Consider the following 53,894-nt stretch of genomic DNA (forward strand, 5'->3'; position numbering starts at 1 on the left):
GCGCCGAAGGCCGATCGCTGCTGCGTGTGGTGCAGCGCCCTGAAGAGCGTCTGGCGCATGATGCCCGCCGAGATCGATGCGCAGCCCAGCCGCGTGAGGCTGACCATCTCGATGATCGTGCGGATGCCCTTGCCCTCGTCGCCCACGCGCCAGGCGAGCGTGCCGTTGTATTCGATCTCGCTCGAAGGGTTGGAGCGGTTCCCGAGCTTGTCCTTGAGCCGCATGATCGAGAAGCGGTTGCGCGTGCCGTCGGGCAGCCAGAAAGGCACCAGGAAGCACGAGATGCTGCCCGGCGCGCCTTCGGTGTGTGCCACCGTCAGGAAGCAGTCGACCATCGGTGCCGAGAAGAACCACTTGTGGCCGGTGAGTTCGTACACCCCGGGCTCCTGGGTGGCACGCGCCACCGTGGTGTTCGCGCGCAGGTCGGAGCCGCCTTGCTTCTCCGTCATGGCCATGCCGATGAGGGCGCTGCTCTTTTCGGCCGAAGGGCGGTAGCGCGGGTCATAGCCGGTCGACGTGAGCAACGGCTCCCACTGCGCGCTCAGCGCGGGGTTGTTGCGCAGCACCGGCACGCCCGCATAGGTCATGTGCAGCGGGCATAGCGTGCCGCTTTCGACCTGCGCCATCAGCATGCTCGACGCGGCGCGCGCCACATGGCTGCCGGCCTGCGGCTGGCGCCACGGCAGCGAATGGACCTCGTGCCGGCGCGCCAGGCGCATGAGCTCGTGCCACGAATGGTGCAGGTGAACCTCGTTGATGCGGTGGCCGTAGTTGTCGTGCGTGTGCAGTTCGGGCACGTGGCGGTTGGCCAGGTAGCCGTGGCGGATCACCTCGGGGTCGGCCAGTTCGGCGGCCAGCGCATCGAGCCGCGGCGCGGCCCACGCAGCGCCTTCGCGCTCGAGGCTTTCGCGCAGCGCATGGTCGCGCGCCAGCAGGTTGTAGCCGCCATAGGGCGCGGGCTGGTTGAACACCTCGTGGGTGCCGTGGGCGGCCGCAGGGCGGGGAGCGAGGGCAGTGGCTTCGGTCATGGGATGGGTTCGTCCGGGTTGTTTGTATCGACCGGATTAAATCAGATGCTTTATTGTCGGTAAAGCACTTGACTTAACAAATGCAAGGTTCCAGAATCCGCCACATGGCCGACACCACCCCCACTCCCCCGCCCGCCGGCAAGGACCGGCGTAAGCTGGCCGCCGCGCCGCGCAGCAGCGCCGACAGCGCCGACGTGCTGCTTCTGACCGCGCAGCGCCTGTTCGCCGAAAAGGGCATCGATGCCGTGTCGATGCGCGAGATCGCCCGCGAGGCGGGCCAGCGCAACAACTCGGCGCTGCACTACCACTTCGGTTCGAAGGAAGCGCTGATCCAGGCCATCCTGCAAAGTGGCATGGGCGAGGTCAACGCGCTGCGCAACGACTACATCGACCAGCTCTACAGCAGCGAGCGCCACGGCGAGCTGCGCGGGCTGGTCGAGGCGATCGTGTGGCCGCTCGCCTCCAGGCTGATGACAAGCCGCGGCAACACCTACAACCGCTTCCTGGCTGCGGCGCAGGTGCATCCCGACATCGACCTCGCCGCGTCCACGCGCGAAGAGGAAGACCGCGGTTTCCGCCGCATCCACGAGCTGCTGCAGCGTGTGCTGCCAGACATGCCCGAGCTGCTGCTGCGCCAGCGCTACCTGGCGGGCGTCAGCTTCGTCATGTTCAGCCTGGCCGACTTCGAGCGCATCAGCACGCGGCGAAGCAAGCGCCAACTGGGCTTCGACCTGCAGCGCGCGATCGAGAACCTGATCGACATGGTGAGCGGCGCCATCGCCGCGCCGGTCTCGTTGCAAGTGCATGCGCGACTCGCGGCACATGACGCGCCGGAAGCCCCCGAGCCGCCGCCGAAGCCCGCGCCGCGCCGGCGCGCGGCGAGCTGATCCGGCGCGCCATCCTTGAACAAACAACGAAGGAGACAAGACATGAAGAAGCTGTTTGCGACCCTGCTGACCACGCTCGCGCTCATTCCCGGTGCGCAGGCACAGGGCGACTATCCGAACCGGCCGATCCGGATCGTGGTGCCCTACACGCCCGGCGGCCCCACCGACGCGGTGGCACGGCTCGTGGGCAAGGGCATCTCGGCCGAGCTCGGGCAGCCCGTCATTGTCGAGAACAAGCCCGGCGCCTCGAGCACCATCGGCACCGCTTTCGTGGCGAGCCAGCCCGCTGACGGCTACAGCCTCGTGCTGGTCGCGGCGCAGTTCGTCACCAACAGCGCCACCGGCATCAAGGCGCCGTACGAGCCGCTGCGCGACCTCGCGCCCGTGGTCAACGCGGCGTGGATGCCGATCCTGGTTGCGGCCAACCCCAAGGTGCCGGCCAAGGACCTGCCGTCGCTCATCGCGTGGATCCGCAACCAGAGCAACCCGGTGCTCTATTCGAGCCCGGGGGCAGGCTCGCTCACGCAGCTGTGGGGCGAACTGCTCGCGCAGCGCTACAAGCTGCGGCTCGAGCATGTGCCCTACAAGGGCTCGGCCGGCGCGGCGCAGGCGGTGATGGCGGGCGACGTGCCGCTGATGTTCGACGTCGCAGGCATCACCAGCACCATGATCCGCGAAGGCAAGCTCAGCGGCATCGTCACGCCGGGGCTCGAGCGTCCGCCGGGCCTGCCTGGTGTGCCCACCGCGCGCGAGGCCGGCGTCAAGGACCTCGACGCGGCCAGCTTCCTCGGGCTGATGGCCCCGGCCAAGACGCCGCCCGCCGTGCTGGAGAAGCTCAATGCAGCGGCCAACCGCACGCTCCGGAGCAAGGAATTCGCAGATGCCGTGCACGGCCTCGGCATGAGCCCGGCCGGCGGCAGCGCCGACGAATTCGGCAAGATGCTCGCGGCCGAGATGCAGCGCTGGACCGCCGTCGCCAAGAGCGCCGGCATCAAGGCGGAGCAATGAACGATCCGCAGCAAGCCGCGCACGACGACCTGCCGCTCGCGGGCGTCAAGGTGGTGGAGTTCGGCCAGTTCATCGCCGGCCCGGGTGCCACGCAGATCCTGGCCGACCTGGGCGCGAGCGTCACCAAGATCGAAAGCCCCAACGGCGACAACGGCCGCCGTTTCGGCGTGAGCGCCTCGACCAAGGGCCGCAGCGGCCTCTTCATGGCCTACAACCGCGGCAAGCGTTCGATCGTGGTCGACATGCGCCAGCCCGAAGGCCTGGCGGTCGCACGCGATCTTGCGCTGCAGGCCGACGTGGTGGTGCAGAACGCGCGTGCCGGGGTGATGCAGTCGCTCGGGCTGGACGCCGCCACGCTGCGCGCGGCCAAGCCCGGCCTGATCTACGTGTCGGTCTCGGGTTTCGGCGCGGAGGGCCCGTCGCGCGAGCGGCCGGGCCTCGACATCGCCGCGCAGGCCGAGAGCGGCATGATGTCGATCACCGGCGAGCGCGGCGGCACCCCGCTGAAAGCCGGCTTTCCGGTGGCCGACGTCTCGACGGCGAACAGCACGGCCAATGCGATCCTCGCGGCGCTGTTCCGGCATGCGCGCACGGGCCGCGGCGACACCATCGAGACCTCGCTGCTCGCGGTGGCCATCTCGATGCAGGCCCAGATCTGGGCCGAATACCAGTGCACGGGCAAGCTGCCCGAGCGCGCGGGCAATGCGCAGCCGCTCGTTGCGCCGGCCGCCGACCTCATCACCGTGCGCGACGGCCACATCGTTATTTCCGCCTACCTCGACGACCACTGGCAGCGGCTGTGCAAGGCCATCGGCCAGCCCGCGCTCGCCGGTGCCGAGGCCTTTGCCACCAACAACGACCGCGTGCGCAACCGCGCGGCGCTGATGGAGGTGCTGAGCGCTGCGCTCGGCGTCTTCACCGGCGAAGAAGCGCGTGCGCTGCTCGAGCGGCATGGCGTCGTCGTGGGCGTGGTGCGCAACTACCCGCAGGTGCTCGCGAGCGCCGACGTGCAGGCCAGCGGCGTCTTCGAGACCATCGACGACGGGCAGGGTGGCGAAGTGCAGTTGCCCGGCCTGCCGTTCCGCTTCGAAGGTGCACCGCGGGGCAGGCAGGTGCCCGCGGTGCCGCGCCTGGGCCAGCACACCGACGAACTGCTCGCGCAGGCGGGCTATGCCGAAGCCGACATCGCGCGCCTGAAGGCCGCCGGCGCGGTCGGCCACTGAGCTGCCCGCGCCACTCCATTTCCCCAGCAAAGGACTCTTCTCATGTCTGCCGTGCTTCTCGACGTCCATGACGGATGGGCGGAACTGATCTTCCACCGCCCCGAGCGCAAGAACGCCATCGACGGCACGCTCGCCGCTGCCCTGCACGCCGCGCTCGAGCGCCTCGCCGAGGACGACACCGTGCGTGCCGTGGTGCTGCGAGGCGCCGATGGCGTGTTCTGTTCGGGCCTGGACGTCAAGGCCTTCGGCGTCGATCCGGCGCCCGACTGGAAGGCCGGCTTCCCTGCGCTCTGGGAGGCGGTGCACAACCAGCTGCTCGCGAGCCGCAAGGTGCTGATCGTCGCGCTCGAGCGCTACGCGATCAATGCCGGCGCCGCGCTCGCGCTGGCCGGCGACCTGATGGTGAGCGGCGAAGGCGCCTTCCTCCAGGTGGGCGAGATCGGCATCGGCATGGCCGCGCCGCGCAACGCGGCCTGGCTGGCGCTGCGCCACAGTGAAGCGGTCGCGGCCCGCGTGTGCCTCATGGGCGACCGCGTCGGCGCGGCCGACCTGCTGCGCCTGGGCATCGCGACTGAAGTGGTCGACGATGCCGCTGTGGTGGCGCGCGCCCGTGCCATGGCCGCGGCCATCGCCGCCTTTCCTACGCATTCGGTTTGCGCCGTCAAGTCGGGCATGCGCGCGGCCACCATGCAGATGCCGACCGGTCAGTGGATGGACGCCTGCGCGCGGGCCGACGCATTGAGCCAGGGCGGCGCGATCCACCAGGTGAAGGCGAACCGCCCATGAAGACCCGCATCACCGAACTGCTGCAGATCCGCTACCCGATCATCCAGGGCGGCATGATGTGGGTCGGCCGCGCCGAACTCGCGGCTGCCGTCTCCAACGCGGGCGGCCTCGGCACCCTGACGGCGCTCACGCAACCCAGCCCCGAGGCCCTGCTGGAGGAAGTGCGCCGCTGCCGCACGATGACCGACGCGCCGTTCGCGGTCAACCTCACGATCCTGCCCTCGGCGTCGCCGCCGCCGTACGAAGACTATGCACGGGCCATCGTCGACAGCGGCGTGCGCATCGTCGAAACCGCCGGGCTGCAGCCGGAGCCGATCACCGAGCTCTTCAAGTCCAAGGGCCTCGTCATCGTGCACAAGTGCACCTCGGTGCGGCATGCGCTGTCGGCCGAGCGCCGCGGCGCGGACGCGATCAGCATCGACGGCTTCGAATGCGCGGGCCATCCGGGCGAGGACGACATTCCCGGTTTGATTCTGATCCCTGCTGCCTGCGCCAAGCTGTCGATCCCGGTGGTGGCCTCGGGAGGGATCGCCAATGGGCGCACCATGGCCGCCGCGCTCGCGCTGGGCGCCGACGGCGTGAACATGGGCACGCGCTTCATGTTGACGCGCGAGGCGCCGGTGCACGACAGCGTCAAGGCTGCGCTGCTCGCGGCCAGCGAGCGCGACACCACGCTGATCTTCCGCGGGCTGCGCAACACCGCGCGCGTCTGGCGCAACCCGGTCTCGGCCGCGGTGAACGAACTCGAGCATCGCCCAGAAGGCGCGACCTTCAACGAGCTGCGGCCATGGGTCGCCGGTGCGCGCGGCCGGCAGGCGTTGGAGCAGGGCACCGTCGACGACGGCCTGATCTGGGCTGGCCAGTGCCTTGGCCTGATCGACGACGTGCCGAGCTGCGAACAGCTGATCCAGCGCATGGTGGCCGGCTGCCGGTTCGCGCTCGGGCGCGCTGTCGCGCTCTATGGCGACTCCGCCACTTTCACCGACCGCCGCGCCGCGGGCGCCGCGGACCTGCTCGAGACCGACTGAAGGAGCGCTGCATGGACATGGATTTCACGCCCGAGGAAGAGGCGTTCCGCGAACAGGTGCGGGCCTTCTTCCGCGACGAGCTGCCCGCGGACATCGCCGCTAAGGTCGCGCTCGACGAGCGCCTCGGCAAGGCCGACATGGCGCGCTGGCACGCGATCCTTCAGGCGCGCGGTTGGCTCGCCGCGGGCTGGCCGAAGGAACATGGCGGACCGGGCTGGAGCGCGATGCAACGCTACCTGTTCGAGTTCGAGGGCGCCATCGCGCAGGCGCCACGCATCATCCAGTTCGGCCTCAACATGCTCGGGCCGGTGCTCATCCGCTTCGGCACCGACGCGCAGAAGCGCCGCTGGCTGCCGCGCATCCTCGACGGCCGCGACTGGTGGTGCCAGGGCTATTCGGAACCCGGCGCGGGCTCGGACCTGGCCTCGCTCAAGACCACGGCGGTGCGCACCGCCGACGGCTGGGTCGTCAACGGCCAGAAGACCTGGACCACGCTGGGTCAGCATGCCAACATGATCTTCTGCCTGGTGCGCACCGACCCGTCGGCGCGCAAGCAGCAGGGCATCAGCTTTCTGCTCATCGACATGAACTCTCCCGGCGTCGAGGTGCGTCCGATCATCACGCTCGACGGCGAGCATGAAGTCAACGAAGTTTTTTTCACCGAAGTGCTTGTGCCTTTCGACAACCTCGTCGGCGAGGAGAACGCGGGCTGGGACTGCGCCAAGTACCTGCTCACGCACGAGCGCAGCGGCATGGCGGGCGTCGGCTATTCCTATGCCGCGCTGCACCGCTTGAAGCGCGCGGCGGCCACGCTCGCGCGCAACGGCCGGCCGCTGCTCGCGGACCGCGACTTCATTGCCCGCCTGGCGCGCGTGGAGATCGCGCTACAGAACATGGAGACGACGAACCTGCGGCTGCTCTGGGCGTCAGCCAAAGGGGCGGCCCCGGGCGTCGAGAGCTCGATGCTCAAGATCCAGGGCACCGAGATCCGTCAGCAGATCAATGCACTGATGTTGCGCGCCATGGGCCCGCATGCGCCGGTTTTCGCCAACGACATGACCGATGCCGCCGGGTTGGACCTTGCCGGCATCGGGCCCGGTAGCGCGCCGCGCGCGGCCATCACCTGGTTCAACAACCGCAAGCTCTCGATCTTCGGCGGCTCCAACGAAGTCCAGAAGAACATCATCGCCAAGACCGTGCTGGGACTGTGAGGCCACTGCCATGAACTTCGAACACACGCACGAGCGGCGCCTGCTCGCCGAAAGCATGTCGCGCTATGTCGCCGAGCGCTACGGCGAGCCTGCGCGCCGGCTGGTGCCGCGGGCGACCGGCTTCGATCTGGTCCACTGGCGGGCGCTGGCCGAGATCGGCGCCGTGGGCGCACTGTTCGGCCCCGATGACGGCGGCCTCGGCGGCAGCGCATTCGACCTGATGGCGGTGTTCGAGGCGATCGGTCGCGGCCTGGTCTGCGAGCCTTTCCTGGCCACCCTCATGGCTGGCCGGGCGCTGTCCCATGCCGCTGACGGGGCGCATGCGGCGCTGCTTGCGGGCATTGCAGAAGGCACGGTGCTGGCCAGCCTCGCGCACTGCGAGCCCGGCGGCCAGTGGGATCCGCTGCAGGTCGAATGCAGCGCCCGCCGCGAGGCCGATGGCTGGGTGCTCGACGGCCTCAAGGCCGGCGTGCCGTGGGGCGGCGAGGCGCAGGTGCTGCTGGTGTCGGCGCGCACCGCCGGTGCGCCTGGCGACAGGACCGGCCTCTCGCTGTTCGCGGTGCCGGTGCTCACCGCGGGGCTGACGCTGCGCGGGCATCCCGACTTCGACGGCGGCCGTTCGGCCGATGCCGTGCTCCGCAGCGTGGTGCTGCCGGGCGACGCGCTCGTTGGGCGCGAGGGCGAGGCCGCCGCGGCGCTCGAGGCCGGGATCGGCTGCGGCATTCTGGCCGTGTGTGCCGAGGCGGTCGGCGCGATGGATGTCATGCTGGCCAGCACGCTCGACTACCTCCGGACGCGCAAGCAGTTCGGCATGCCGATCGGCGGCTTCCAGGCGGTGCAGCACCGCATGGTCGATCTCATGCTGCATCTGGAGCAGGCGCGCTCCGCCACGATCAACGCGGCCGTGCACCTCGATGCGGCCGGGCGCGTGTGCGAGCGCCATCTCGCCGCGGCCAAGTTCACCGCAGGCACCGCGGCGCTGGCGTTCGCCGAGGAGTGCATCCAGCTGCACGGCGGCATCGGCATGACCTGGGAGCTGCCGCTGGCGCACCATGCGAAGCGGCTCGGCCTGCTGAACCTGCAGCTCGGCGATGAAGACTTCCACCTGGCGCGCTACGCCGCGGCCATGGATCCGGCGCCGCCCGCGCTGTAGCCGCTGTCCTGCATCAAGCGTGGGATCGCGCTGGCATGGCGCAGGGTCGCGGGCACGAAAACTGCCGTCACCTTCAACCCCCTGCCTGGAGACGCCCCGATGCTGGACGACATGAAGATCCACATTCCGCAAGACGATGAGCGCATCGACATCACCGACCTGAAGGAGGTCGACTACTGGACCAAGACGTTCGGGGTCGACGAGGCGCGCCTGCGCATGGCGGTGGCCTCTGCGGGCACGATGAAGGACGATCTGCGGATCTACCTCGGCCTGCCCTGACGGGCGCGCCGGGCCAGGGTCCGGCCGCATAATCCGCCGATGGCCGAATCGAAGATCGCGATCTATGGTGCCATCGCGGCCAATGTCGCGATCGCCGCCACCAAGTTCGTGGTCGCCGGCGTCACCGGCAGTTCGGCGATGCTGTCGGAAGGCATCCATTCGGCGGTCGACACCTTCAACGGCGTGCTGCTGCTGGTCGGCATCCGGCTGAGCAAGCGGCCCGCCACGCCCGAGCATCCCTTTGGCCACGGCAAGGAGCTCTACTTCTGGAGCTTGATCGTCGCGGTGCTCATCTTCGGGCTCGGCGGCGGCGTGTCGCTGTACGAAGGCATCCAGCACATCCGCCACCCGGAGCCGATGCGGGACCCGACTTGGAACTACGTCGTGCTCGGCCTGGCGGCGCTGTTCGAGAGCGTGAGCTTCTTCATCGCGCTGCGCGAGTTCCGGCGCCAGGCGCGCGGGGCGCCTTTCTGGCAGGCGCTCGGCCAGAGCAAGGACCCGACCACTTACACCGTGCTGGCCGAAGACTCGGCCGCCCTCGCGGGCCTGGGCGTGGCAGCGCTCGGCATTTACCTGAGCCATCGCCTCGACATGCCGGCGCTCGACGGCGCCGCATCGGTGGTGATCGGGCTGCTGCTGGCCGGCGTGGCGGTGCTGCTGATCAGCCAGGCGCACGGGCTGCTGATCGGCGAAGGCATCCGCCCCGAGACTGCGCGCACGATCCGCAGCTTCGCGATGCAGCAGCCCAGCGTGCACGACGTCGGCCATGTGCTGTCGATGTACATCGGCGCGAACGAGGTGCTGGTCGTCGTCGACCTGAATTTCAAGGAGGGCACCGCCACCGGCGATGCGGCCGATGCGATCGCCGCCATCGAGCAGCAGGTGCGTGCGCGCTACCCGATGATCCGGCGCCTTTTCATCGAGGCGAGCGAAGAAGTAGAAGCGCCCGTCGGCGTTGGCTGACGGGCGCTGCGGTATTTGCCTGAGCCAGCGCCCGGTGGCGCGCGTCCACTGTGGCGACTCACCCAGGAGATCGCCAAAATGAACACCCCGTCGCCCCCGCAGCAGCACAAGCGCACCCCCGACGAACCGGAGATCACGCAGGAGGAGTCCGTGCCCACGGACGGGCGCGACATCGAAGGCGAGGAGCAGATGAAGGAAGTCGGCAACGAGAAGCTCCGGGAGCCCGGCGATGCCGAACGCAAGACGCCGGAAAAGTCGTAGCCCGGCAGCCCGCGCGGCGCCGTGGCGTTGTCTTCTGCGGAAGAAGGGTGATGCCCTACAACCACAGCATCGCTGCCATTGATACAAATCCTCCTCGGGCCAGCACGGCCTGAACGATCGCTAAAAACAGAACAGAAAAGGACTGTCTGTCCATACGATGGAGGAAAGAAAATGAAACACGACGGTGCGGCTGATACGGCTCCGCAGGAAGAAGCCCTGATGAAGGTCGGCGTTCCCGGCCTCGACGATGTGCTCGGGGGCGGGCTCACGCCGAGCCGCCTCTACCTGGTCGAGGGAACGCCGGGTGCCGGCAAGACCACCATCGCGATGCAGTTCCTGCTCGAAGGCGCGCGGCGCGGAGAATCGGTGCTCTACGTCACCCTGTCGGAGACCGCCCAGGAACTCAGGGGCGTGGCCCGGTCGCACGGATGGGACCTGGGCGGCATCGAGGTGCGAGAGATGCTGCCGTCGGAAACCGCGTTGGCGCCCGACGAGCAGTACACGATGTTCCACCCCTCCGAGGTCGAGCTCAGCGAGACGACGCTGAGGATCCTGACCGACGTGGACGTCATCAAACCCACCCGCGTGGTCTTCGATTCGCTGTCGGAACTGCGCCTGCTGGCCGGCAATTCGTTGCGCTACCGGCGCCAGATCCTCGCGCTCAAGCAGTTCTTCGCAGGCCGCCAGTGCACCGTGCTGCTGCTGGACGACATGACGGCGACGAAGCACGACCTTCAAGTGCAGAGCATCGCGCATGCGGTGCTGCGGCTCGAGCAGTCCCATTCCGACTACGGCGTTGCGCGGCGCCGGCTGTTGGTCAGCAAGTACCGCGGCCAGCAGTTCCGCGGCGGCTACCACGACTACCGCATCGAACGCGGCGGGCTGCGCGTGTTCCCGCGGCTGGTGGCGGCCGAGCATGCTGTGGCAACGAGCCAGGTGCGCATCCCGAGCGGCATCGGGGCACTCGATACGCTGCTTGGCGGCGGCATCGAGCGCGGCACGAGCACGCTGTTCGTCGGGGCGCCCGGCACTGGCAAGTCGACCGTGGCGGTGCAGTTCGCCATTGCCGCGGCGCAGCGCGACGAACACGCGGCGCTCTTCATCTTCGACGAGAGCACCCACACGCTGCGCACACGCTGCCACAGCATGGGAATGGACCTTGGCCGGTACATCGATTCGGGTCATATCCGCGTGCGGCAGGTCGATCCGGCCGAGCTCTCGCCAGGCGAATTCGTGCACCTGATCCGGCTCGCCGTGACCGAGGCGCATGCTGCCGTGGTGGTGATCGACAGCCTCAACGGCTACCTCAACGCCATGCCCGACGAGCGCTTCCTGATCGTGCAGCTGCATGAGTTGCTGTCCTACCTCGGGCAGGCAGGCGTCGCGACACTGCTCGTGGGCGCCCAGCACGGGCTCATCGGCATGCAGATGCAGACGCCGGTGGACGCCAGCTACCTTGCGGATGCGGTGGTGATGCTGCGCTATTTCGAGCACGACGGAGAAGTGCGCCAGGCCATCTCGGTGCTGAAGAAGCGCGGCGGCGCGCACGAGCGCACCATCCGCGACTTCGCAATGACCGACAGCGGGCTCCAGGTCGGCGAGGCGTTGCGCAACTTCAGGGGCATCCTCACGGGCATTCCCATTCCGATCGACAGCATCCAGCGCACGCCGTGAGTTCAGCACCCGCATTCGTCGAGCAGCGCATTCTGCTGCGCACGACCACGTCGAGGGATGCCTTCATGGCAACTGCCGTGCTGGGGCGTGCGAAAGTCGCGGCGCACAGCTGCGCCAGCCTGCGCGAGCTGGTGCACGGTATGCAGGAGGGCGCCGGCGCGATCATGCTGGCGGAAGAAACGCTGTCCGATCCCGCCAGCGCGGCCCTGATCGACGCGCTCGCGACGCAGCCACCATGGTCCGACCTGCCGGTGCTCATCCTGGCGCGCCAGGGCGCAGACTCCGCAGTCGTCGCCGACGCGATGAACCGGCTCGCGAATGTCACGGTCATCGAACGGCCGGTGCGCGTGGCTTCGCTCGTGAGCACGGTCCGAACGGTGCTGCGCGCGCGCAGCCGTCAATACCAGATGCGCGACCTGCTCGACAGCCTGCGCGAGGCCGACCAGCGCAAGACGGAGTTCCTTGCCACTTTGGCGCACGAGCTGCGCAATCCGCTCGCGCCGATGAGCACTGCGCTCACCCTGCTGACGCGCAAGCCCCACGAGCCTTCGGAGGCACTGCGTTACTACGAGCTCATGGGGCGTCAGGTCGACCACATGGTGCGGCTCGTGAACGACCTGATGGAGGTGTCGCGCATCACGCGCGGCAAGATCGAGCTGCGCATGGAGGCGGTGGCGCTCGAAGCCGTGATCAAGGACGCGATCGAACTGAGCCGCCCGCTACTCGAGGGGGCGAAGCATGGGCTGGAGCTCGAACTCGGCGACGAGCCGCTCATGGTGCGCGGCGATGGTGTTCGCCTCACGCAGGTGTTCTCGAACCTGCTCAACAACGCCGCCAAGTACACGCGGCCCGGCGGCAAGGTCGGGATCGTGCTGCGTCGGGAAGGCCGCAGCGCCGTGGTCGAGGTGCGCGACAACGGCTCCGGCATCGCGCCCGAGATGCTGCAATCGATCTTCGAAATGTTCGTGCAGGTCAGCGGCACCTCGAAGGCGGCGCAGGGCGGGCTCGGCATCGGGCTCACGCTGGTGAAGAGCCTGGTCGAGCTCCACGGGGGCAGTGTCGAAGCCATCAGCGAGGGCCTCGGGCACGGCGCCATGTTCCGCGTGCAGCTTCCGCTCATGCGTGGCGAGGCCGGACTGCGTTCGTCCCCGACACCCGCCATCGGTGGATGGCCCGCGTCGCTGCCCGAGACGGTGCTGATCGTCGACGACAACCGCGACGCGGCCGATGCGCTCGGCGACCTGCTGCGGTCGCTGGGCGCCTCGCCCCGCGTGGCCTACAGCGGCGACGCTGCGCTGCGCTTGGTGGCCGACGGCGAGCGGCCGGGCCTGGCGATCCTCGATATCGGCATGCCCGGCATGGACGGCTGCGAACTCGCGGGCCGGCTGCGTGCCGACCCTGCGCTCGGGGGGCTGGTGCTGGTCGCGCTGACCGGCTGGGGCCAGCAGGGCGACAAGGAGCGCATTGCCGCCGCAGGCTTCGACCACCACCTTCTGAAGCCGCTCGACCTGGCGGCGCTGTTCGCCCTGTTCCAGGAACCGCCATGACGAACGATGCCACCACGCTCCCACCGGCGGTGCCCGCCACAGGAAGACAGGCGCTGTGGCGCCGCTGCCGCCGCTTCGCGCTGCCGCTGCTCGGCATCGTGGTGCTGGGCCTGCTGCTGTCGCATGCGCACAAGGTCGACTGGGCCGGTGCATGGCAGGCGCTGCGGCGCTATCCCGCCACGGTGCTGCTCGCCGCGCTCGGCCTCGCCACGATGAGCCATGCGCTCTACGGCTGCTTCGACCTGATCGGCAGGCGGCACACGCGCCACGGCTTGCCCCGCTGGCGGACCTGGGCCATCGCAGTGGCGAGCTATGCCTTCAATCTCAACCTCGGCTCGCTGGTCGGCGGCATCGCGCTGCGCGCGCGGCTCTATGCGCGCGCCGGCCTCGACGAGGCTACCGTCGCCCAGATCGTCGGCATCAGCCTGGCCACCAACTGGCTCGGCTACGGGCTGCTGGCCGGCAGCCTGTTCGCGTCGGGCGCCATTGCACCGCCACGCGAGGCGCACATGGGGGCCGACGCGTTCCGCGCGCTCGGCGTGCTGATGATCGTGCTCGCGATGGCCTACGTGGTGGCCTGCTATTTCCTGCACGGTCGCCACTGGCATGTGAAAGGGCGGCGCCTCGAGCTGCCGTCGGCCCGGCTCGCGCTGGTCCAGCTTGCGCTCTCGAGTGCCAACTGGGCACTCATGGGTTCGGCCATGTACCTGCTGCTAGGGCAGGAAGTGCCCTATGCCACCACGCTGGGCGTGCTGCTGGCCGCCTCGATCGTCGGCGTGGTGACGCCGATCCCGGCCGGGCTCGGCGTGCTCGAGGCCGTGTACCTCGCGCTGCTGTCGGGCAGTGTGCGGCAGGGCACGCTCATGGGCGCGGTGCTGGCCTACCGCGCGGTCTACTACCTGCTGCCACTGGGCGGCGGCCTCGTGCTGTACCTGCTGCTCGAGCGGCATGCTGCCAACCATCCTCCCGGCGAATAGAAGGACGACTGGCCATGGCGCGCGCAAGCCCCCTGAAACGCTACAAGGAGAAGCGCAACTTCGGCGTCACGCCCGAGCCGGAAGAGGGCGGCGATTCGGTCGTCGGCACGCTGCAGTTCGTGGTGCAGAAGCACTGGGCGCGGCGCCTGCACTACGACTTCCGCATCGAGCTCGATGGCACCATGAAGAGCTGGGCTGTGCCGAAGGGGCCCAGCTACGACACGCACGACAAGCGCATGGCCGTGCATGTGGAAGACCACCCGATCTCGTACAACCAGTTCGAAGGCGAGATCCCGGCCAAGCAGTACGGCGCCGGCAAGGTGATCATCTGGGACAAAGGCACCTGGGTGCCAATCGGCGACCCGCGCAAGGGCTACCGGGCAGGCAACATCAAGCTCGAGCTGCACGGCTACAAGCTGCGCGGCAAATGGGCGCTGGTGCGCATGCATGGCAAGAAGGACGACAAGCAGGACGCCTGGCTGTTGATCAAGGAGCACGACGGCTTCGCGCGGCCCGCGAGCGAGTTCAGCGTGGTCGACCAGTTTCCCGACAGCGTTGCGGCGCTGCCGATGCCCACTGCGGCGCCCACGGCACCGTCGCCCGCTGCCCCGCCGGCCACCGCGGCAGCGCAACCCGGCGCAAAGGCGCGGCGCGGCAAGGCGGCCGCCGCGGGCAACATGCCGGCCGATGCGGTCAAGGCCGCGCTGCCCGCGAGGCTCTCGCCGCTGCTCGCGACGCTGGTCGACGGTCCGCCGCCCGACCCCAGCAACTGGATCTATGAAATCAAGTTCGACGGCTACAGGCTGCTGGCGCGCGTCGATGTCCAGGGCGTGCAGCTCTTCACGCGCAACGGGCACGATTGGAGCGCGCGCATGCCGCACCTCGTGCGCGCCATCGAGCGCATGAAGCTCGCGCCGTGCTGGTTCGACGGCGAGATCGTCATGCTCGACGACGCGGGCAGCACCGACTTCCAGGCGCTGCAGAACGCCTTCGACAGCGCGAAGACGAACGACATCGTCTACTTCCTGTTCGACCTGCCGCACTACGACGGCTTCGATCTCACGGGCGTGCCGCTGGTCGAGCGCCGCGCACTGCTGCAGTCGCTGCTGGCCAAGGCGCCGCCCGAAATCCGCTTCAGCGAGGTCTTCGACGCGCCGCCCGAGGACATCGTCGCCTCGGCCTGCAAGATCGGGCTCGAAGGCGTGATCGGCAAGCGCAAGGACAGCAGCTATGCGTCGCGCCGCTCGCCCGACTGGATCAAGCTCAAGTGCTCGCGCCGGCAGGAGTTCGTCATCGGGGGCTACACCGATCCCAAGGGATCGCGCGTCGGCATCGGCGCGCTGCTGATCGGCGTGCACGACGAGAAGGGCGACCTCGTCTATTCGGGCGGCGTGGGCGCGGGCTTCAACGACCGCAGCCTCAGGGAAATGCTGCAGCGGCTCGAGCCGCTCGGCATCGACAAGCGGCCGTTCAAGAACCCGACCGAGAACGACCGCCGCGCGCATTGGGTTCAACCCGTGCTGCTGGCCGAGGTGAGCTTCTCCGACTGGACCAAGGACGGCCATGTGCGCCATCCGGTGTTCCACGGCGTTCGCTCGGACAAGCCCGCGAAGGCGATCGTGCGAGAGAAGCCGGTGCACCAGCCGCGCGGCGCCAAGCCGGCGGCCGAACGCGATTCAGCGCCTATGCCCGCCGCCACGCTGCCCGCGAACTTCAAGGTCTCGCATGCCGACCGTGTGGTCGATCCGTCCACCGGCATCACCAAGGTGGAGGTGGTGCGTTTCTACGGCCTTGTCGCGCCGCTGATGATGGAACACCTCAAGGGACGGCCCGTGTCCTTCGTGCGCGCGCCGCAGGGCATCGCGGGACAGCACTTCTTCCAGAAGCATGTGGAGGCCGGCCAGATGGACGGGGTGCGGCAGCTCGATCGCGCGCTCTGGCCTTCGCACCCCGAACTGATCGAAGTGGCGGGCCCGCTCGGGCTGCTGAGCGCGGCCCAAATGAACGTCGTCGAGTTCCATACCTGGAACGGCGTGAAGACGCTGATCGCCAAGCCCGACCGCATGACCTTCGACCTCGACCCCGGCGAAGGCGTGGGCTGGCCGCTGGTGCTGCAGTCGGCCGAGCTGATGCGCGTGGTGTTGCACGAACTGGCACTGCCCTGCTTCTGCAAGACCAGCGGCGGAAAGGGGCTGCACGTGGTGGTGCCGCTCAAGCGCCAGTACGACTGGGACACGGTGAAGGATTTCTCGCAGGCCATCGTGCGTCACATGGCACGCACCGTGCCGCAGATGTTCGTCGCCAAGAGCGGGCCGGCCAACCGCATCGGCCGCATCTTCATCGACTACCTGCGCAACGGCTTTGGTGCCACCACGGTCTGCGCGTGGTCGGCGCGCGCGCGGCCGGGCATGGGCGTGTCGGTACCGGTGGCATGGGACGAGGTGCCGTTGCTCACGAGCGGCGCGCAGTGGAACCTGCGGAACATCCATGCCCGGCTCGACCGAGGCAACGCGCCGTGGGAGGGCTATGCGAAGGCCGCAGTCAGCCCGGGCGCGGCCATGAAGAAGCTTGGCTTCATCAAAGTTCGATGAAGGCCGACGTCGCCTTGTTCAGTGCCAGCCGGCCCTTGGCCGTGATCGACTCCACCTGGGCGAGCTGGCGTATCGCGCGGCCGTCGGGCGCATGGCTTGCCGGCGGGATGAAGGCCGTCACCAATTCGGCTGCGCGCAGCACGCGCAGGCGGTCGATGTCTGCAGGCGTGTGGACGACGTAGGGCAGCTTCTGTTCGGCAATGACTCGAAGAAACTCCATGGACATGAGCCGTCTCCTTGTCTAGATGGGCACGGAGATTATTCTGCGCAAAATTTCACACTTGTGCCTAATCCCTGCGCAACGCACGACTTTGATACGCCTTTGTGATGCGTAGGAAAGTGCTCATTTTTCTTGCGCCTTGAAACCGATGCGGTGATTTTGTTGCATGCTGCTCGGCTATCGCGCAAACCTTTCGGCGGCGGGCGCCCGGTCGTCCGGAAAAATCTGCCAGAGCGCCGCATCGAGGCCTTCGAATGCGGCCCGATAGCGCTCGGCACTGGCGTCCTCGCGCGTGACGTTGCGGATCGCGATGTGCTCGATGCGGCCCGGATGCGCACGCGCCACCTGGCCGTAGATCTCGGGATCGCGCTCACCCGAGTCGCCCACGAGCATGAAGCGGCGCTGCGGAAAGTCGGCCAGCAAACGCTCGATCACCGCGAGCTTGTGCGCTCGCGAATCCTGGTCGCCCGGAATCAACGTGCGCCAGCTGGTGCTTTCGCGCAGGTGCATGCTGCCGGCCGGAAAGTTGGCGTCGCGCAGGAAATCGGCGAGCGCCGGGTAGAGCTGTATCGGGCTTGCCGAGAGGTAGTGAAAGCGCGTGCCGGGCGCCTGCGCGAGCGCGCGGTAGCCCGCCGCCATGCCGGGCGCGGGCTCGAAGCGGCGGGCAAAGGTGTTCAGCAGCATCTCGCGCCGGTCGCGCACCTGCGTGCGCTTGATGGTGTCGTCGATGTCTGAGATCACCGAGAGGCCCTCGGCCGGAACGACCAGTGCCTGGCCCCTGAAGCGATGCAGCAGTTCGCCGGGGCCGGTGACGGCGTGGAATTTCTGCCATTCGCCGGCCAGCGATGCCGCGGGAACGTCGACCACCACGCGCAGGTTCATGCGCCCGTCGGCGCCCGAGGGCGGTGTGCTCACGCGCGTGGCGACGCCGTCGAAATCGAGTTCGAACACCTTGCCCTGCTCCGACTCGGCGTGGAACAGCGCGGTGCGCTGGTTGAAGCGCAGCCGCGCCGCGGGCGAGAGCTTCTCCAGGTCGAGGCCGAGGTAGCGCGCGAACACGGCATTGAGGCCCCAGCGGCGCTCGGGTTCGTAGACCCACGCATGCACGTCGACCTCGAGCCGGCCGTCCGGCGTGGGACGTGCGGTACCGGGCAGGAAGAGCGCTTCCTCGTCGGGCTCGAGCGGCTCCGCGGCCAGGAGCCCCTGCAGCGGTGCCAGGCCGACGGCCAGTGCGGCGCCCGCAAGCAGCGCGCGGCGCCCCGGCGCTGCACTCATGCCTGTGGCGCGTCGATGCGTTCGTAGGTCACGAACGCGAAGGGCAGGCCCTCCTTGACCGAGACATGCGCTTCGCGCCGGGTCTCGCGCCACTTCGCGGGCGAGAGCGCGGGCGCATGCGCATCGCCTTCGTAGTCGCGCGCGAGTTCGGTCACGACCACGCGCGAGGCCAGCGGCTCGGCCAGTGCATAGATCTGCGCGCCGCCGATGATCCAGACGTCGGGTACCTGCGTCTCGTCGCAGAGCGCGAGCGCTTCGGCGAGGCTTCCCACGCGGTGCGCGCCTTCGGCCTTCCAGTCGTCCTGGCGCGTGATCACGATGTTGTGCCGGCCCGGCAGCGGGCGAAAGCGCGGCGGCAGCGAATCCCAGGTCTTGCGCCCCATCACCACGGGCGCGCCGGCCGTCTGCGTTTTGAAGTGCACCATGTCCTCGGGCAGGTGCCAGGGCATGGTGCCCTTGATACCGATCACGCCGTTGGCGGCGCGGGCGAAGATCAGATTGATGCGCGGTGTCGTCATGGCGCGAATCCTCCGCTCACACGGCCACGGGCGCCTTGATGGGCTCGTGGTGTCGGTAGTCGAGCACCTCGAAGTCCTCGTAGCGGTAGTCGAAGATCGAATCGGGGCGGCGCTTGATGTGGAGCGTGGGGTAGGGGTGCGGCGTGCGGCTCAGCTGCAGCGCCACCTGCTCGGCGTGGTTGCTGTAGATGTGGCAGTCGCCGCCGGTCCAGATGAAGTCGCCCACGTCGAGGTCGCACTGCTGGGCCATCATGTGCGTGAGCAGCGCATAGCTCGCGATGTTGAACGGCACGCCGAGAAAGATGTCGGCGCTGCGCTGGTAGAGCTGGCAGCTCAGCTTGCCGCGCTCGCCGCTCGCCTGCGGCGGCGCCACGTAGAACTGGAAGAAGGCATGGCAGGGCATGAGCGCCATCTTCGAGAGCTCGGCCACGTTCCAGGCGCTCACGATGATGCGGCGCGAGTCGGGGTTGGCCTTCAGCGTCTTGACCACCTCCGAGATCTGGTCGATGTGGCCGCCGTCGGGCGTGGGCCAGCTGCGCCACTGCACGCCGTACACCGGGCCCAGGTCGCCGTCTTCGCGCGCCCATTCGTCCCAGATGGAGACGCCGCGCTCCTTGAGCCAGTTGTTGTTGCTCGAGCCGGTCAGGAACCACAGCAGTTCCTGGATGATGGACTTCAGGTGCACCTTCTTCGTGGTCACGAGCGGGAAGCCTTCGTTCAGGTCGAAGCGCATCTGGTAGCCGAACACACTCTTGGTGCCGGTGCCGGTGCGGTCGCCCTTTTGCACGCCGTGCGTGTCGACGTGGCGCATGAAGTCTTCGTACTGGGAGCGGACGGGGCGGGAAGATGTGGGCGTCATGGGCGGTGAAGTCGGTCAGGCGGCAGGCCGGGCGGGGTTTCGAATTTTAAGTGGGAGCGCGTAGCATCGCAGGATGACCCAAGAACACCACCACGAAGGGTATGACCACGAACACAGCGCGCTCGGTGAGATGGACCTGCGCGTGCGGGCGCTCGAGAGCGTGCTGGCCGAAAAGGGCTACATCGATCCGGCCGCGCTCGACGTGCTGATCGACACCTACCAGACCCGCATCGGCCCGCGCAACGGCGCGCGCGTGGTGGCGCGGGCCTGGGTCGATCCGGCGTTTCGCGAATGGCTGCTGCGCGATGCCACCGCAGCGATCGCCTCGCTCGGCTACACCGGCCGGCAGGGCGAGCACATGGTCGCCGTCGCGAACACCGCCGAGCTGCACCACATGGTGGTCTGCACCTTGTGCAGCTGCTATCCGTGGCCGGTGCTCGGGCTGCCGCCCACCTGGTACAAGAGCGCGCCCTACCGCTCGCGCGCCGTGAAGGACCCGCGCGGCGTGCTCGCCGACTTTGGCGTGGTGCTGCCCGAGACCACGCGCATCCGGGTCTGGGACTCGACCGCCGAGGTGCGCTACCTCGTCATTCCCGAGCGGCCCGCGGGCACCGATCACATGAGCGAGGCCGAGCTGGCCGCGCTGGTCTCGCGCGATTCGATGATCGGCACGCGGCTGGCCGGCGTGCCCGAAGAGGAGGCCGGGCCATGAGCCACGCCACCCAGGCCGACCTCGGTGGCCAGCCCGGCTTCGGCGCGGTGGTGCCCGAGCCCGAGGGCGAGCTGTTCCACGCCGGCTGGGAGCCGCGCGCGCTGGCTCTGGTGCTGCCATGGGTGCGACCGGTTCGTGGAACATCGATGCGAGCCGGGCGGCGCGCGAGACGCTGCCGAACTACCTGCAGCTGAGCTACTACCAGATCTGGCTCGCGGCGCTCGAGAAGTTGATGGCCGAGCGCGGCCAGCTCTTCGAGGACGAGATCGCACAGGGCCGCATGCTGCATGCGCCGGTGCCGCCGCGGCGCGTGCTGCAGGCCGGCGATGTCGCGGCCGTGCTCGCCAAGGGCGCACCCACCGCGCGCCCGGTGGGCGCGCCCGCGCGCTTCGCGGTGGGGCAGGCGGTGCGCACGCGCAGCGACCGGGTCGACCACCACACGCGCCTGCCTGGCTACGCGCACGGGCGGCGCGGCATCGTCGAGCGGGTGCATGGCGCGCACGTGTTCGCCGACAGCCATGCGCACGATGGCGGCGAGGCGCCGCAGTGGCTCTACACCGTGGTGTTCGACGAGGCCGAGCTGTGGGGAGCGCAGGCGCAGCGCCTCGCGGTGTCGGTCGACGCCTGGGAGAGCTACCTGGAGCCGGCCGAATGATCGGCGCCCGCGCAGACCTTCCGTCCGAGGCACTGGCGCCCGGCATGCCGCGCGATGCGGACGGGCCGGTGTTCAGTGCGCCGTGGGAGGCGCAAGCCTTCGCGATGACGCTGGCGCTGCACGAGAAGGGCCTTTTCAGCTGGACCGAATGGGCCGCGGCGCTGGCGTGGCAGATCGAGGCGGCGCAGGCCGCGGGCGATCCCGACACGGGCGAGACCTACTACCGCCACTGGCTCGCCGCGCTCGAGGAACTCGTCGCCCGCAAGGGCGCGACCACCGACCGCGAGCTCGCGCGCTACCGCCATGCCTGGGACCATGCGGCCGATCGCACGCCGCACGGGCAAGCAATCGCGCTGCGCGACGCGGATTTCGATTCCTAGCCGAAGGCCAGCCGAGCCGCCGCGCGCAGGTGCTGCAACCCGGGCAGGTGGGCCGCGGATGCACGCCGGTAGATCAGGGCCAGGGACGATGCGGGCAGCGGCTGCTGCAGGCGCAGCACTGACAGGCGTCCTGCCTCGACGTGCTCGCGCGCGAGCTCCAGCGGCGCGATCGTTAGGCCCAGCCCCGTCGCGCTGAGGCGCACGTTGCCGTCGAGGTGTGACGCCTCGACGAAAGGCTGCGGCGGCTGCACCCCCTGCAGGTGGAACATGCCGTCGAGCGCGCGGCGCAGGTGGGTGGATGCAGGCGGCAGGATCCAGGGCTGCGCCGCCAGTTCGCTCCACGCCACGCGCCGCCGCGTGCCCGGGCGCAGCGAGGGCGGCGCCAACACCACTACCTGTTCCTCGCGCAGCCGCTCGACAGCCAGCGGCTGCGTGTCGGTTGCGGCCAGGTCGCCGGCGGCATACAGCGTCACCAGTGCCTCGATATGGCCTTGCAGCAGTTGCTCGAGCAGCAGCGGCAAGTGTCCATCCTGCACCCGCACCACGAGCGGCGGCTTTGCGCCGTCGGGCCGGGGCAGGCAGGCCAGCAACTGCGGCAGCACGCGCGAGACGATGTAGGGCGAAGCGCCCAGCGTGATCCGACCCGCGGGCAGCGTCTTCGCGGCACCATCATCGGCCGCGAGTCCTTCGAGCTCCTGCAGCAGCAACCGCCCGTGCGCGATCAGGCGCTCGCCGCGCGGCGTGGCGACCATGCCGCGTGGGCGGCGCTCGAACAGCACCGCGTCGAGCGACGATTCGATCTCGCGCAACGCCTTGCTGACGGCGGCGGCCGACAGGCTCAGCCGCGCGGCAGCGGCGCGGACGCTGCCCTCATCGGCCACCGCGCACAGCATGTCGAGCTGGCTGAAGCGAAGCCGCGCATAGCGCTGCAGGGAAGTCATGAGGGCGTGGAGTGTCAACCAGAGGTGAACGCAAGTGTCCAAAAAGTCGCTTGGCAGGTCAATGCGTGATTCCTAGACTGGCCGCCATGGACGCACTGCGACGACTTTTGGTTCTCTCCGGCCTCGGGTTCGGGCTCAAGGCCGCCGCCGCGCAGGATGCCTGGCCGGTGCCGGGCCGACCCATCCGGATGGTCGTCCCGGCACCGCCCGGCGGGCCCGGCGACGTGGTGGCCCGGATGCTGGCGCGCGAACTCGGCGAGCGCATGAAAACGGCGGTCGTGGTCGACAACAAACCCGGCGGTGCCAGCATCCCGGGCGCGATGGACGTCGCACGGGCGGCGCCCGATGGCCACACGCTGTTGCTGACGCTCAACACCACCCACACGCAGGTGCCGCACCTGTATGCCCGCGTGCCCTTCGACCCGTTCGCAGACTTCACGCCGATTGCGCCGGTCTACCGTGGGCATTCGGTGCTGGTGGCGCACCCCTCGTTTCCCGCCGCCAACCTGGCGGAGGCGATCGCGCGCAGCCGCGAGCAGACCGTGGCCTTCGGCTCGCCGAGCCCGGGCACGACGGGCCATCTCTACATCGAGATATTGAATGCCGACCACGGGGCGCGCTTCGTCCACGTGCCGTACAAAGGGTCGAGCCCGGCCCAGCAGGACCTGCTCGCGGGCCACATCGGCTTGCTGTTCGACTCGCCGGCCACGGCCTTGCCGCATGTGCGAACGGGCCGCCTGAAGGCGCTCGCCAGCACCGGGCCGACGCGGCTTTCCGCCTTGCCCGACGTGCCGACTGCGCGCGAGCAGGGCCTGAGCGGACTCGACCGCGGGACCTGGCTGGGCGTTTTCGGACCGGCGCGGCTTCCCGATGCGATCGTCGCGCGCCTCAACCAGGAGATCGTGCAGGCCTTGGAAAGCTCCCAGCTGCGCGCGCAATTCGCTGCCTTGGGCGTCGAGCTTGCATCGGGAACGCCCGGCGACTTCGCGGAACTCATTCGCGCCGATCACCAGCACTGGGGCCGGGTGATCCGCCGCATCGGACTTCGACTGGATGGATGACATGGACACGACGACCCCCGACGCCGCGCTGCTGCAGCGCATCGCCGCCCTCGAAACCGACCTCGCGCAACTGCGGCGCCGCGTCACGGTGGCAGAGGACATCGAGCTGATCGGCAAGCTCACGCGTGCCTACGGCTACTACCTCGACAAGGCGCTGTGGGACGAACTTCTGCCGCTGTTCACCGACGACTGCGAGGTGGAGATTTCCGCGCTCGGCGTCTACGTGGGCCGGGCGCAGCTGGAGCGGCTTTTCAAGCAGTTCCTTGGCCGCGGTCCCGCGAAGAGCGGCCCGAATGGCCTAGTCTGGGGGCAGCTGTACAACCACATGATGGTGCAGGGCATCGTGCACGTCGACGACAACGGGCGGCATGCACAAGGGCGGTGGCGGTCGTTCATGCAACTGGCCGAGTTCGGCAAGTACGGCCGGTGGGGCGAGGGCGTCGAGACCTTCGCGTACGAGAAGAACGATGCCGGCCAATGGCGCATTTCGCGCATGCACTTCTATCGCACCTTCCACACGCCCTACGAGGAAAGCTGGGCCACGGCAACGTCGCCGCGCGGGGGGATGCTGCAGGACTGCCCGCCCGATCGTCCGCCCACGGAGTCCTACGATCCCTGGCCCGGCGTGTACATCCCGCCGTTCCACTACCCGAACCCGATCACGGGACGCGGTTGGACGCCGGTGCCGCCTGCCCGCGAAGAGGAAAGGAACGCGACGTCTTGAAGGAGCGCGCACCCGTGTCGGCGCAAGACCACATGGCTGTGCGCCGTGTGTCCTCACGCGCGGGGCGCGCAAGCCCTTAACCTGGGGCTGATGACAGGAACGACGACGACAAACCCGGCGCATGCGTTGGCTTCCCACCCATCGCCCACGCCCCACCGCTGGCATTTCATCCGCGCCGGCGGCACCGACCAGGTCATCTTCCGCACCGGCGAAGACATCGCCCGCATCGGCGAGCTGGACCAGAAGCTCTGGGTGGCGCTGGCGTGCCCGACGCGTGGCATCGACTTCGACACGCGCACGCTCGACCTGATCGACACCGACCGCGATGCACGCGTGCGCCCGCCCGAGGTGGTGGCGGCGTGCGAATGGGTCTGCGCGCGCCTGCGCAATCCCGACGTGCTGCTGCAAGGCAGCGACGTGCTGTCGCTTGGCGACCTCGACGACCGCAACCCCGCAGGTGCGCGCCTGCGCGAGGAAGCGCAGCGGCTGCTGCACCTCCAGGGCCGGCCCGACTCGGACACACTCACGCTCGACGACATCGCCAATCGCGGCGAGCTGCTCGCGGCCATGCGCTTCAACGGCGATGGCATCGTCACGCCCGAGACGGCGCAGGACGAGGCGGTGCGCGCCACCCTCGCCGAGATCATCCGCACCCATGGCAGCGTGCCCGACCGCCACAAGCAGACGCCCGGCGTGGACCGCGCGCGCGTGGAAGCGTTCTTTGCCGAAGTGCAGCTTGCGCGCGACTGGCATGCCCAGGCCGACGCCGGCAACGCCGAGCTGATGCCGCTCGGCGAAGCGACGCTCGCGGCGGCGGATGCGACCGCCAAGGTGCAGGCCAAGCTCGACGATTTCTTCGCGCGCTGCCGTGTGGCGGCGTTCGACGCGCAAGCCGAAGCGGCGCTCAATCCATCGGCCAAAGCCTACGACGCGCTCGGCGCCGGTCGCCTCGACCTGCATGCCGAGCCCATTGCCGAACTGCCGCTCGCGCCGGTAACGCGCCATTGCGTGCTGCCGCTGCAGGGCACCAGCCTCAACCCGGCCTGGGCCGATGCCATTGCATCGTTCGCCAACCGCGCAGTCACGCCGCTCCTGGGTGCGCGCAGCGAGCTGGCCGAGGCCGATTGGCATGCCATCCGCCAAAAGCTTGCGCCGCTGCAGACGCTGATGGCGAAGCGGCCCGACAACTGGGCCGCGGCGCTGCCACTCGCACGGCTCGAGGCACTGCTGCAGACCCGCGACGCCGTGCTCGCGCTGATCCGTGAAGATGAGGAGGCCGAGACGCACAACGCCTTGCTGGTCGACCTGGAGAAGCTCATCCGCCTGCAGCGCGACCTCGTGGTGCTGCTCGAGAACTTCGTCTCGTTCAAGGCCTTCTACCACCGCGAAGGCGCGATCTTCCAGGCCGGCACGCTCTACCTCGACGGACGCAGCTGCGAGCTCACCGTGCAGGTCGACGACACGGCGAAGCACGCCGTGCTCGCCGGCCTGGCGAAGACCTGCCTGGCCTACTGCAACTGCACGCGCCAGGGCGCGAAGATGAGCATCGTCGCGGCCTTCACCGCCGGTGACGTGGACTTTCTCTTCGTGGGGCGCAACGGCGTCTTCTACGACCGCCAGGGCCGCGACTGGGACGCCACAATCACCAAGCTGATCGAGAACCCGACCAGCGTGGCACAGGCGTTCTTTTCGCCCTACAAGAAGTTCGTGCGCGTGATCGAGGAGCAGGTGGCCAAGCGCGCGGCCGCGCAGGAGGCTGTGGGCCAGGGCTCGCTCACGGGCTTTGCCACCCGCCTCACCACCGCCGACCAGGCCGGCGCCGCGGCCAAGGCAGGCCAGACCGCGCCAGCGCGCCCCGGCGGGCGCGTCGATGTCGGCACTGTTGCGGCCATCGGGGTGGCACTGGGCAGCATCAGCGCGGTGCTGGTGGGCATCTTCGGCAAGTTCATCGACCTGGGCCAGTGGATACCGATCGGGCTGCTGGGCATCGTGCTCGCGATCTCGGGGCCGAGCATGCTCATCGCGTGGCTCAAGCTGCGCCAGCGCAGCCTGGGCCCGATCCTCGACGCGAGCGGCTGGGCCATCAACGGGCGAATGAAAGTCAATGTGCGGCTCGGCGGCATGCTGTCGCAGACGGCGCGGGTGCCGCCGAACGGCCGCCGCGTCGCGCGCGATCCGTACCGCGAGCGGCATGGCGTCACGGGGCTGGTCGCCGCGGCCGTGCTGGTGCTTTCGCTGGCGGTGCTCGCCTGGCGCATGGACTGGCTCGACGACCGGCTGCCGGCGGGGTTGCGGCATTCGCCGCAGGCGCCGGCCGTGGCGTCGCAGGGCGGTTGAAGGGCGAGGGGGCTCGCTTCAGCCCGGCGCCGCGCCGGTGCTCGCACGGGTGACCAGTGTTACCGGCAGGGGGGCTGCAGCGGGGGCGGGAATGCCTTGCAGCTGCGCGAGCAGGTAGCGGCCCGATCGTTCGCCGATCTCGCGGATCGGCAGCCGCACGGTGGTCAGCGGCGGATGCACGAAGGGCGCGAAGTCGTTGTCGTTGAAGCTCGCGATCGACAGCCGGCGCGGCACCTCGATGCCGGCCTGGTCGAGCGCGGCGAGCGCACCGGCGGCCAGGTAGTCGCTGCCGCAGACGATGGCGGTCACGGGCGGTTGGCGCCGGGCGATGGCGTTCATGGCATCGAAGCCTTCCTGGAAGCCGTGTTCCGTCTCGGCGAGTGCGTCCTCGCACAAGGTCAAGCCGCGCTTGGAGATCGCAAGGCCCAGGTCGCGCAGCCGCCGCCGCGCGCGCTCGCTGTCGGCAGTGCGCCCGCCGATGTAGCCGAGGCGGCGGTGGCCGAGCGCCGCCAGGTGGTCGACCACCAGCGACGCCGCGGCGTACTCGTCAAAGCCCACGCTGTGGCCCGTGTCGTCCGGCGGCGCCCACATGGTGACGAACGGCGTGCGGTGTGCGGCGAGCATGGCAAGCACTTGCGGCGGCTGTTCGGCGCCGAGCAGGGCCACGGCGTCGACGCCGCGCTCGAGCAGGGCGCGCAGGATGCTCGTCTCGTACGCAGGGCGGGGGTCCGGCGCGGACAACAGCAAGGTATAGCCCTCGGCCGCCAGCGTGGCCTCGAGCGCCTGCACCAGCGCCGGAAACGACGAGCTCCCGAAGCGCGGCACGATGGCGCCGACCGTCATGGTGCGGCGCATCGCGAGCGCGCGGGCGGCGCCATTGGCCACGTAGCCGAGCCGTTCGACCGCCTCGGTCACGCGCAGCCGCGTGGCCTCGCTGATCATGTCCGGCCGGCTCAGCGTGCGTGAGACGGTGCCGGTGGAGACGCCAGCGAGCCTGGCCACATCGGCCAGCGAGGCCGCACGTGCGCCGGCGGGTGGCGGCGTGGGGCCGCTGGGCGAAGGCGAGAGGCGGCGAGTGGGCGGGGTCATGGTTGCGGCAGGTCGAGCGAACGATCTTAACGGCGCTGCAACCGCATGCATCCGGTTGGTACTAACCCGATAGCTTGCATTTGTGAATTCGACCTATGCTTTGTGCAAGCGCTTGCATAAGCGCCGTCCACCCCACTGGAGACATGCCATGAAGCTGATTGCGCGCTATTGCCGCTCCCTGTTCGTTCCTGCCGCCGCGGCGTTGATGCTGATGGCTGCACCTGCCGCCGTGGCCCAGCCGGCAACCTGGCCGGTGGCCGGAAAGCCGATCCGTATCGTGGTGCCTTTTCCTGCGGGTTCCGGCTCGGATGCGACCGCGCGCGTCATCGCCAAGCTCATGACCGACGAACTCGGCGGCGCCAGCGTCATCGTCGACAACAAGCCGGGCGCGGGCACGTTCATCGGTGCACAGGAAGTGGCGCGCGCGCCGGCCGACGGCCACACGCTGCTCTACACCATCGTCATCACGCACACGCAGAACCCGCACCTCTACAAGAAGCTGCCCTACGACCCGGTGAAGGACTTCACGCCGCTCGCGCAGATGGTCAAGTCGGCCACGGTGCTGATCGCCCCGCCCGATGCGCCCTTCAACAACGTGCAGGAACTGGTCGCCTACGCCAGGGCCAACCCGGGCAAGCTCAACTACGCTTCGTTCTCGCAGGGCTCGACCTCGCACCTGAATGGCGAGCTGCTGCAGATGCGCAGCGGCACCAAGATGACCCACGTGCCCTACAAGGGAACGGCCGATGCCTCGCGCGCACTCGTGGCAGGCGAGGTGCAGCTGTACTTCGACGGCACGGCCACGGCGGTGCAGCTGATCAAGGCGGGCAAGGCCAAGGGGCTCGGCACGGCGACACCCATGCGCGTGCCGGTGCTGCCCGAGATGCCGACCATCGCCGAACAAGGCGTGGCGGGCCTCGACATCGTGGGCTGGCAGGGCATCTTCGGCCCGGGCGGCATGGACCCGGCCGTGGCCCGGAAGCTCGGCGACGTGCTCGCGAAGATCGCGCGCTCGCCGGAGATGCTCAAGCTGATCGAGACGCAGGGCAATGAGCCCTCCGGCGCGTCGGGCCCGGCCTTCGCGGCCATCGTGAAGAACGACAGCGAGCGCTGGGGCGAGGTCATCAAGGCCGCCGGCATCAAACTGGATTGAAGAGAAGGAAGCGAGACATGTTCGACACCCTCATTCGCGGCGGCACCGTCGTCGACGGCAGCGGCCAGCCCCGATTCACGGGCGATATCGGCATCACCGATGGCCGCATCGCCGAAGTCGGCGGCAAGCTCGGCGCGGGCCGGCGCGAGATCGATGCGCAAGGCGCCATCGTCACCCCGGGCTGGGTCGACGTGCACACGCACTACGACGGTCAGGTGACCTGGGACCCGTACCTCAGCCCCTCGACCGACCACGGCGTGACCAGCGTCGTCATGGGCAACTGCGGCGTCGGCTTCGCGCCGGTGCATGCCGACAAGCGCGACTGGCTCATCAGCGTGATGGAGGGCGTGGAGGACATTCCCGGCACCGTGCTCGCCGAAGGCATCGACTGGCAGTGGGAGAGTTTTCCGGAATACCTGGATGCGCTGGAGCGCATGCCGCGCGCGCTCGACGTGGGGGCGCAGATCCCGCATTCGGCACTGCGCACCTACGTGATGGGCGAGCGCGGCATCACGCACGACGAGGCCACGCCGGCCGACATCCAGGCCATGGTGCAGTTGGTGCGCGAAGGCATGCGCGCCGGCGCGCTCGGCTTCTCGACCAGCCGCACCATCATCCACAAGTACCAGGGCCGCAAGTACCCGCCGGGTACCTTCGCGTCGCCCGACGAGATCCTCGGCATCGGGCGGGTGCTGGGCGAGGTCGGGCACGGCGTGTTCCAGATGACGTCGAACCACTACCAGATGGAGGCCGAGCTGCCGTGGATGGCGCAGCTCGCGCGCGACAACAACCTGCCCGTGGCCTTTGCGCTGGTGCAGACCGACCAGACGCCCGACACGTGGAAGCGGCTGCTCGCGGCACTCGACGAAACGCACCAGGACAACGTGCCGCTCTACGGCGCCGTGGCGGGCCGGCCGGCCGGCATCCTGATGGCCTGGCTCGGCTCGACGCACCCGTTCATGACGCACCCGCTGTGGCAGCAGATCGCGCCGCTGCCATGGCCCGAGAAGCTGGCGCGGCTGCGCGATCCGCAGGTGCGCGCGCAGCTCACCGACATGGCGGCGCTCATGGGTTCGGCGCAGTACGACACCCGCACCGCCTACCTGACGCAGAGCTTCCACAAGATGTATGCGCTGGGGGCAGAGCCCGACTACGAGCCGCCGCAGGAAAACAGCATCGCCGCCATCGCCGAGCGCGACGGCCGCACGCCGCTCGAGGTGGCCTACGACATGCTGATGGACCTCGATGGCAAGGGCATTGTCTACTTTCCGAGCTTCAACTACGCCTACAACGACCTGCGCCAGCTGCACGAGGAGCTGCAGCATCCGCGCACGATGATGAGCCTTGCCGATGGCGGGGCGCACTGCGGCTACATCTGCGACGTGAGCATGCCGACCTACATGCTCACGCACTGGGCGCGCGACCGCCGCCGCGGTCCCACGCTGCCGCTCGAGCTGATGGTGCAGCGCCAGACCCGCGACACGGCGCGCATCTACGGCCTCGAAGACCGCGGGCTGCTGCAGCCTGGCTACCTGGCCGACGTCAACATCATCGATTTCGAGCGGCTGCGCATCCCGCCGCCCTACGTGGCTTTCGACCTGCCGGCCGGCGGCCGGCGCCTGGTGCAGACCGCCGAGGGCTACCGGGCGACGCTCAAGGCCGGCGAGACGATCATGGAAGACGGCAAGCCCACCGGGGCATTGCCCGGCAGGCTGATGCGCGGGCCGCAGCGCCGCGCCGGCTAGATTGCCGACCGGCTAGACGCGGATCACCCGCCCCGGGTTCAGGATGTTCTTCGGGTCGAGCCCGCGCTTGATCGCCCGCATCATCTCGAGCGCCACCGGCGACTTGTGCTTCTCGAGCTTTTCGACCTTGAGCGAGCCCACGCCGTGCTCGGCCGAGAACGAGCCGCCGAATTGCTCGACGGCGTCGTACACCAGCGTGTTGATGCGCGCTTCCTCGTCCTGGAGGAAGGCGCGGGTGTCGATGTTCTCGGGCGCCTGCACGTTGTAGTGCAGGTTGCCGTCGCCGAGGTGGCCGAAGTTGACGAGGCGCACGCCCGCGATCTCGCGCGCGAGCAGCGCGTCGGTCTCGGCCACGAAGGCCGGAATGCGCGACACCGGGATCGAGATGTCGTGCTTGATGTTCAGGCCTTCCTCGGCCTGCGCGAGCGGGATGCTCTCACGGATGTGCCAGAGCTGGTGCGCCTGCGTGAGGTTCTCGGCCACCACCGCATCGGTCACGCAGCCGTCCTCGAAGGCGGTTTCGAGCAGCGCCTCGAAGCGCGCGCGCGCATGGTCTTCGGATTCGTTGTCGGAGTTCTCGAGCAGAACGCAGTACGGCACCGCTTCGTCGTCGATGAAGGGCACGCGCAATTGCGGCATGTGCTTGTCGACCAGGCTCAGCGCAAAGCGGCCCATGACCTCGAAGCCCGTGAGGCCCGCGCCCAGGTGCTTGTGCGCGAGGCCCAGCAGCGTGACCGCATGGTCGAGCGAAGGCACCGCGGCCCAGGCCGTGAGCTGTGCGGCGGGGAGCGGATAGAGCTTCATGGTCGCGGCGGTGATGATGCCCAGCGTGCCTTCGCTGCCGATCACCAGGTCGCGCAGGTCGTAGCCGGTGTTGTCCTTGCGCAGGCCGCTGGTGCCGTGCCAGATCTCGCCCTGCGCGGTGACCACCTCGAGGCCGAGGCAGAGCTCGCGCGTGTTGCCGTAGCGCACCACCTGCGTGCCGCCCGCGTTGGTGGCGAGGTTGCCGCCGATGGTGCAGCTGCCCTCGGCCGCCAGGCTCAGCGGGAACAGGAAGCCTTCTTTCTCGGCGGCCTCCTGCAGCGTCTGCAGGATGCAACCGGCTTCCACGGTCATCGTGAGGTTGGCCGCATCGATCGTGCGGATGGCGTTGAGCCGCTGCAGGCTCAGAACCACCTGGGTGCCGCTCTCGTCGGGGATCGAACCCACGGCCAGCCCGGTGTTGCCGCCCTGCGGCACGATCGCGGTGCCGGCCGCGGCGCAGGCCTTGACCACCTCGGCCACCTGCGCGGCATCGGCCGGCCGCACCACGGCCAGCGACTTGCCGCGCGCGCGCTTGCGCCAGTCCTGCTCATAGGCGGCGAGGTCGCCCTCGTGGAGCACATGGGCCGCGCCGACGATGGCGCGCAGACGGTCGAGCAGTGCGGTGTCGGAAGGAGAAGAGAAAGAAGTCATGGTGCGGAAGCTTCCAGGGGGCGGGCCGCCGCGGCGGCCTTGGCATGCCGAAGGCGCAGGCGCACGTGCAGCGCGCAGGCGGTGAAGAGCATGAGGCACAGCAGCACCTCGACCAGCGCGAGCACCTGCCCGACGCCATTGGTGTCGCTCCAGGCGCGCACCACGCCCTCGGTGAAATAGAGCCAGATCATCAGGCTGACCCAGCGGTAGGTGTACATGCGGTTCTTCCACAGGCCCGCGAGCGGGATCACCAGCGGCAGCACCTTCAGCGCCAGCAGCGAACCGCCGGGCCGCAGCGGCGCGAGCCACAGCTCCCAGGCCAGGCCCAGCACGATCAGGCCGACGACGCTGCCGACGGCGAGCCAGCGCGTGGCGGCAACCGAGGGCGCGGGATGATGTTGCGGCGGAGGGGATTTCATGGACGGGAGGGCACCGCGGGATCGGCTTCGGGAAGGAGCGAAAAGGAGCGAAAAAGGCTCGGTTCTTATGATACCGGCCATGAACCGTCGCCAGCTCTGGAGGGATCTTTCGCGCTTTCCGTGGCGCAACACCGCCGCGGTGCTCGGCGAGCGCTTTCGCGAAGACCGGCTCGGCCTCACCGCGAGCAGCCTCACCTTCACCACCACCATCGCGATGGTGCCCTTCTTCACGGTGGCGCTGGCGCTGTTCACCGTGTTCCCGATGTTCGCCGAACTGCAGGGTCGGCTGCAGCGCTGGTTCGTCCAGAGCCTGATTCCCGAGGACATCGCGCGTCAGGTTCTGGGCTACCTGAACCAGTTCGCGAGCAAGGCCAGCGGGCTGGGCATCGCGGGCCTGGCGGTGCTGCTGATCACTGCGATCGCGTTGATCCTCACGATCGACCGCACGCTCAACAACATCTGGCGCGTGCGCTCGCCGCGGCCGTTCGCGCAGCGCGTGCTGATCTACTGGGCCGCCATCACGCTCGGCCCGCTGATCCTGGCCGTGAGCCTCTCGACCACGTCGTACGTGTTCGCCGTTTCGCGGGACGTGGTGGGCGGTGGCGTCGTCAAGCTGCTCTTCGACACCTTCGAGTTCGTGCTGCTGGCCGCGGGCATGGCCTCGCTCTACCACTACGTGCCCAACACGCACGTGCGCTGGTCGCACGCCTGGGCCGGCGGCATCTTCGTGGCGGCCGCGATCGAGATCGCCAAGCGCGTGCTCGGCTACTACCTGAGCCTGGTGCCGACCTATTCGGTGCTCTACGGGGCATTTGCCACGGTGCCGATCCTGCTGGTGTGGATCTACGTCGCCTGGGTGATCGTGCTGCTGGGCGCGGTGATCGCGGCCTACCTGCCGAGCCTTTTGACCGGCGTGGCGCGGCGCGGCGGCCGTGCGGGGTGGCCGCTGCAACTCGCGCTCGAGGCGCTGCAGCACCTGGCGCGCGCGCGCGCCATGCCGGCCAAGGGCATGGGCGCGAGCGAGCTCGTGCGGCGGATGCGGGTCGATGCGCTGCAACTGGTGCCGGTGCTCGAGACCCTGGTGGCGCTCGACTGGATCGCGCCGCTCGCCGAGGAGAGCGACACCGACGACCCGCGCTACGTGCTGCTGGCCGATCCGTCGACCCCGCTCGAACCGCTGCTGCGCGAACTGCTGATGCCGCGCGCCGAGCCGCTCGAAGACCTGTGGCAGAAAGGGCCGCTGCGCTCGCTTCGGCTGGGCGACGTGCTGCTGGTCTAGGGCGGCACTGCGCGTGGAGGGCGCTTTGTCCATAATAGCCAGGGCCTTCCCTTCACTTGCCACCCGAAACTGCCTTGAGCGCTCTTCCCGCCGCCGCCGAATCCGCCGCGCCAGCCAGCGGCACGCCCTGGGTCGTCTGCCTGTGCGCCGAGTGGTGCGGCACCTGCCGCGACTACCGGCCGCTGATGGCGCAGGTGGCGCGCGCGCATCCGCAGTTCCGCTTCGCCTGGGTCGACATCGAGGACCATGCCGAACTGGCCGATGCCTTCGACGTCGAGACCTTCCCCACGCTGCTGATCGCAGGCGCCGACGGCACGCGTTTTCTCGGCCCGCTGCTGCCGCATGCCGAAACGCTGTCGCGCATGCTCGGCGCGCTGCAGGCGCCGCAGCCTTCGAGCCTCGACGTCGACCTGTTGCTGGCGGTGCTCGAGAAGCGGCCGGCCGAGTTCGCGGTCTGAGGCCGAGGTCAGTGCGCCGGTGCGCCGACGAAGTCGTGCAGCGCGAACAGCACCGCGTCGGGCGCCTCGCTCATCAGCGCGTGGCCCGCATGCACGGTCACCACCCTGGCCTGCCGCGCCTTGCCCACCAGTGCCTTGGTGGCACGCGGCGGCGTCATCTGGTCGGCGTCGCCGAGCAGGAACAGCACGGGGCACTGCACCTTCTCGATCGCGGCCTCGCCATTGGCGTAGTCGTTGCAGGCCTTGAAGCCCACATGGAACACGTTCGCGTCGCGGTTGCTCGCGAGCACGCGCCGCATCAGTGCACGCGAGCTGCCATGCAGCCAGGTGCCCGGGCCGAGCGAGGAAGGCGGCGGCGCGAGCAGCGAGTGCGAGAAGGTGTTGACCATCGCGATCGCGCGCTGCGGATCGGTCAGCGAGCCGTCGAGCAGCGCGGGCGACACCACCATGGGGTAGGCGGTGCCCACCAGCGCCAGGTGGGTGACACGCTCGGGCGCGCGTGCGGCGGCTTCGAGCGCGATCAGCGAACCGAAGCTGTGGCCGACCAGCGCGGCCTTGGGCACGCCGGCCGCATCGAGCAGCGCGAGCACGAACTGCGCCGCATCTTCCACGCTCGCGGGCGGCGGCCCTTCGCTCTTGCAGTGGCCCGGCAGGTCGAGCGCGAGCACGTTCCAGCCGTGGTTGGCGAACCAGCGGCTCTGCAGGATCCACACGCTGTGGTCGTTGAGCACGCCGTGGATGAAGGCCACGGTGGGCTTGGCGGCATCGAAGGCCTTGCCGCCGGTGTAGCAGTAGGTGCGATGGCCGTTGACGCTGAAGTCCATGTCAGGCCTCCGCCTTTTCTGCCGCCTTGAGCGCGCGCTTCAGGTCGTCGATCAGGTCGATCGGGTCTTCGAGCCCGATCGACAGCCGGATCGTCCCCTGCGAGATGCCGGCGCCCGCGAGCGCTTCGTCGCTCATGCGGAAGTGGGTGGTGCTCGCGGGATGGATCACCAGGCTGCGGCAGTCGCCCACGTTGGCCAGGTGGCTGAAGAGCTTGAGCGATTCGATGAAGGCCTTGCCTTGTGCGCGCGAACCCCGGATGTCGAAGCTGAACACCGCGCCGGCTCCGCGCGCGCCGTGGCGCAGCAGCTTCTGCGCGAGCGCGTGGCTCGGGTGCGTCTCGATCAGCGGATGGCCCACGCGTGAGACGAAGGGGTGGCTCGCGAGGAACTCGACCACCTTCTGCGTGTTGTCGATGTGGCGCTCCATGCGCAGCGGCAGGGTCTCGATGCCCTGCAGGATCAGCCATGCCGTGTGCGGGCTCATCGAGGCGCCGAAGTCGCGCAGCCCCTCGCGCCGCGCGCGCAGCAGGAAGGCACCGACGGTGCTTTCCTCGCTGAACACCATGTTGTGGAAGCCGTCGTAGGCCTCGGTCAACTCGGCGAACTTGCCCGAGGCTTCCCAGTCGAAGCTGCCGCCGTCGACCACCACGCCGCCGATCACCGTGCCGTGCCCCGACAGGAACTTGGTGGCCGAGTGGTAGACCAGGTCGGCACCCCAGTCGAAGGGCTTGATCAGGTACGGCGAGGTGAGCGTGGAGTCGACCAGCAGCGGCACGCGGGCGGCATGCGCGATCTCGCTCACCGCGGGAATGTCGAGCACGTCGAGACCCGGGTTGCCCACGGTCTCGCCGAAGAAGAGCTTGGTTTCGGGCCGCACCGCGGCGCGCCAGCCGTCGAAGTCGCCGGGCTTGACGAAGGTGGTCTCGATGCCGAAGCGCCGCATTGTGTAGTGCAGCAGGTTCTGCGACCCGCCGTAGAGCGCGGTGCTTGCGACGATGTGCGAGCCAGCGCCCATCAACGTGGCCACCGAGAGGTGCAGGGCGGCCTGCCCGCTGGCTGTGGCGATCGCCCCGATGCCGCCCTCGAGCGCGGCGACACGCTGCTCGAACACCGCGTTGGTCGGGTTGCTGATGCGCGAGTAGACATGCCCCGCGCGCTCGAGGTTGAAGAGCGCCGCCGCATGGTCGCTCGACTCGAAGACGAAGGAGGTGCTGAGATGGATCGGCACCGCCCGTGCGCCGGTGGCGGGGTCGGGTGCGGCGCCGGCATGCAGCGCCAGGGTGTCGAAGCCGGGGTCGGAATAGCCGGGCATGGAAGCCTTTCTGGGTTCGTTCGCGAGGCCCGCGACGTCTGCAAACATGCGCGCGCGTCATGGGCGTGACGGGGTCGCCGCCGATTGTGGGCTATATTCAAATCGGCACGCCGCCGAGACAGATTTCCGAGAGAGAGGAGCACACGATGAAAGTCAGCGACATCCTTCGCGTCAAGGGCAACACGCTCTTCACCATCACGCCTGACGACCTGCTGGCCGAAGCAGTCAAGACCATGGCGGAAAAGGACATCGGCTCCCTCGTGGTCATGGAACACGGCGACCTGGTCGGCATGCTCACCTTCCGCGAAGTGATCACCGCGATCGTCGCCAACGGCGGCCAGGTCGGCGGTACGCTGGTGCGAAGGGCGATGGACGATGCGCCCGTGACCTGCACGCTCGAGACCGAACTCGACGAGATCCGCCGCATCATGCTCGAGCGCCATGCGCGCTACATGCCCGTGATGGACAAGCGCATGCTGATGGGCGTGATCAGCTTCTACGACGTCGCCAAGGCGGTGGTCGACGCGCAGAACTTCGAGAACAAGATGCTCAAAGCCTACATCCGCGACTGGCCCGAAGAACAGTAGGCCGGCCCGCGGGCCGGCCGGCTGCTCATTCCTTGATGTTGGCCGACTGCACGATCTTCTGGTTGCGCGCGTATTCGGCCTGGACGAACTGGCCGAACTGCTCGGGCGTGCCGCTGCCGGGCAGGGCGCCCTGCTCGGCGAGCTTGCTGCGCACCTGCGGCTCGGCGAGCACCGCGTTCAGTTCCTGGTTCAGGCGCGCCACCACCGCGGGCGGCGTTTTGGCCGGCGCGAAGATCCCGGTCCAGCTCACCATGTCGTAGCCCTGGAGGCCCGGCATCTCGGCGAAGGTCGGCACGTCGGGCAGCGCGGCGAGGCGCTGGCTGCCGGTGATGCCCAGCGCCTGCAGGCGCTTGCCGTTCACATGCGGTATCGCGCTGGTGCTGACGAGCATCGCGAGGTCGACCTGGTTGCCGATCACGTCGGTGGCGATCTGCGCGCCGCCGCGGTAGGGCACATGGGTCACGAAGATGCCGCTCTTCTGCTTGAGAAGTTCCATCGCGAGCTGCAGCACCGTGCCCACGCCCGAGGTGGCGTAGTTGTAGGTGCCCGGCTTCGCCTTGGCGAGCTTCACGAAGTCGGCGTAGCTGCGGGCCTCCAGGCCCGGGCGCGCCACCAGCACCATGGGCGCGGTGTTGAGCATGCCGACCGGCGCCAGGTCCTTGAGCGGATCGAATTTGAACGCCGCGGGATTGACCAGCCGCCCGATCGCTATCGCGCTGTCGGGGCCGACCACGAGCGTGTAGCCGTCGGGTGCCGCATTGACGGCCTTGGCCACGCCGATCGCGCCGCCCGCACCTGCCACGTTCTCGATGACCACCGACTGCTTGAGCCGTTCGGCCAGCCGCGTGGCGACAAGGCGCGCGTTGACGTCCACGCTGCCGCCCGCGGTGAAGGGCACGACCAGCGTGATCGGCCGGGCAGCGGGCCAGGCCGCCTGCGCGAGGGCAGCGGCGGGAAGCACCGAACCCAGTGCGGTGGCGAGAAGAAGGAGGCGGCGGGAGGTGTTCATGGCGTAGCTCGTTGCGGTGGGTCGGAGGGCGGCGTTTCTGCGAGAAGGCGGGCGCGCAGCGCGTCGAAAGCGGCGCTCCACTCGGTGCGCCAGGCGCGGCGCTGGGTGTCGTCGATCCATGCGCCGTCGAGCCCGTTGTGCATGAAGCAGCGCAGGTCGTCCAGGCCGAAGCCGAAGTCGCGCACCATCATGAGCCAGGCCTGTGTGGGCGTGACCTTGTGCAGCGTCGGGTCGTCGGTGTTGGGGTGGATGCGCAAGCCCAGGCCGGGCATCCGGCGGATCGGATGGTCGAGCGCCCAGCGCGCCGGCGGCAGCGTGCGCAGGTAGTAGGAATTGGTCGGCACCACGGTGAAGAGCACGCCGCGCTCGGCGCACTCCCGCGCGAAATCGGGCTGGTCGACCACCGTGTAGCCATGGTCGATGCGGTCGACCTGCAGCAGGTCGAGCGCGGTGCGCACGTTGGTCCACGGCATGCCGAACTCGCCCGCATGCGCCGTGGTCCTGAGCCCCGCGTGCCGAGCCTCGGCGTAGGCGCGCGCAAACAATTCGGGCGGCCGGTCGACCTCGCGGTAGTCGATGCCGATGCCGACCACTTCGTCGCAGCGGTGGGCCTTGAGCCACTCGACCATCTCGACGGCGGCCTCGGGGCTCGCCTCGCGGTCGATCGCAGCGATGAGACGGCCCGTGATGCCGAACGCCTGCTCGGCGTCGTGGATCGCGCGCACGATCGCGTCCTGCGCGTGCGCGTAGGCGATGCCCGATGCGTGCACGGTGCCGGTCGGGTTCCAGGAGAACTCGGCATAGCGCACGTTGTGGGCTGCCGCATCCTCCAGGTACTCGTGCGTGAGCTGGTAGAGATCGCCGGGGCTGCGCACCAGCTGCGCATCGAGCGCGCGCAGCACGCGCAGCACGCCGACGGGCTTTTCGCCGCGTGTGTAGAAGCCTTCGATCTCCTCGTCGGCGAGCGGGGCGCCGGCACGCTGGTTGAGCTGCCTGAAGGTCTGGTGCCGCACGGTGCCGAACAGGTGGCAGTGCAGCTCGACCTTTGGCATCTCGCGCAGCATCGATTCGAGCGTGAGGGGCGGCGCGGCGGGGTCGTTCATGCGGCCAGTCTAGGCAGCGCAGGCCCATAAGCAAAATTTTGAATTTCTATAATTTGATTCATCCAATCGATGGACCAAGGAAAACCCATGGCCGCCTCGCCACTGCGCGCACTCACGCTGCGACAGCTCCAGTTCTTTTCGGTGCTGGTGCAGGAAGGGCATTTCGGCCGCGCGGCGCGCCGGCTCGCGATCACGCAGCCCGCATTGAGCAACGCCATCAAGCAGATGGAGAAGCTGCTCGGCGCCGAACTGCTGACGCGCTCCACGCACCGGCTGGAGCTCACGGCCGTGGGCGCCGAAGTGCTCGCGCGCACCGATTTCCTCGTCAACACGGTCGAGGTCGCATTGCGCGACATCGAAAGCACCGTGCAGCGCGGCCGCGCCTTCGTGCGCGTGGGCGTGATCCCGTCGGCCAGCGCGCGCGTGACGGCCGCGGCCAGCGAGTTTCTCGCGCGCGGCGGCCACGCGCTCGAGATCGCCTGGCGCGATGCGCCCTCGACCACCTTGCTGGCCGAACTGCGCGGCGGCCAGCTCGACATGGCGGTGGCGGCCATCACCGAGCCGCCCGGCGGGCTGGTCTGCGTGGACCTGTTCCGCGATCCGCTGGTGCTGGTGGTGCGCCGCGACCATCCGCTCGCGGCCGCCGCGCGCACGCGCTGGGAGGCGATTGGCGGCGAGCGGCTCGTGATGTTCGAAAGCGGCAGCATGCCGGCGCTCGGCATTCCGGCGCGGGCGCAGTTCGCGCAGGGCGCGGAGCCCTACCGCGTGAGCTATTCCGAAACGCTCTATGCGCTGGTGCGCAGTGGCCATGCGCTGGGCCTGATGCCGCAGCTCTACACCTCGTCGCTGCGCGATCCCGAGCTGGCCGTGGTGCGGCTCACGCAGCCGCGCATCGAACGCCGCGTGGTGCTGGCCTACCTGCCGGGGCCGATGCGCAACGTGGCGGCGCAGGAACTGATCGCCTGGCTGGGCGAGCGGCTGCCCCGTGGCGCCGGCTCGCCGGGTGCGCGCGCGGGCAGCCGGAAACGGCCGCTGTAGCGGAACACGTCGCCGAACCAGCGGTGGCGCAGCACCATCTTCATGCCGAACGCCTCGGGGTCCTGCGGATCGGGCCGCTCCTCGACATAGGCAGTGCCCATCAGGAGGCCGAGCGGCAGCGGCAGATGCAGCCCGCCGATGCGCCAGACGTAGCCGCGGTCGCGGAACACCAGCGCGCCGTCCTCGGCGCTCACCGCCAGGCGCATGCCGATGCCGAAGCGCACGTATTCGATCACCTCGCCGTGCCGGCGCCCGAGCGCCATGTGCGAGCGGAAGTGGAAGGGCGCGCGGCCTTCGAAGCCGAAGACGCGGTCCCAGTACAGCAGGGCGCTGTCGGGCCGGCAGCGGTAGTGCACGTCGATCGGCACGTTGGCGCCGGTGTAGGGCACCAGCGCGCCGAACAATCGGCCGAAGGGCATCAGCAGCACGCGCGCCCATGGCGCATGGTGCACTTCGTCCATGGTGCCGCGCACGCAGACGTGGTCGGCCGAGAACGGTGCCATCGTGTAGTGCCTGCGGACCACCTCGCCGAGGCACTCCCACCGCGCACCGAGCGCCTGCTGGAAAACCGGGCGGCGGTCCGTCATGCCGCCGCCGGGCCGCTGCGCGTGGCCGTGACCATGCAGTAGTCGAAGTCGCGCCAGAACACGCCCAGCGCGAGCGCGCAGTAGCTGGCGACGATGTGCTTGCGGCGCCACGGGCCGAGCCGGCCGCGTGCCTTCCAGAGTTCGACCAGCGCGAAGCGCGTGGCGAGCAGCGGAATGTGCAGCGCGCTCGGCGCCACGCGCCAGCGCAGCGAACGCACCTCGATGTCGTGGAAGCCGTGCGTGCGCAGCGCGGCAACGAAATCGTCGCGCACCGCGAGCGTCGGAACGGCCCAGCTGTCGGCCCACAGGCGGTGGAGCCAGCCGGCCACGCGGCCCGGCCGCGGCCGCAGCAGGAAGCCGTCGACCACGGCGAGCCGGGCGCCGGGCTTGAGCAGGCGCGCCGCCTCGCGCAAGAAATCCGCCTTGGCGGCTCCGCTGGCGTAGCAGGCGCTTTCCACGGCCCAGGCGCCGTCGGCCTGCGCGCCGGGCAGGCCGGTGCGCGTGTAGTCGGCCTCGAGGTGCGCTACCCGGTCGGCCACGCCGGCCGCGGCATCGAGCCGTGCGGCGATGCGGTTCTGCACCGCCACGTTGGTGACCGTGACGGCGCAGAGCGCGGGATGATCGGCCAGCAGCGTGCGCGCGGTGGCGCCGGCGCCGCAGCCCAGGTCGACCACGCAGCGGCGCGGCGCCTGCGCCTCGGCCTCGCCGAGCCCGAGCGCACGGCCGACGACCCGGTTCATTTCCACCAGCATCGCTTCGCGCCGGAACGGGTTCAGGCCGAGCCGCCAGAACCCGAAGTGCATGTTGTAGCTCGGACTCCATGCGCGGTAGTCGTCGGCCACTTCGGTGAAGTAGTCCTGCGTATCGGCCTTCGTGACCGTTGCGGCCCCAGGCGTGGCGGGCAAGTGGAAGTCGGGCTGGAAGATGCTGGGCATCGGGGCTCTCTCTTTCTACAGTCGGCAGTTGCCGTCGGCACAGGTGCCGCCGCGCGTGTGCGGGCGCGTCAGCAGCGCCACGAGCGGGCGCGGGAGGCGATGGCGGTGGCGCGCAAGCGCGGCGTAGGCGCGATCGGCCAGTCGAGCCACCGGCGGCAGGTCGAGCAGGAAGCCTCCGGCCGGCAGGCCCACGGCCTTGCGGCAGGCGCGGATGGCCGCCACGCCGACATGAAGTCGGCCCTCGGCGTCCACCGCATGAAGCGCCGTCATGAGCGCCTGGCGTGGCGCGGGTCCGCCATGGAAATCTGCGTGCGAGCAATCGACGAGGTGCAGGCGCGCCGCTGCGTCCCGGGATGCCATGGTCTTCATCTCGGCGGCGCAGAGCGGGCAGCTGGCGTCGTAGTAGACGGTCAGCGGGAAGGCGAGGGTGGACGACATATTGTGTTTCCGATATTTCTGTCAAAACAGAAATGAATGGACAAAAAAGCATCGCTCAGATCATCGGCAGGCCGGCATGGTTCGGATCGGCGTCGCCGGCATTGCCCTGGCTGGCCGACGCCGGCGGGGCCGCGTCCCCGCGCACGAACTTCTGCACGCTCGCGCCCAGGCTCAGTACCTTGTCGAGCGTGCCGGGCGACAGCCGCAGCATCTCGTCGGCCCAGGTGGCGAGCTTGCTCATCAGGTCGAGGGTCGAGCGGATGCGGTCCTGCGCGTCGGCCGGTTCGTTCTGGAAGTCGGGGCTCGCGACGAGCTCGCGCAGCACGCGGACCGTGGGATCGAACTCGCGCTCCTTGCGCTCGCGCACCACGGTACGGAACAGCTCCCAGACATCGACGCTGGTCTCGAAATAGTCGCGCCGGTCGCCCAGCACATGCGTGACGCGCACGAGGTTCCAGGCCTGCAGTTCCTTCAGGCTGTTGCTCACGTTGGAGCGTGCCACGCCGAGCGTCTCGGAAATTTCCTCGGCGTGTACCGGCTTGCCATGGGCGAACAGCAGGGCGTGGATCTGCGACACCGTGCGGTTGACGCCCCACATCGACCCCATCTCGCCCCAGTGGAGAACGAACTTGCGCTGGATGTCGGTGAGTTGCATCCGTGAAAGTCTAATGTTCTTGAAATTTCTGTCAATACAGAAATTAGATTCTGCGGGATGGTGCAGGAGTAAAAATAACTGTATAAACATACAGTTTTCAGCCAAGAGGTCGCCATGCCAGCCGCTCTCATCCCGATCCATGCCATCAAGGGCCGCGGCGCGGCCACGCGCCTGGCGCACCGCTTCTCGCGCGACGAGCGCAACGACTTCGACGACGGCTGGGGCACGCTCGCCGACGAGGCGGCTGAGTCCGACGGCCTGGCGCCGCTCGCGACCGAAGTGCGCTTCGAAGACGTGAAATCGGTGCTCAACCAGAACGAATCGCCCGACATCTCGTTCGACCGATCGCTCAACCCCTACCGCGGCTGCGAGCACGGCTGCATCTACTGCTTCGCGCGGCCCACGCACAGCTATCTCAACTTGTCGCCGGGGCTCGACTTCGAGACCCGGCTCATTGCCAAGCGCAACATCGTCGAGGTGCTGCGCGGTGAGCTCGGGCGCAAGGGCTACCGGCCCAGCCACATCGCGATCGGCACCGCGACCGACTGCTACCAGCCCATCGAGCGTGAGCTGCGGCTCACGCGCGCGGTGCTCGAGCTGCTGCAGGAGACGCGGCACCCGTTCGCGCTGGTCACCAAGTCGAGCGCGGTGGAGCACGACCTCGACCTGATCGCGCCGATGGCCGCCCAGCGGCTGGCCGCTGTCTACATCACCGTGACCACGCTCGACGGCGATCTGGCCCGCAAACTCGAGCCGCGCGCCGCCGCGCCGCACCGGCGGCTGCGCACCATCCGCACCTTGGCCGAAGCTGGCGTGCCGGTGGGCGTGAGCGTGGCCCCGCAGATCCCGTTCGTGAACGAGGACATGGAGCAGGTGCTCGAGGCTGCCTGGGAGGCCGGTGCGCGAAGCGCCTTCTACACCGTGATCCGGCTGCCGTGGGAAGTGGCGCCGCTGTTCAAGGAATGGCTCGAACTGCACTACCCGCAGCGCGCGCAGCGCATCATGGCGCGCATCCACGAGATGCGCGGCGGCAAGGACTACGACGCCGACTTCGCCACGCGCATGAAGGGCAGCGGGCTCTGGGCCGACCTGATCCACCAGCGCTTCGAGAAGGCAACGCGCCGCATCGGCTTCAACCGCGAGCGCATCGCCCTCGACCTGGACGCCTTCCGGCCGCCGGGCGCGGCGGGGCAGGGGCTGTTGTTCTAGGGTCAGTCCCCATGGGCTTGCATGGGAGGGGGCCTCCAAATCAAGGTAGATTCGTAAACAAGGGGCGTGGGCCTTCGCGAACCGACCACAGGGAGTAGTTGCGCATGGATGGAATCTGGCTGGTGGTGATGGGTGTTTCCGGCTGCGGCAAATCGACGCTCGGCGAAGCGCTGTCCAGCGCGCTGTCGCTGCCGATGATCGAAGGGGACGACCACCATCCCCCCGAGAACCATGAAAAGATGAGCAAGGGCATTGCGCTGACCGACGCCGACCGGGCCGGCTGGCTCGACGCGCTGGGCCAAGCCCTCGCCGCCGAGCCGCGCGGTGCGGTGCTGGCCAGTTCGGCGCTCAAGCGCGCCTACCGCGACCAATTGCGCGCGGCCGTGCCCGATCTGAAGTTCGTCTTCATGGAGATCGACCGCGCGGAGAGCGAGCGCCGCGTCGCGTCGCGCGCCGGCGCGCACATCTTTCCCGCGAGCCTGGTGGCCAGCCAGTTCGAAACACTCGAATCGCCGGTGGGCGAGGACGGGGTGATCACGGTCGATGCGACCACGCCCGTGGAGGAACTGGTGGCGCAGGTCAGGCGCGCGCTGTCGGCCGAGCGCGGCTGAGACGCACCCGGCCGGTTCAATGCGGCCGGTTCAATGAGGCCGGGTCAACGAGGCCGGGTCGTCAGATCACTTCCGGCCACTGCGTGTGGAAGAACTCGCCCGCGGGCTTGTCCACGCGCTCGTAGGTGTGCGCGCCGAAGAAGTCGCGCTGCGCCTGCAGCAGGTTTGCGCTCAGGCGCTCGGTGCGGTAGCTGTCGTAGTACGCCAGCGAGGCGCTGAACGCCGGTACCGGAATGCCGTGGCTCACCGCGAGCGCCACCACCTCGCGCCAGTTCTGCTGCGTGCGGTTCAGCAGGTCCTTGAAGAACGGATCGAGCATCAGGTTGCCGAGCGCGGGGTCGCCGCGGTAGGCGTCGGTGATGTGGTTCAGGAAGCGCGCGCGGATGATGCAGCCGCCGCGCCAGATCGCGGCGATGCGGCCGAGGTCGAGCTTCCAGTCCTTCTTCTCGCCCATGGTCTTCATGAGGTCGAAGCCCTGCGTGTAGCTGATCACCTTCGAGGCATAGAGCGCATCGTGCACCTTGGCCACCAGCGCCTTCTTGTCGATCGACAGTTCGGCCTTCGGGCCCTGCAGCAGCTTGCTCGCCGCCACGCGCGCCTGCTTCTGCGACGAGAGCACGCGCGCCTCGACAGCGGCGTTGATGGTGCTGATGACCACCGCGTTCTCCGCGGCGTTGATGAGCGTCCATTGCCCCGTGCCCTTCTGGCCGGCCTTGTCGAGAATGACGTCGACCACCGGCTGGCCGGTCTCCGGGTCTTTCTGCTCGAGCGCCTTCGCGGTGATCTGGATCAGGTAGCTCTGCAGCTCGCCCTCGTTCCACTCGCTGAAGACGGCGGCCATCTCGTCGGTCGTGAAGCCCGCTGCCTTGAACAGGCTGTAGGCCTCGCAGATCAGCTGCATGTCGCCGTACTCGATGCCGTTGTGCACCATCTTCACGTAGTGGCCCGCGCCGCCCGGGCCGATGTGGATCACGCAGGGCTCGCCGTCCACCTTGGCGGCAATGCTCTCGAAGATCGGCTTCATCACCTCCCACGTAGAGAGCGGGCCGCCCGGCATGATCGACGGACCCTTGCGCGCGCCTTCCTCGCCGCCCGAGACGCCTGCGCCGATGAAGCGCAGGCCCTCGCCGGCGAGCCAGGCGTCGCGGCGCTCGGTGTCGCTGTAGAGGCTGTTGCCGCCGTCGATCACGATGTCGTCCTTGTCGAGCAGCGGGATCAGCTGTTCGATCACCTGGTCGACCGGCGCGCCGGCCTTGACCATGATCTGGACCTTGCGCGGCCGCGCCAGGCTCTGCACGAAGTCCTCGAGCGTCTTCGCGCCCACCAGCTTCTTGCCGGGGTGAGCGGCGACGAAGGCCTCGGTGGTGGCTTCGGTGCGGTTGTAGACGCTGACCTGGAAGCCGCGGCTTTCCACGTTCAGCACCAGGTTCTGGCCCATCACGGCCAGGCCGATCAGTCCGAAATCGCTTTTGTTGTCGTTCATGGCCCTTCTTTCGTGTGCGGTCGATGTGACGGGCATTGTGCCGGGCGTGCCGGCACGCTGCCATGAAGGCCGTCTATACCCGCTTGGCAAGCGCCCGAGGCGTGGGTATGTTGGTGCCATGAACGCAAACAGCCCGCCCGCCGTCCGTACCTGGTCGACCGACGCCGCGCCGCCGTCGCAGCGGCTCGACTACTGGGTCGGCGCGGTCTGCGAGGGTTTCCTCGAGATGGACGTGACCAGTTCGCTCGCGGGCAGCTTCAGCGCCACGCTCGAGTCGGCGCCACTGGGCGCGATCGGCGTGAACCGGGTCCGCGGTTCTGCACAAGACGTGTACCGCACCCGGCGCGCCATCGCCCACAGCCGCAGCAACTACTACTACCTGCTGTGCAAGACCGATTCGCCCTGGGTCGCCGCACAGGACGGCCGCACGGCGCGCCTGCTGCCGGCCGATCTTGTGCTCGTCGACTCGCGCCGGTGCTACGAGTTTCATTTCCTGCAGTGCGCCGACACGCTGTCGCTCGAACTGCCGACGGCGTGGGTCGAGTCATGGCTGCCTCGCGCAAGTGACCATCAGGTGCGGCGCATCGACGGGCAGTCGGGCTGGGGTCGCGTGCTGAGCGGTTTCGTGCAGCAGCTGTCGCCGCAGGCCGTGCTGAGGCCTCCGTTGCCAGCAGCCTTGCTGACCGACCAGCTCGGTGGGCTGCTCGCACTTGCGGCAGGCGCCGACCCGGCTTCGGCAACGTGCGAGGGCGAGCGTGCCGCGCTGCGGCGGCGTGTGCTCGATGCCACGCGGGAGCGCCACGCCGAGCCGGGGCTGACTGCCGCCAAGGTGGCGTGCGGGCTCGGCATTTCGGAGCGCAGCCTCCACCGCTGCCTGGCCGGCGGCGCGACCACCTTCGCCACCGCGCTCGCCAGTTTTCGCATGGAGGTTGCGCGACGCATGCTGTGCGATGCGCGTTTCGACCGGCTCGGCATTGCCGAGATCGGCTTCCGCGTCGGATTCACCGACGCATCGCACTTCGTGCGCCAGTGCCGCCGGCATTTCGGCGCCACACCAGGCGCCTTGCGGCGCCACCGCTGAGACAGAGGCCGCATCCAGCAGGCGCCCGGCAGGCATCGGCCATTCGCCTGTCGGCGAGCGGCCATCCGGGCGGCCGCATGTTGCCTAAAGTCGTCTTCATCACGACCAAGAAGGAGACATGCATATGTCGGACACCTATGTTCTGGTACACGGCGCCTGGCACACCGGCGCCGAAATGGAAGCCGTGGCCGGCAGCCTGCGCGAGGCCGGCCACGGGGTGCATTGCCCCACGCTCGCGGGCAACCGCGCCGACGACGACCGCTCGCGCATCGGGCTCGAGGATGCCATCGAATCGGCTGTCCGCTTCATCGAGGAGAAGGACCTGGGCGATGTTCGTCTTGTGGGCCACAGCTATGGCGGCATGGTGATTTCGGGTGTGGCGGACCGCATCGCGCAGCGACTGAAGCGGCTGGTGTACGTCAACGCCTTCGTGCCGCTCGACGGGGAATCGCTCAACGACATGGTGCCGCCGCACTACATCGCGATGTTCGATGCCATTGCCGGCGCCAACGGCAATGCGGTGACCCTGCCATTCGAGGTCTGGCGCGAAGCCTTCATCAACGATGCCGACCTGCCGCTCGCGCAGGCCAGCTACGAGCGGTTGAACCCGCACCCCTACCGAACCTTCACCGACAAGATCCGGCTTTCCCAACCGCTGGCGGCATTGCCGCTCGGCAAGTCCTACGTCAATTGCCTGCAGGACACGGCCATGCCGCACAGCCTGCCATGGCATCCGCGTCTGTCGGAGCGGCTTGGCTTGTTCAGGCTGGTGGAATGCCCGGGCAGCCACGAGATGTTCTTCTCGAACCCGATGCGGCTGGCGCAGGCCATCCGGGAGGCGGGGCGCGACTAGCGCTGGCGGCCACTCGCCGCTGCGCCGCTCAGCGGTTGAACAGCGCGTCGTACACGCGGATCGACGCATAGGCATCGTTGGCCGCGTAGCGGATCTGCGCCGGCGAGAGCTGCCGGTTGGCCCAGTTCGAGGTGGTGGCTTTGCGCGACTTGATGAAGCGCTGGTTGAAGACCAGCGCGACGGCGGTCTTCACGCCCACCGACTTGCGGTAGCCGCGGCGGCGGAACTCGTGGTCGATGTCGACCACCGCCTGCGGCTCCACCGCGAGCCGCCGGCGCAGCAGCGAAAGGTCGCTCGACAGGCCGAAGCCGACCTTCTGCAGCGCGGTCGAGGCGACCAGCGCCGCGAGCACGTCGTTGCATTCGGTGCGATGGAGCTGGAACAGCCAGGCGGCCGTGGGCGTGGCGAACTGCACCACGTGCGGACCGCCCGAAACCTCGTTCTTCGCGAAGGTCGGCTTCGACTCGGTGTCGAAGCCGACCACGCGCGCGTCGAGCAACGCCACGGCGGCGCGCTCGGCGTCTTCCCGCGTCGCGACCACCACGATGCGCGGGAGGTCCAGCCCTTCGAAGGGCGCCAGCAGCGCGATCTGTTCGCGCTCGGGCAGCGGCGGGAGTAGGGCGGGGTCGTGGTTCAACGGGCGGGCGCTTTCTTTTTCCTGGCGGGTGCGGTTTTCTTGGCGGGCTTGGGCGCATGGCCCGAGCGCAGGGCGGCTTCGTAGGCGCGGCGGCCCCAGACCGCGGCTTCCTCGCGATCTTCGAACAGCTCGGCCGGGGCCTGGCGGTACGACATGGGCATTGCCTTGCCCTGGCGTTCGTAGGTGAAGGGCGGCAGGTCGAGCCGGTCGAAATGTGCAGCGCTTTCGGCGTCGCACTTGAGGTAGAGCGTGTCCTTGAACACCAGCGCGATCATGCGGCCGTCGTGCCAGACGCCGTGGCCGCCGAACATGCGGCGCGTCTCGATGCGGCCGATGCGTTCGAAGGTCTCGTGCAGGCTCTCGACGAAGGCGCTCATGAAAGGATGAATGAAGGGATCTCAGCCGTGGCGCTTGGCCGGCCCCGGCGGATGCCAATGGTAGGCGACCCGTTCGCGTCCGCTCGCGGGATGGTGGTCGACCGCGCCGCGCACCAGGCCGTAGCGTTCGTAGAAGCGCTGCGCCGCCGTGTTGCCGACGGCCACATGGAGCTTCCAGCCGAGCGGCATGCGCACACCGGCCTCGTCGAGCAACGCCTGCCCGAGGCCCTGGTTGCGCAGGTGGGGCTCGACGAAGAGCTGCGCCACGTAGCTGCGCCGCCCCAGCAGTACCATGAACGCGAGCACCTGGCCTTCGCGCTCCGCCAGCACCACGTCGGCCGGCGCAATGAACTCGGCCTGCACGCGCCGCAGCCAGTGCGTGATGGGTTCGACGACGCTGGTATTGCGATGGGCCGCGATCCAGGCGCGGCGCCAGATGCCGGCCAGTGCCAGGCTCTCCTCGGCGTTGCCGTCGCGGGAGCGCAGGCGGAAGGCGGGGATCTGCGCGGCCGACATGTCATGCACGCAGCGTCTGTGCGTGGTGCGCGATGTGGTCCGCCATGAAGGTCTGGATGAAGTAGTAGCCGTGGTCGTAGCCCGCATGGCGCCGCAGCGTGAGCGGCTGGCCGGCGGCGAAGCAGGCGGCCTCGAAGGCTTCGGGATGCAGCTGCTCGGCCAGGAATTTGTCGGCCAGGCCCTGGTCGATCAGGATGCCCTGCGGATAGGGCGCGGCGGTCTGCGACTTCATGAGTGCGCTGGCGTCGTACACGAGCCACTGCGCGCGGTCGCCGCCGGGCTCGCCGAGGTAGCCGCCGAAGGCCTTCTCGCCCCAGGGGCACTGCGTGGGCGCGCAGATCGGCGCAAAGGCCGACACCGACAGAAAGCGCCCCGGATGCCGCAGCGCGAGCGTGAGCGCGCCATGACCACCCATCGAATGGCCGAAGATGCCGAGCCGCTCGCCGTCGATGGCGAAGTGTTCCGCCACGAGGGGAAGCAGTTCCTGCATCGTCCAACTCTCCATGCGCCAGTGGGTGGACCAGGGCGCTTCGGTGGCGTCGAGGTAGAAGCCGGCCCCGATGCCGAAGTCCCAGCTGGCGGTGGCGCCGGGCAGGCTTTCGGCGGCGCTGCCGCGCGGGCTGGTGTCGGGCGCGATCAGCGCGATGCCGAGGCTCGCGGCCATGCGCTGCGCGCCGGCCTTTGTCGCAAAGGTCTCCTCGTTGCATGTCAGGCCCGCAAGGTAGAGCAGGGCCGGCACGCGCTGCTGCGCGGCCTGCGGCGGCAGGTAGACCGAGAAGCGCATCGGCAGTCCGATCTCGCGCGAGGCATGCTCATAGAAGCCCTGCACGCCGCCAAAGGCATGGTGCTCGGAGAGGGTGGTGAGGGTGTCGGTCATGAAGAAGAAGGAGCGGTCAGCAGAAGGGGTACGAGCTCGCGCACGGCATCGGCAAAGATGCGCGGCACTTCCTGCGGCATGTTGTGGCCCACGCCGGGCACGAGCCGGTGCGAGCGCGGGCCGCTGAAGCAGTGCGCATGGGCCGAGGCCTCGGCGGGCGGGCGCACGCCGTCGTCGGCGCCGTCGAAGGTGATGGCGGGCACGCGGATTACCGGCTGCGCCGCGAGCCGGCGCTCGATGTCGGCGCAGGCCGGGTCGCCCGCGACGAGCCCGAAGCGGTGGCGGTACGAATGGACCACCACCTCGACGAAGTCCGGGTTGTCGAAAGCCGCGGCGCTGCGCTCGAAGGTGGCATCGTCGAATGCCCACGTCGGCGACCAGAGGCGCCAGAGCAGCCGCGCAATCGCGCGCCGGTCCCGGGCGAGCCCGGCGCGGCCGCGCTCGCTGTGGAAGTAGTACTGGTACCAGAGGCTGTGCTCGTTGGCCGGCGTGTCGGGCACCATCGCCTTCGCGATGTTCTGGATGTTGTAGCTGTTGAACGAGACCAGCCCCGCGCAGCGCTCGGGCCAGAGCGCTGCCACCACGCAGGCGGCGCGGCCGCCCCAGTCGTAGCCGGCCAGCACTGCGCGCGGGATGCGAAGCGCGTCGAGCAGCGCGAGCAGGTCGGCGCCGAGCGCGGCCTGTTCGCCCGAGCGCGGCGTGGCGTCGCTCAGGAACCGCGTGGCGCCGTAGCCGCGCAGGTACGGCACGATCACGCGGCAGCCGCTTTCGGCCAGCATCGGTGCCACCTCGGCATACGCATGGATGTCGTACGGGAAGCCGTGCATCAGCACTACCGGCGGGCCGTCGGCCGGGCCGGCCTCGAAGTAGGCGACGTCGAGCACGCCGGCCTGCACGGTGCGCAACGGTTCCATGCGGTCCATGGCTGGCCCCTTCGCGTTCAGTACAGGACGACGCCGCGGATCGATTCGCCGCGCTTCATCAGGTCGAAACCCTTGTTGATATCTTCCAGCGGCATGGTGTGGGTGATCAGGTCGTCGATGTTGATCTTGCCTTCCATGTACCAGTCGACGATCTTCGGCACGTCGGTGCGCCCGCGTGCGCCGCCGAAGGCCGAGCCTTCCCACTTGCGGCCCGTGACGAGCTGGAACGGCCGCGTGCTGATCTCGGCGCCGGCCTCGGCCACGCCGATGATGATGCTGCGGCCCCACCCCTTGTGCGTGCATTCGAGCGCCTGGCGCATCACCTTGGTGTTGCCGATGCATTCGAAGCTGTAGTCGGCGCCGCCGTCGGTCAGCTGCACGATGGTGTCGACGACGTTCTCGCCGGCTGCCTCGAGTTGCTTCGGGTTGATGAAGTGCGTCATGCCGAACTTGCGCGCCATGGCTTCGCGCTCGGGGTTCAGGTCGACGCCGATGATCTTGTCGGCGCCCACCATCTTCGCGCCCTGGATCACGTTCAGGCCGATGCCCCCGAGGCCGAACACCACCACGTTGGCGCCGGCCTCCACCTTGGCCGTGAAGAGCACCGCGCCGATGCCGGTGGTGACGCCGCAGCCGATGTAGCAGACCTTGTCGAAGGGCGCGTCCTCGCGGATCTTGGCAAGCGAGATCTCGGGTGCCACCGTGTAGTTGCTGAAGGTCGAGGTGCCCATGTAGTGGAAGATGGGCTTGCCGTCGAGGCTGAAGCGCGAGGTGGCGTCGGGCATCAGGCCCTTGCCCTGGGTACCGCGGATCAGCTGGCAGAGGTTGGTTTTGCGGCTCAGGCAGAACTTGCACTGGCGGCATTCGGGCGTGTAGAGCGGAATGACGTGGTCGCCCTTCTTGAGCGTGGTCACGCCCGGGCCGACGTCGACCACGATGCCCGCGCCTTCATGGCCGAGGATGGCCGGGAAGATGCCTTCGGGGTCGGCACCCGAGAGCGTGTAGTAGTCGGTGTGGCAGATGCCCGTGGCCTTGATCTCGACCAGCACCTCGCCGAATTTCGGTCCTTCGAGGTCCACGGTTTCGATGGTCAGGGGGGCGGCGGATTTCCAGGCGACGGCGGCTTTGGTTTTCATGGGCGTTGGGGGGCAGGAAGGCAAAGGAAAGAGGATAGCGGGCCTGCGTTCAGGCGGGGCCAGCGGCAAAGATACCCGACATTCCCGTGAAGCCGGGCAGGTGGCGAAAGCGCCAGATCCAGTGGCGCAGCGCCGGGTATTCGTCAAGCGCGATGCCGCCTTCCCCCGCCAGCGCGGCATAAGGAAAGCAGGCCAGGTCCGCGAGCGTGGCGTGCGGGCCGGCCAGCCACGCATCGCCGCCGCTGGCCCGCTCGGCCAGGTGGTCGTCGAGCAGGCGAAAGACCGCATGCGCTCCGCGGCGGCAGGCCGCGATGTCGAGATGCGTGTAGCCGAAGGCGTCGTGCAGCCGCGCGGCGGACGCGGTGCGCGTGAGTTCATCGGCAATGGCGAACCACATCGCGATCTCGCCGCGCAGCCGCGCATCGTCGGGGTACCAGCGGCCTTCGGCGTCGTAGCGGGTTGCCAGGTAGACGAGGATCGCCTGCGCGTCGCGCAGCACGAAGCCGTCGTCGTCGATGACCGGCAGCTGCCCGAGCGGATTGACGCGCGCCAAAAACGCCGCCGACCGGTGCGCGCGGCCCGGATGGAAATCCACCGGCTCGCTGCGCCAGCCGAGGCCGAGCCAGGTGAGCAGCTGCCGCACCTTGAAGCAGTTGCCCGAGAGGGCGTAGTCGTAGAGCGTGATCATGCGGCCGGCCTCACGCCGAAGCGCATGCCGCGCTCGCGCAGCCAGCGGCGGTAGGTGACCGACGAGGTGTCGCCACGCGTCGGCGTTTCGGCGCGCCCCTCGAGCGGCATGCGCTTGAAGGCATGGTTCTCGAGGATCGGCTTGTCCTGGCCGAAGATGGTGTGCTGGAAAGCGATGAGCTCGGCATCGCTCGATGTGTCGTCGAAGCAGGCCAGCAGCGTGTGCGCGATCACATGCTCGTCGTCGATCGGCTGCAGGAAAAGCCCGATGGCGTCGAGCGCGCCGGCACGGGAACTCGACTTGTAGAGCATGGCCGAGAAGGGCTGCATCACGCGGTACTTGTAGAGCACCTCGCTGCCGCTGCCGTCGTGCGCGGCCGAGGCGCGCGGCTGCCAGAAGCGGCAGTCGGTGGCCCAGATCTCGCCGCTGGCCGCATCGACCTGCACCTGGTACTTCGCCACCTCGGTGTGCGGCACGGCGCCCAGGCAGCCGGCATGCACGAAAGGAAAGTGGGCCATGTCGAGAAAGTTCTCGATCACGCGCAGCCCAGAGACCGCCACGCCGATGCCGCCGCAGTCGATCAATCGGCGCCCGGCTTCGTTGTACTCGGGAAATTCGAACAGTGCCCGTGCGGGCTGGCCGCTCGGGCAGACCCAGAGATAACCGTAGCGCGACTGAACCGCGAGCGGCTTCTCGCCGAACCGGCAGTGCGCTGCCCCGTCCGTGCCGCGCCAGAGCTGCAGGGTTTCGCCGAGCAGGCGCACGGCATGCGGCCGCGCCGCACTGCGGCCGGCGAGCGCCGATGCGGGAGCGGCGACGAGCCACTCGTCGAGCATGTTGGGATCGTCCGTGATGAAGGGCATGGCGGGTTCAGGCGGGCTGTGCGGGTTGCAAGGCTTCTTCGATGCTGCTGCGCAGTTCGCGCGCGGCGATGTGCAGGTTCTTCATGGCCTCGCTGCCCGGTGCGGCGTCGGTCCAGAGGTGGACGAAGGCGAGCTGCGGCCGGGCGTCGAGCACCAGCGCGGCGGTGTCGGCGCCGCCGAGTCTGCCGCGCAAGGCAAAGGGTCCCTCGGCGGTGAAACCGTGCGCGGCGAGCGCGCGGTGCGCCTCTTCGACGGC

The 53,894-nt window shown here is 69.0% G+C and carries 55 protein-coding genes and 2 pseudogenes (2 of these 57 cut by a window edge); 30 read left to right on the forward strand and 27 right to left on the reverse strand.

Going from position 1 to position 53,894, the window contains the following annotated elements:
* On the reverse strand, positions 1–1,028 hold the 5' portion of the coding sequence (locus AC3A6R_RS00805; RefSeq protein ID WP_487859826.1) for an acyl-CoA dehydrogenase family protein. 652 nt of this gene lie to the left of the window's left edge; the window shows 1,028 of its 1,680 coding nt (coding positions 1–1,028); its start codon is at positions 1,026–1,028; its stop codon lies off the left edge, out of view.
* A 104-nt stretch (positions 1,029–1,132) separates the two neighbouring features.
* On the opposite strand from AC3A6R_RS00805, the gene AC3A6R_RS00810 reads away from it, so the two are divergent.
* The 14 genes from AC3A6R_RS00810 to ligD all read left to right on the forward strand — a co-directional run bounded on the left by AC3A6R_RS00810 (position 1,133) and on the right by ligD (position 16,616).
* Positions 1,133–1,915: a TetR/AcrR family transcriptional regulator gene (locus AC3A6R_RS00810; protein ID WP_487859827.1), complete on the forward strand. Its 783-nt coding sequence runs from the start codon at positions 1,133–1,135 to the stop codon at positions 1,913–1,915.
* Positions 1,916–1,957: 42 nt separating this feature from the next.
* Positions 1,958–2,923 carry a Bug family tripartite tricarboxylate transporter substrate binding protein gene (locus tag AC3A6R_RS00815; protein WP_487863480.1) on the forward strand — a complete coding sequence of 322 codons (966 nt, stop codon included), beginning with the start codon at positions 1,958–1,960 and terminating at the stop codon, positions 2,921–2,923.
* Positions 2,920–4,146, forward strand: coding sequence for a CaiB/BaiF CoA transferase family protein (locus AC3A6R_RS00820; RefSeq protein ID WP_487863481.1), 1,227 nt, complete (start codon positions 2,920–2,922; stop codon positions 4,144–4,146). Before AC3A6R_RS00815 ends, AC3A6R_RS00820 begins: the two co-directional genes overlap by 4 nt.
* Positions 4,147–4,188: 42 nt before the next feature.
* A complete protein-coding gene (locus AC3A6R_RS00825; protein WP_487859830.1) occupies positions 4,189–4,932 on the forward strand; it encodes an enoyl-CoA hydratase/isomerase family protein in 744 nt (247 codons plus the stop codon).
* The gene (locus AC3A6R_RS00830; RefSeq protein WP_487863482.1) at positions 4,929–5,960 is read left to right on the forward strand and encodes an NAD(P)H-dependent flavin oxidoreductase; all 1,032 of its coding nucleotides are present in this window, start codon (positions 4,929–4,931) and stop codon (positions 5,958–5,960) included. Before AC3A6R_RS00825 ends, AC3A6R_RS00830 begins: the two co-directional genes overlap by 4 nt.
* A gap of 11 nt (positions 5,961–5,971) precedes the next feature.
* The gene (locus tag AC3A6R_RS00835) at positions 5,972–7,171 is read left to right on the forward strand and encodes an acyl-CoA dehydrogenase family protein (protein WP_487863483.1); all 1,200 of its coding nucleotides are present in this window, start codon (positions 5,972–5,974) and stop codon (positions 7,169–7,171) included.
* Positions 7,172–7,181: 10 nt separating this feature from the next.
* The gene (locus AC3A6R_RS00840; protein WP_487863484.1) at positions 7,182–8,324 is read left to right on the forward strand and encodes an acyl-CoA dehydrogenase family protein; all 1,143 of its coding nucleotides are present in this window, start codon (positions 7,182–7,184) and stop codon (positions 8,322–8,324) included.
* Between the two features lie 99 nt (positions 8,325–8,423).
* Complete coding sequence (locus tag AC3A6R_RS00845) at positions 8,424–8,603, forward strand: DUF3606 domain-containing protein (protein WP_487859833.1); 180 nt, start codon at positions 8,424–8,426, stop codon at positions 8,601–8,603.
* A 39-nt stretch (positions 8,604–8,642) separates the two neighbouring features.
* Positions 8,643–9,566 carry a cation diffusion facilitator family transporter gene (locus AC3A6R_RS00850; RefSeq protein ID WP_487863485.1) on the forward strand — a complete coding sequence of 308 codons (924 nt, stop codon included), beginning with the start codon at positions 8,643–8,645 and terminating at the stop codon, positions 9,564–9,566.
* 78 nt (positions 9,567–9,644) lie between these two features.
* A complete protein-coding gene (locus tag AC3A6R_RS00855; protein ID WP_487859835.1) occupies positions 9,645–9,827 on the forward strand; it encodes a hypothetical protein in 183 nt (60 codons plus the stop codon).
* A 171-nt stretch (positions 9,828–9,998) separates the two neighbouring features.
* Entirely contained in the window at positions 9,999–11,501 is a 1,503-nt protein-coding gene (locus AC3A6R_RS00860) for an ATPase domain-containing protein (protein WP_487859836.1), read from the forward strand.
* Positions 11,498–13,048: a hybrid sensor histidine kinase/response regulator gene (locus tag AC3A6R_RS00865; protein ID WP_487863486.1), complete on the forward strand. Its 1,551-nt coding sequence runs from the start codon at positions 11,498–11,500 to the stop codon at positions 13,046–13,048. The genes AC3A6R_RS00860 and AC3A6R_RS00865 overlap by 4 nt, the downstream gene beginning before the upstream one ends.
* A complete protein-coding gene (locus AC3A6R_RS00870) occupies positions 13,045–14,025 on the forward strand; it encodes a lysylphosphatidylglycerol synthase domain-containing protein (protein ID WP_487863487.1) in 981 nt (326 codons plus the stop codon). Before AC3A6R_RS00865 ends, AC3A6R_RS00870 begins: the two co-directional genes overlap by 4 nt.
* Before the next feature lie 14 nt (positions 14,026–14,039).
* Positions 14,040–16,616 carry a DNA ligase D gene (gene ligD, locus AC3A6R_RS00875; protein WP_487863488.1) on the forward strand — a complete coding sequence of 859 codons (2,577 nt, stop codon included), beginning with the start codon at positions 14,040–14,042 and terminating at the stop codon, positions 16,614–16,616.
* On the opposite strand, the gene AC3A6R_RS00880 is transcribed toward ligD, so the two are convergent.
* The 4 genes from AC3A6R_RS00880 to AC3A6R_RS00895 form a co-directional block, all read right to left on the reverse strand.
* Entirely contained in the window at positions 16,603–16,842 is a 240-nt protein-coding gene (locus AC3A6R_RS00880) for a hypothetical protein (protein ID WP_487859840.1), read from the reverse strand. The genes ligD and AC3A6R_RS00880 overlap by 14 nt on opposite strands.
* Positions 16,843–17,013: 171 nt before the next feature.
* A complete protein-coding gene (locus AC3A6R_RS00885; protein ID WP_487863489.1) occupies positions 17,014–18,111 on the reverse strand; it encodes a phosphatidate phosphatase App1 family protein in 1,098 nt (365 codons plus the stop codon).
* Positions 18,108–18,629: a dihydrofolate reductase gene (locus AC3A6R_RS00890; RefSeq protein WP_487863490.1), complete on the reverse strand. Its 522-nt coding sequence runs from the start codon at positions 18,627–18,629 to the stop codon at positions 18,108–18,110. The genes AC3A6R_RS00885 and AC3A6R_RS00890 overlap by 4 nt, the downstream gene beginning before the upstream one ends.
* A gap of 16 nt (positions 18,630–18,645) precedes the next feature.
* Positions 18,646–19,488, reverse strand: a complete 843-nt coding sequence (locus AC3A6R_RS00895) for a thymidylate synthase (protein WP_487863491.1) — start codon at positions 19,486–19,488, stop codon at positions 18,646–18,648.
* A 73-nt stretch (positions 19,489–19,561) separates the two neighbouring features.
* Here AC3A6R_RS00895 and nthA point away from each other — a divergent pair, with 73 nt between their 5' ends.
* The 3 genes and pseudogenes from nthA to AC3A6R_RS00910 all read left to right on the forward strand — a co-directional run bounded on the left by nthA (position 19,562) and on the right by AC3A6R_RS00910 (position 21,235).
* Positions 19,562–20,200, forward strand: coding sequence for a nitrile hydratase subunit alpha (nthA, locus tag AC3A6R_RS00900; protein WP_487863492.1), 639 nt, complete (start codon positions 19,562–19,564; stop codon positions 20,198–20,200).
* Positions 20,197–20,855: pseudogene (nthB, locus tag AC3A6R_RS00905) on the forward strand (nitrile hydratase subunit beta). The gene nthA and the pseudogene nthB overlap by 4 nt, the downstream one beginning before the upstream one ends.
* Positions 20,852–21,235, forward strand: coding sequence for a nitrile hydratase accessory protein (locus AC3A6R_RS00910; protein ID WP_487863493.1), 384 nt, complete (start codon positions 20,852–20,854; stop codon positions 21,233–21,235). The pseudogene nthB and the gene AC3A6R_RS00910 overlap by 4 nt, the downstream one beginning before the upstream one ends.
* On the opposite strand, the gene AC3A6R_RS00915 is transcribed toward AC3A6R_RS00910, so the two are convergent.
* Complete coding sequence (locus AC3A6R_RS00915) at positions 21,232–22,176, reverse strand: LysR family transcriptional regulator (RefSeq protein WP_487859847.1); 945 nt, start codon at positions 22,174–22,176, stop codon at positions 21,232–21,234. The genes AC3A6R_RS00910 and AC3A6R_RS00915 overlap by 4 nt on opposite strands.
* 86 nt (positions 22,177–22,262) lie before the next feature.
* Here AC3A6R_RS00915 and AC3A6R_RS00920 point away from each other — a divergent pair, with 86 nt between their 5' ends.
* The 3 genes from AC3A6R_RS00920 (at position 22,263) to AC3A6R_RS00930 (ending at position 26,298) form a co-directional block, all read left to right on the forward strand.
* Entirely contained in the window at positions 22,263–23,237 is a 975-nt protein-coding gene (locus AC3A6R_RS00920) for a Bug family tripartite tricarboxylate transporter substrate binding protein (protein ID WP_487863494.1), read from the forward strand.
* A 1-nt stretch (position 23,238) separates the two neighbouring features.
* The gene (locus AC3A6R_RS00925; protein ID WP_487863495.1) at positions 23,239–23,961 is read left to right on the forward strand and encodes a nuclear transport factor 2 family protein; all 723 of its coding nucleotides are present in this window, start codon (positions 23,239–23,241) and stop codon (positions 23,959–23,961) included.
* 90 nt (positions 23,962–24,051) lie between these two features.
* The gene (locus tag AC3A6R_RS00930; RefSeq protein ID WP_487863496.1) at positions 24,052–26,298 is read left to right on the forward strand and encodes a hypothetical protein; all 2,247 of its coding nucleotides are present in this window, start codon (positions 24,052–24,054) and stop codon (positions 26,296–26,298) included.
* Positions 26,299–26,316: 18 nt separating this feature from the next.
* Here the strand turns inward: AC3A6R_RS00930 and AC3A6R_RS00935 are convergent, their stop codons facing one another.
* Positions 26,317–27,387 carry a LacI family DNA-binding transcriptional regulator gene (locus AC3A6R_RS00935; protein WP_487859851.1) on the reverse strand — a complete coding sequence of 357 codons (1,071 nt, stop codon included), beginning with the start codon at positions 27,385–27,387 and terminating at the stop codon, positions 26,317–26,319.
* 148 nt (positions 27,388–27,535) lie between these two features.
* On the opposite strand from AC3A6R_RS00935, the gene AC3A6R_RS00940 reads away from it, so the two are divergent.
* Positions 27,536–28,540 carry a Bug family tripartite tricarboxylate transporter substrate binding protein gene (locus AC3A6R_RS00940; RefSeq protein ID WP_487859852.1) on the forward strand — a complete coding sequence of 335 codons (1,005 nt, stop codon included), beginning with the start codon at positions 27,536–27,538 and terminating at the stop codon, positions 28,538–28,540.
* 17 nt (positions 28,541–28,557) lie between these two features.
* Positions 28,558–30,285 (forward strand): N-acyl-D-amino-acid deacylase family protein, encoded by a 1,728-nt coding sequence (locus tag AC3A6R_RS00945; RefSeq protein WP_487859853.1) that lies wholly within the window; start codon positions 28,558–28,560, stop codon positions 30,283–30,285.
* 12 nt (positions 30,286–30,297) lie between these two features.
* Here AC3A6R_RS00945 and AC3A6R_RS00950 read toward each other — a convergent pair whose 3' ends face one another.
* On the reverse strand, positions 30,298–31,740 hold the full coding sequence (locus tag AC3A6R_RS00950; RefSeq protein WP_487859854.1) for an FAD-binding oxidoreductase: 1,443 nt from the start codon (positions 31,738–31,740) through the stop codon (positions 30,298–30,300).
* On the reverse strand, positions 31,737–32,159 hold the full coding sequence (locus AC3A6R_RS00955) for a DUF2069 domain-containing protein (protein WP_487859855.1): 423 nt from the start codon (positions 32,157–32,159) through the stop codon (positions 31,737–31,739). The genes AC3A6R_RS00950 and AC3A6R_RS00955 overlap by 4 nt, the downstream gene beginning before the upstream one ends.
* Before the next feature lie 67 nt (positions 32,160–32,226).
* On the opposite strand from AC3A6R_RS00955, the gene AC3A6R_RS00960 reads away from it, so the two are divergent.
* Both AC3A6R_RS00960 and AC3A6R_RS00965 read left to right on the forward strand, forming a co-directional pair.
* Positions 32,227–33,438 (forward strand): YihY family inner membrane protein, encoded by a 1,212-nt coding sequence (locus AC3A6R_RS00960; RefSeq protein WP_487859856.1) that lies wholly within the window; start codon positions 32,227–32,229, stop codon positions 33,436–33,438.
* A gap of 74 nt (positions 33,439–33,512) precedes the next feature.
* Entirely contained in the window at positions 33,513–33,896 is a 384-nt protein-coding gene (locus tag AC3A6R_RS00965) for a thioredoxin family protein (protein ID WP_487859857.1), read from the forward strand.
* 8 nt (positions 33,897–33,904) lie between these two features.
* On the opposite strand, the gene AC3A6R_RS00970 is transcribed toward AC3A6R_RS00965, so the two are convergent.
* The gene (locus AC3A6R_RS00970; protein WP_487859858.1) at positions 33,905–34,720 is read right to left on the reverse strand and encodes an alpha/beta fold hydrolase; all 816 of its coding nucleotides are present in this window, start codon (positions 34,718–34,720) and stop codon (positions 33,905–33,907) included.
* A gap of 1 nt (position 34,721) precedes the next feature.
* Positions 34,722–36,032 (reverse strand): O-acetylhomoserine aminocarboxypropyltransferase, encoded by a 1,311-nt coding sequence (locus AC3A6R_RS00975; protein WP_487863497.1) that lies wholly within the window; start codon positions 36,030–36,032, stop codon positions 34,722–34,724.
* 146 nt (positions 36,033–36,178) lie between these two features.
* Here AC3A6R_RS00975 and AC3A6R_RS00980 point away from each other — a divergent pair, with 146 nt between their 5' ends.
* Positions 36,179–36,619: a CBS domain-containing protein gene (locus tag AC3A6R_RS00980; protein ID WP_487859860.1), complete on the forward strand. Its 441-nt coding sequence runs from the start codon at positions 36,179–36,181 to the stop codon at positions 36,617–36,619.
* Between the two features lie 25 nt (positions 36,620–36,644).
* Here AC3A6R_RS00980 and AC3A6R_RS00985 read toward each other — a convergent pair whose 3' ends face one another.
* Together AC3A6R_RS00985 and add are read right to left on the reverse strand one after the other, a co-directional pair.
* The gene (locus AC3A6R_RS00985; RefSeq protein ID WP_487863498.1) at positions 36,645–37,628 is read right to left on the reverse strand and encodes a Bug family tripartite tricarboxylate transporter substrate binding protein; all 984 of its coding nucleotides are present in this window, start codon (positions 37,626–37,628) and stop codon (positions 36,645–36,647) included.
* The gene (gene add, locus AC3A6R_RS00990; protein WP_487863499.1) at positions 37,625–38,731 is read right to left on the reverse strand and encodes an adenosine deaminase; all 1,107 of its coding nucleotides are present in this window, start codon (positions 38,729–38,731) and stop codon (positions 37,625–37,627) included. Before add ends, AC3A6R_RS00985 begins: the two co-directional genes overlap by 4 nt.
* An 87-nt stretch (positions 38,732–38,818) precedes the next feature.
* Between add and AC3A6R_RS00995 the strand changes: the two genes are divergently transcribed.
* A complete protein-coding gene (locus tag AC3A6R_RS00995; RefSeq protein ID WP_487859863.1) occupies positions 38,819–39,769 on the forward strand; it encodes a LysR family transcriptional regulator in 951 nt (316 codons plus the stop codon).
* A gap of 44 nt (positions 39,770–39,813) precedes the next feature.
* Here AC3A6R_RS00995 and AC3A6R_RS01000 read toward each other — a convergent pair.
* The 4 genes and pseudogenes from AC3A6R_RS01000 to AC3A6R_RS01015 form a co-directional block, all read right to left on the reverse strand.
* Positions 39,814–40,356: pseudogene (locus AC3A6R_RS01000) on the reverse strand (DUF4166 domain-containing protein); the annotation flags it as partial.
* Positions 40,353–41,291, reverse strand: a complete 939-nt coding sequence (locus AC3A6R_RS01005; RefSeq protein WP_487863500.1) for an SAM-dependent methyltransferase — start codon at positions 41,289–41,291, stop codon at positions 40,353–40,355. The gene AC3A6R_RS01005 and the pseudogene AC3A6R_RS01000, both read right to left, overlap by 4 nt.
* Positions 41,292–41,306: 15 nt before the next feature.
* On the reverse strand, positions 41,307–41,729 hold the full coding sequence (locus tag AC3A6R_RS01010) for a thiol-disulfide oxidoreductase DCC family protein (RefSeq protein ID WP_487859865.1): 423 nt from the start codon (positions 41,727–41,729) through the stop codon (positions 41,307–41,309).
* A gap of 55 nt (positions 41,730–41,784) precedes the next feature.
* Positions 41,785–42,384: a GbsR/MarR family transcriptional regulator gene (locus AC3A6R_RS01015; protein WP_487863501.1), complete on the reverse strand. Its 600-nt coding sequence runs from the start codon at positions 42,382–42,384 to the stop codon at positions 41,785–41,787.
* A gap of 114 nt (positions 42,385–42,498) precedes the next feature.
* On the opposite strand from AC3A6R_RS01015, the gene AC3A6R_RS01020 reads away from it, so the two are divergent.
* The gene (locus AC3A6R_RS01020; protein WP_487863502.1) at positions 42,499–43,593 is read left to right on the forward strand and encodes a PA0069 family radical SAM protein; all 1,095 of its coding nucleotides are present in this window, start codon (positions 42,499–42,501) and stop codon (positions 43,591–43,593) included.
* Between the two features lie 104 nt (positions 43,594–43,697).
* Complete coding sequence (locus AC3A6R_RS01025; RefSeq protein WP_487863503.1) at positions 43,698–44,204, forward strand: gluconokinase; 507 nt, start codon at positions 43,698–43,700, stop codon at positions 44,202–44,204.
* A gap of 61 nt (positions 44,205–44,265) precedes the next feature.
* On the opposite strand, the gene gnd is transcribed toward AC3A6R_RS01025, so the two are convergent.
* A complete protein-coding gene (gene gnd / locus AC3A6R_RS01030; protein ID WP_487863504.1) occupies positions 44,266–45,687 on the reverse strand; it encodes a decarboxylating NADP(+)-dependent phosphogluconate dehydrogenase in 1,422 nt (473 codons plus the stop codon).
* 118 nt (positions 45,688–45,805) lie between these two features.
* Here gnd and AC3A6R_RS01035 point away from each other — a divergent pair, with 118 nt between their 5' ends.
* Positions 45,806–46,768, forward strand: a complete 963-nt coding sequence (locus AC3A6R_RS01035; protein ID WP_487859870.1) for an AraC-like ligand-binding domain-containing protein — start codon at positions 45,806–45,808, stop codon at positions 46,766–46,768.
* Between the two features lie 124 nt (positions 46,769–46,892).
* The gene (locus tag AC3A6R_RS01040) at positions 46,893–47,621 is read left to right on the forward strand and encodes an alpha/beta fold hydrolase (RefSeq protein ID WP_487863505.1); all 729 of its coding nucleotides are present in this window, start codon (positions 46,893–46,895) and stop codon (positions 47,619–47,621) included.
* Positions 47,622–47,649: 28 nt separating this feature from the next.
* On the opposite strand, the gene AC3A6R_RS01045 is transcribed toward AC3A6R_RS01040, so the two are convergent.
* The 9 genes in view from AC3A6R_RS01045 to AC3A6R_RS01085 are tightly spaced (at most 49 nt apart) and all read right to left on the reverse strand, a layout consistent with a single transcriptional unit that may run on beyond the window.
* A complete protein-coding gene (locus tag AC3A6R_RS01045) occupies positions 47,650–48,258 on the reverse strand; it encodes a 3'-5' exonuclease (RefSeq protein WP_487863506.1) in 609 nt (202 codons plus the stop codon).
* Entirely contained in the window at positions 48,255–48,635 is a 381-nt protein-coding gene (locus AC3A6R_RS01050) for a TfoX/Sxy family protein (protein WP_487859873.1), read from the reverse strand. The genes AC3A6R_RS01045 and AC3A6R_RS01050 overlap by 4 nt, the downstream gene beginning before the upstream one ends.
* A 21-nt stretch (positions 48,636–48,656) precedes the next feature.
* Positions 48,657–49,151 carry a GNAT family N-acetyltransferase gene (locus AC3A6R_RS01055; protein ID WP_487860053.1) on the reverse strand — a complete coding sequence of 165 codons (495 nt, stop codon included), beginning with the start codon at positions 49,149–49,151 and terminating at the stop codon, positions 48,657–48,659.
* 1 nt (position 49,152) lies between these two features.
* Positions 49,153–50,028: an S-formylglutathione hydrolase gene (gene fghA, locus AC3A6R_RS01060; RefSeq protein WP_487863507.1), complete on the reverse strand. Its 876-nt coding sequence runs from the start codon at positions 50,026–50,028 to the stop codon at positions 49,153–49,155.
* Complete coding sequence (locus AC3A6R_RS01065) at positions 50,025–50,951, reverse strand: alpha/beta fold hydrolase (protein ID WP_487863508.1); 927 nt, start codon at positions 50,949–50,951, stop codon at positions 50,025–50,027. Before AC3A6R_RS01065 ends, fghA begins: the two co-directional genes overlap by 4 nt.
* A gap of 17 nt (positions 50,952–50,968) precedes the next feature.
* A complete protein-coding gene (locus AC3A6R_RS01070; RefSeq protein ID WP_487863509.1) occupies positions 50,969–52,087 on the reverse strand; it encodes an S-(hydroxymethyl)glutathione dehydrogenase/class III alcohol dehydrogenase in 1,119 nt (372 codons plus the stop codon).
* A 49-nt stretch (positions 52,088–52,136) separates the two neighbouring features.
* The gene (locus AC3A6R_RS01075; RefSeq protein WP_487863510.1) at positions 52,137–52,775 is read right to left on the reverse strand and encodes a glutathione S-transferase family protein; all 639 of its coding nucleotides are present in this window, start codon (positions 52,773–52,775) and stop codon (positions 52,137–52,139) included.
* Positions 52,772–53,638, reverse strand: a complete 867-nt coding sequence (locus tag AC3A6R_RS01080; RefSeq protein ID WP_487863511.1) for an aromatic ring-hydroxylating dioxygenase subunit alpha — start codon at positions 53,636–53,638, stop codon at positions 52,772–52,774. The genes AC3A6R_RS01075 and AC3A6R_RS01080 overlap by 4 nt, the downstream gene beginning before the upstream one ends.
* Positions 53,639–53,645: 7 nt before the next feature.
* Positions 53,646–53,894 carry the 3' portion of a Rieske 2Fe-2S domain-containing protein gene (locus tag AC3A6R_RS01085; protein ID WP_487863512.1) on the reverse strand. Its footprint extends 441 nt past the window's final position, so 249 of the gene's 690 nt are visible here — the last part of the coding sequence; its start codon lies beyond the right edge, outside the window — the gene reads right to left on this strand; its stop codon occupies positions 53,646–53,648.

This window comes from Variovorax sp. Soil_C_19 (assembly GCF_057657255.1).

Excerpts from the sequence above, each read along its gene's own strand:
- AC3A6R_RS00810 (WP_487859827.1), top strand. The coding sequence starts at position 1,133 with ATGGCCGACACCACCCCCACTCCCCCGCCCGCCGGCAAGGACCGGCGT.
- AC3A6R_RS00815 (WP_487863480.1), top strand. The coding sequence starts at position 1,958 with ATGAAGAAGCTGTTTGCGACCCTGCTGACCACGCTCGCGCTCATTCCC.
- AC3A6R_RS00820 (WP_487863481.1), top strand. The coding sequence starts at position 2,920 with ATGAACGATCCGCAGCAAGCCGCGCACGACGACCTGCCGCTCGCGGGC.
- AC3A6R_RS00825 (WP_487859830.1), top strand. The coding sequence starts at position 4,189 with ATGTCTGCCGTGCTTCTCGACGTCCATGACGGATGGGCGGAACTGATC.
- AC3A6R_RS00830 (WP_487863482.1), top strand. The coding sequence starts at position 4,929 with ATGAAGACCCGCATCACCGAACTGCTGCAGATCCGCTACCCGATCATC.
- AC3A6R_RS00835 (WP_487863483.1), top strand. The coding sequence starts at position 5,972 with ATGGACATGGATTTCACGCCCGAGGAAGAGGCGTTCCGCGAACAGGTG.
- AC3A6R_RS00840 (WP_487863484.1), top strand. The coding sequence starts at position 7,182 with ATGAACTTCGAACACACGCACGAGCGGCGCCTGCTCGCCGAAAGCATG.
- AC3A6R_RS00845 (WP_487859833.1), top strand. The coding sequence starts at position 8,424 with ATGCTGGACGACATGAAGATCCACATTCCGCAAGACGATGAGCGCATC.
- AC3A6R_RS00850 (WP_487863485.1), top strand. The coding sequence starts at position 8,643 with ATGGCCGAATCGAAGATCGCGATCTATGGTGCCATCGCGGCCAATGTC.
- AC3A6R_RS00855 (WP_487859835.1), top strand. The coding sequence starts at position 9,645 with ATGAACACCCCGTCGCCCCCGCAGCAGCACAAGCGCACCCCCGACGAA.
- AC3A6R_RS00860 (WP_487859836.1), top strand. The coding sequence starts at position 9,999 with ATGAAACACGACGGTGCGGCTGATACGGCTCCGCAGGAAGAAGCCCTG.
- AC3A6R_RS00870 (WP_487863487.1), top strand. The coding sequence starts at position 13,045 with ATGACGAACGATGCCACCACGCTCCCACCGGCGGTGCCCGCCACAGGA.
- ligD (WP_487863488.1), top strand. The coding sequence starts at position 14,040 with ATGGCGCGCGCAAGCCCCCTGAAACGCTACAAGGAGAAGCGCAACTTC.
- AC3A6R_RS00880 (WP_487859840.1), bottom strand. The coding sequence starts at position 16,842 with ATGTCCATGGAGTTTCTTCGAGTCATTGCCGAACAGAAGCTGCCCTAC.
- AC3A6R_RS00885 (WP_487863489.1), bottom strand. The coding sequence starts at position 18,111 with ATGAGTGCAGCGCCGGGGCGCCGCGCGCTGCTTGCGGGCGCCGCACTG.
- AC3A6R_RS00890 (WP_487863490.1), bottom strand. The coding sequence starts at position 18,629 with ATGACGACACCGCGCATCAATCTGATCTTCGCCCGCGCCGCCAACGGC.
- AC3A6R_RS00895 (WP_487863491.1), bottom strand. The coding sequence starts at position 19,488 with ATGACGCCCACATCTTCCCGCCCCGTCCGCTCCCAGTACGAAGACTTC.
- nthA (WP_487863492.1), top strand. The coding sequence starts at position 19,562 with ATGACCCAAGAACACCACCACGAAGGGTATGACCACGAACACAGCGCG.
- AC3A6R_RS00910 (WP_487863493.1), top strand. The coding sequence starts at position 20,852 with ATGATCGGCGCCCGCGCAGACCTTCCGTCCGAGGCACTGGCGCCCGGC.
- AC3A6R_RS00915 (WP_487859847.1), bottom strand. The coding sequence starts at position 22,176 with ATGACTTCCCTGCAGCGCTATGCGCGGCTTCGCTTCAGCCAGCTCGAC.
- AC3A6R_RS00920 (WP_487863494.1), top strand. The coding sequence starts at position 22,263 with ATGGACGCACTGCGACGACTTTTGGTTCTCTCCGGCCTCGGGTTCGGG.
- AC3A6R_RS00925 (WP_487863495.1), top strand. The coding sequence starts at position 23,239 with ATGGACACGACGACCCCCGACGCCGCGCTGCTGCAGCGCATCGCCGCC.
- AC3A6R_RS00930 (WP_487863496.1), top strand. The coding sequence starts at position 24,052 with ATGACAGGAACGACGACGACAAACCCGGCGCATGCGTTGGCTTCCCAC.
- AC3A6R_RS00935 (WP_487859851.1), bottom strand. The coding sequence starts at position 27,387 with ATGACCCCGCCCACTCGCCGCCTCTCGCCTTCGCCCAGCGGCCCCACG.
- AC3A6R_RS00940 (WP_487859852.1), top strand. The coding sequence starts at position 27,536 with ATGAAGCTGATTGCGCGCTATTGCCGCTCCCTGTTCGTTCCTGCCGCC.
- AC3A6R_RS00945 (WP_487859853.1), top strand. The coding sequence starts at position 28,558 with ATGTTCGACACCCTCATTCGCGGCGGCACCGTCGTCGACGGCAGCGGC.
- AC3A6R_RS00950 (WP_487859854.1), bottom strand. The coding sequence starts at position 31,740 with ATGACTTCTTTCTCTTCTCCTTCCGACACCGCACTGCTCGACCGTCTG.
- AC3A6R_RS00955 (WP_487859855.1), bottom strand. The coding sequence starts at position 32,159 with ATGAAATCCCCTCCGCCGCAACATCATCCCGCGCCCTCGGTTGCCGCC.
- AC3A6R_RS00960 (WP_487859856.1), top strand. The coding sequence starts at position 32,227 with ATGATACCGGCCATGAACCGTCGCCAGCTCTGGAGGGATCTTTCGCGC.
- AC3A6R_RS00970 (WP_487859858.1), bottom strand. The coding sequence starts at position 34,720 with ATGGACTTCAGCGTCAACGGCCATCGCACCTACTGCTACACCGGCGGC.
- AC3A6R_RS00975 (WP_487863497.1), bottom strand. The coding sequence starts at position 36,032 with ATGCCCGGCTATTCCGACCCCGGCTTCGACACCCTGGCGCTGCATGCC.
- AC3A6R_RS00980 (WP_487859860.1), top strand. The coding sequence starts at position 36,179 with ATGAAAGTCAGCGACATCCTTCGCGTCAAGGGCAACACGCTCTTCACC.
- AC3A6R_RS00985 (WP_487863498.1), bottom strand. The coding sequence starts at position 37,628 with ATGAACACCTCCCGCCGCCTCCTTCTTCTCGCCACCGCACTGGGTTCG.
- add (WP_487863499.1), bottom strand. The coding sequence starts at position 38,731 with ATGAACGACCCCGCCGCGCCGCCCCTCACGCTCGAATCGATGCTGCGC.
- AC3A6R_RS00995 (WP_487859863.1), top strand. The coding sequence starts at position 38,819 with ATGGCCGCCTCGCCACTGCGCGCACTCACGCTGCGACAGCTCCAGTTC.
- AC3A6R_RS01005 (WP_487863500.1), bottom strand. The coding sequence starts at position 41,291 with ATGCCCAGCATCTTCCAGCCCGACTTCCACTTGCCCGCCACGCCTGGG.
- AC3A6R_RS01010 (WP_487859865.1), bottom strand. The coding sequence starts at position 41,729 with ATGTCGTCCACCCTCGCCTTCCCGCTGACCGTCTACTACGACGCCAGC.
- AC3A6R_RS01015 (WP_487863501.1), bottom strand. The coding sequence starts at position 42,384 with ATGCAACTCACCGACATCCAGCGCAAGTTCGTTCTCCACTGGGGCGAG.
- AC3A6R_RS01020 (WP_487863502.1), top strand. The coding sequence starts at position 42,499 with ATGCCAGCCGCTCTCATCCCGATCCATGCCATCAAGGGCCGCGGCGCG.
- AC3A6R_RS01025 (WP_487863503.1), top strand. The coding sequence starts at position 43,698 with ATGGATGGAATCTGGCTGGTGGTGATGGGTGTTTCCGGCTGCGGCAAA.
- gnd (WP_487863504.1), bottom strand. The coding sequence starts at position 45,687 with ATGAACGACAACAAAAGCGATTTCGGACTGATCGGCCTGGCCGTGATG.
- AC3A6R_RS01035 (WP_487859870.1), top strand. The coding sequence starts at position 45,806 with ATGAACGCAAACAGCCCGCCCGCCGTCCGTACCTGGTCGACCGACGCC.
- AC3A6R_RS01040 (WP_487863505.1), top strand. The coding sequence starts at position 46,893 with ATGTCGGACACCTATGTTCTGGTACACGGCGCCTGGCACACCGGCGCC.
- AC3A6R_RS01050 (WP_487859873.1), bottom strand. The coding sequence starts at position 48,635 with ATGAGCGCCTTCGTCGAGAGCCTGCACGAGACCTTCGAACGCATCGGC.
- AC3A6R_RS01055 (WP_487860053.1), bottom strand. The coding sequence starts at position 49,151 with ATGTCGGCCGCGCAGATCCCCGCCTTCCGCCTGCGCTCCCGCGACGGC.
- fghA (WP_487863507.1), bottom strand. The coding sequence starts at position 50,028 with ATGACCGACACCCTCACCACCCTCTCCGAGCACCATGCCTTTGGCGGC.
- AC3A6R_RS01065 (WP_487863508.1), bottom strand. The coding sequence starts at position 50,951 with ATGGACCGCATGGAACCGTTGCGCACCGTGCAGGCCGGCGTGCTCGAC.
- AC3A6R_RS01070 (WP_487863509.1), bottom strand. The coding sequence starts at position 52,087 with ATGAAAACCAAAGCCGCCGTCGCCTGGAAATCCGCCGCCCCCCTGACC.
- AC3A6R_RS01075 (WP_487863510.1), bottom strand. The coding sequence starts at position 52,775 with ATGATCACGCTCTACGACTACGCCCTCTCGGGCAACTGCTTCAAGGTG.
- AC3A6R_RS01080 (WP_487863511.1), bottom strand. The coding sequence starts at position 53,638 with ATGCCCTTCATCACGGACGATCCCAACATGCTCGACGAGTGGCTCGTC.